The organism is Streptomyces sp. NPDC012935 (genome assembly GCF_042900345.1).
In the GTDB taxonomy this organism is placed as follows: Bacteria; Actinomycetota; Actinomycetes; order Streptomycetales; family Streptomycetaceae; genus Streptomyces.
In genome coordinates this window covers 1-44,839 of record NZ_JBIBBC010000032.1, presented here as the reverse complement: position 1 = coordinate 44,839, position 44,839 = coordinate 1, and the positions used below count along the sequence as shown (strand labels likewise).

Sequence of the window (44,839 nt, the reverse complement as noted above, 5' to 3'; positions counted from 1 at the left end):
GGCGCTGAGGGCGGCGGTCAGGCCGCTGTACGAGTAGAACGAATTCCGGTTCGGGAACATCTGGTTGAACTGCGACTCGCTCACGACGAACCCGGACGGGTTGCCGCCACCGCCACTCGCGGGCGCGTTCCACTTCTGGTTGGCGGCGCCGGTGCAGCTCCAGATCTGCAGCCGGGTGCCGTTGGCGCTGCTGTTCTCCCGGACGTCGAGGCACTTGTTCGCGGCCGGGTTCACGATGTCGCGGGCCGCGGTGACCACCCACTGCTGGTTGGCGCCGCCCGAGCAGTCCCACAGTTGGACCGCCGCGCCGTCGGCGGTGCTTCGGTCGACGACGTCCAGGCACTTGCCGAGCGCCCGCAGGGTTCCGTCACCCTGGTTGGACCAGATCTGAGCGCCGGTTCCGTTGCAGTCGTAGAGCTGTACGGCTGTGCCGTTGGCGGAGCCGGCGCCCGCTACGTCGACGCACTTGCCGGCCAGTCCGGTGATAGTGCCGTCGGCCGCCTGGGCGGGCGTCACGGTGAACAGCGTGGTGAGAACCGCCGAGAGAACGGCGAAGACCGCGAACCGGCCGGCAGAACCGCGGCCGGTACCGGACCGTCTGTGGTGGGAGAGAGGCATGGTCGAGGACGCTCCTTTTGGTGCGCTGAGGGGGCAAGGGCCGGCCGGGGTTGGCTGGATGGATCAGCCGGTGTAGCCGGCGAACACGCGGGTGAAGTCCCAGTCGGACTGGTTCACTCCGGAGCAGCTGTCGGCGGGGCCGCCGGTGCACGGGCGGTCGCGGTTGGCCGACCAGAAGGTCAGCCGTGCCAGGTGGTGTTGCTGGGCGTAGGCGAGCATCGTGCGGAAGTCGTTGACGGTGACGGTCTCGTTCTGGTCGGTGATGCCGTTCATGGACGAGATGCCCATGGACCGGTAGGCCTGGTCGTCGGTGTAGCCGTAGGCGCTCTTCAGCGAGTTCTTCAGGCCCTCGGCCGCCTGCACGGAGAGGTTGCCCATGTTCTGACCGGCGCCCTGAAAGTTGAACGGCATGATGGTCCAGCCGTCCACGGTCAGCCCCGAGTTCGCCGCCCGGTTGATCAGGCTGGTGTCGGGACCGTTCTGGCCCGTGCCGATGGTGACGTAGACCTTCAGGCCGGAGTTGTTCGCCTTGACGGTCTTCAGGGCGTCGACGGTGCGCTGTTGCACGGTCGGGTTGCTGTAGGCCTCGGCCTCGATGTCGATGTCGATGGCCTTCAAGCCGTAGGCGCTGATGACCTTCTGGTAGGCGGCGGCCAGTTCACTCGCGGTGGAGCAGGAACTCTCCAGCTTGTTGCCGCTCCAACCACCGAAGGAAGGGATGACGTCACCGCCGTTCGCCCGCACGGTGTTGATCGTCTGCTGGTCGACTCCCCCGGTCAGCGCGCGGCCGCCGTCCCACTGGGGGTTGCAGTAGCCGTTGCTGAGGACGAAGGCGAGGGTGAAGTACTTCACGCCCGTGGCGTTGGTGACCGTGGTGGGGTTCGGCGGGCTCCCCCAGCCGTTGTAGAGGTACGGCGCCACGGCCATCGGGGCTGAGGGGGTGTTGCCGTCGTCGGGGGCGGGTGCGTTCCACTTCTGGTTGGCGCCGCCGCCGCAGCTCCAGATCTGTATGCGGGTGCCGTTCGCAGGGTTGTTGTCGGTGACGTCGAGGCATTTGTCCGCCTGCGGGTTGACGATGTCGCGCCCCGAGGAGACCGACCACTTCTGGTTGGCACCGCCGGTACAGCTCCACAGCTGCACCTTGGCCCCGTTCGCGGTCGAACTGCCGGTGACGTCGAGGCACTTGCCGAGAGCCCTGATGGTGCCGTCGCTGCCGACCGTCCACTGCTGGGCGGCGGTGCCGTTGCAGTCGTGGAGCTGTACGGCTGTGCCGTTGGCGGAGTCGGCTCCGGCGACGTCGAGGCACTTTCCGGCGAGGCCGGTGACGGTGCCGGTGGCGGCCTGCGCGGGCGACGCGGTGAGCAGGCCGGTGGCGAGGCAGAGCACGGTGAGTGAGCAGGCTGCGGGGAGAGGTCTGGGCATGCGCGCGGAGCCCTTCGTGGGGGGTGAACGACCGGTGCGCCTTCACCTCGTGAACGGTGAGTGCGTCGCACGGTGCCTGGCTGACCCGTGAACCTAAAGGTATGGACCATTTTCGTCAAGGCATGAAGTAAGCCGTGAGAGAAGCAGTTTGGAGCCTCCGCCCAACCGCCTCCGCGCCTCCCCGCAGCCGGCTGACAGGATGCACGCATGGCGAACACCCGGTCGATCACTTATGCGCGGATTGCCGAAGTCCTCACCGAGCTCGGCATGATCACCAAAGAGCAGGCCCAAGGAGTCCTGGGCCAGGCCGCCGCCTACGCGACCGAGCCGATGGAACGACGCCATGAGATCGCCGACGCCCTCGAATCCTTCGGCGTGGCCGTGTCCATCCACTCCGATGACGTCGACTTCGCCGACGAGCACTACGAATGGCTCCTAAACGAGGCCGCAGCCCTCACCGGCGGCAGTGTCACCGTGTCCGACTACCGCTTCGACAAGGAGAACCCGGACGACGAGGACTGCGGCCTGGGCACGATGCATTTCGAATGCAACGGCCGGCCCCTCTCCTTCGGCGTCGAGCAGGAGTCGAACGACTACCTCGACATGGGAGCGGCGCAGCAGGCCATCGAATCGCTCACCACCCATGACGAGCCTCGGCAGTTCCGCTGCGTCGAGCAGGAGGGCTCGGACCTCGGCGACGACGTCATGGTCCTGGCCACAGCCGAACAGCGGGACGGCCTCCTGCGCCACCTGGGCATCGTGTTCGAATCACCCTTGCGCTGAAACCGCCGCCCGCGACATCGAAGGATCACCGCATGGCACCTGGACCTGGCCACCCTGCCGATTCCACCGAGCCCGGACCCATCCACCGCCCCTTGGGTGAGGAGGCCGGTGCGGTCCGCCGCTTCTGGAGCCGGCTGGGCCTTCCCGGACTGGTCGACGTCCACACGCACTTCATGCCCGAGCGCGTTCTGCGCAAGGTGTGGGACTACTTCGACGCGCTGGGTCCGCTGACCGGCGGGGTCGAATGGCCGATCACGTACCGGAAGGAGGAGGCCGAACGTACCGCCCTGCTCCGCGCGTTCGGCGTACGGTCCTACACCGCGATGCTCTACCCGCACAAGCCCGGCATGGCCCGATGGCTGAACGGCTGGGCAGCCGACTTCGCCCGTCGCACCCCCGACTGTCTGCACACCGCGACCCTGCACCCCGAACCGGGCGTCGAGGGGTACGTCCGCGACGCCGTCGAGGCGGGTGCGCGCGTCTTCAAGGCGCACGTGCAGGTGGGTGCGTACGACCCGGCCGACGAACTGCTCGATCCGGCATGGGGGTTGCTCGCCGAAGCCCGGGTTCCCATCGTGATCCACTGCGGCTCCGGGCCGGCGCCCGGGAAACACACCGGCCCCGACCCGATCGCACGGGTACTGGCACGGCACCCACGGCTGCGGCTGATCATCGCGCACCTCGGGATGCCCGAGTACGAGGAGTTTCTCGGCCTCGCCGAGCAGTACGAGGAGGTACGGCTCGATACGACGATGGCGTTCACCGACTTCGCCGAACGGCTCACGCCGTTCCCACGCCGGGCCCTGCCCCGCCTGGCAGACCTCGGCGACCGCATCCTGCTCGGCTCCGACTTCCCGAACATCCCCTACCCGTACCTCCACCAACTCCACGCCCTGGAGCGGCTGGGACTCGGGGACGCATGGCTACGAGCGGTGTGCCACGACAACGCGGCCATGGTCTTCGGACTGGAACTGCCATCGGGGCTGCGGCGTCCGGATGTGACATGAGGGAAGAGATCAAGGGCCTCGCCGGTTTCCTCGTGGCCGGTCTGGGAGCCGTGGCGGCACTGCTGGCCTGGGCACCACTGGCACGGGTCAATGTTGAGGGCGGCTTCGAGGGGCTCCACCGGGACCTCAGTGTCCTCTACATCGACCTGCCGCTCATCGCCGCGGGTGGCGCCCTGGTGCCGCTCGCGTTCTGGCTGCTCACCCTGCGCCGGTTCCATCGCCCGTGGCTCGCCGCTCTGGCCGCCGCCGTCGCGGCCGCCCAGGGGATATGGGGCCTTACCAGTTGGTGGGTCCCCTATCAGGCACCTGAGTTCGCCCACTGACGGTGGTGAGTGACAGGGCGCACCCAGCACTCGGCCCTCACCCGGGTCACATGGACGCGGTCTCCGACGCGGTCGTCCACGCGAAGCCGTCCGGGTCGGTGAAGGACCCGGCATCACCGCCGATCGCGAGCCGGTGCGATCCGGTGCCGTCCGGTGAGATGCCGGCGACCTTGGCCAGGCCACGGCGCTTGTAGAGCGCCAGCTTGACCGGCCCCGAGCCGGTCGCGAACTCGACGTACTTGCCCCCGAAGCTCTTCGCCACGGCAAGGCCGTGATCGACGTAGAACTGCTTGCTGGCCTTCACGTCCTCGACGCCGAGCAGGAGCACGATCTCGTCGATCTCCCGGGTGGCCGGGCCGGTGTCCTTCTTCGAGGACGACGCGATCTGCCAGATCGTCCCGTCCGGAGCCTGTACGACGCCCCCGTAGCCCCAGAGCGACTTGGCGGCGGGCTTCAGCGTCACGGCACCGGCCTCCACGGCCGCGTCGACGAGCGCATTGACGTTGCCCGGCTGGGACACCACCAGCGACAGCGTGAATCCGCGGAAGCCGGTCGTCGGTGCCTCGGACGCCCCCAGGCGTACCTGGTTGCCGAGCCCGAAAGCGGTGGAGTAGAAGGTGCCGGCGGCGGCGGGGTCGGCCACCTCGAGCGTGACGAATTCGATGGAAGTCATGGCAACGACGCTAGTCACGGCTGGGGAAAGGCGCTTCTCGATTCCTGACCGGAACGAGACCAGGACGCGTCCGCGCCCGGCCGTCACCATTCGGCCATCAGTACTCGTTGCTGCGCCGCAGTCCGAAGGGGCGGCCATCCGGGTCCACGAGAAGGCGATGCAGGGGGCTGTACAGCGTCTTGGCCGTACGAGACAGGTTCGGCGGTCGGTAGGCACGCAAGCGCCCAGGCGGCCTGGGGCCGTGGCGGCCGTCGTCGTGCCAGGCGTCCAGTGCGGCAGCGCTCGCGGCGAAGGCGTCGAAGGCCTTCAGGGGATCGCAGAGCGCGTCGGTCGCCTGCGGAGCCCCGGGTGCTTCCAGATCCAGGTGCTCACGCATGAGCTCCAGGCGCAGATCTCTTGCGAAGCCGCGCGCGCCGTCCCCGAGACCGCCGGGGTCGCGTGGCTCGCGCGGGTCCAGGCTCTCGTCCAGGACGGCACAGGTGAGTTCCGAGTCGTGGGTCCAGGAGCGGAGGTTGATGTTGTCGGAGCCGACCGAGGCCCACACGTCGTCGATCACACACACCTTTGCGTGCACGTACACCGGCGTCCCGACGTGGTTCTCCAGCCCGTACACCGAGACACGCCCGCCGCCGGCGCGGCGCAGCCTGTCCAGGGCCGTGATCCGGCCGATCAGGTTCATCGGCAGGGTGATCCGACCGTCCTGTTCGGGGACGGTGGGGATGACCGCGATCAGGCGCAGGCCCGGGTGGGTGGTGAGTGCCTCGGCGAAGCATTCCACGACGTGCGGAGACCACAGGTACTGGTCCTCCAGGTAGATCAGGGCCCGGGCCCTGCGCAGTGCCTTGCGGTAGCCGCGCGCGATACTGCGCTCGCCGTCCGGGGCGAAGTCGTAGCCGCGCAGCAGCCGGTTCGGGTAGGTGCGCAGGGCTTGGACGATGTGCGTGCCGCAGGGCGGGGGATCGGGTGCCTGGGCCGGCAGCGGGTCCGCACGGGTGTCCTCGTCGTGAGCGAGCTCGCGCAGGCGGACGAGCGGGCTGCGGGTGAGCGGCGAGGGGTCTTCCCAGCGTTCGCGGAAGCCGGCCTCGATGTCGCCGACGGCCGGTCCGCGTATCGCGAGCTGGATGTCGTGCCACGGGGGGTGCGGTCCGTATGCGGCGGCGATGCGCAGGGACTGGGGGTCTCCGAGGTGGGCAGCGTCGTCGTTGCGGTTGTGGCACAGGTCGATACCGCCGACGTACGCGACGTCGCGCTCCGGGCGGTCGGGATGCCGGAGCACGACGAGCTTCTGGTGGTGCGAGCCGCCGGGGCGTACCCGCATGTCGAGCAGGCACTCGCCGCCCCCGGCTTCGATCGCGTCGCCGAGATGCCGGTTCTCGGCCTCGCTGAACTGGAAACGGTCCAGGTGGGAGCGCCAGAGCAGCCCCTTGACGATCACTCCTCGGTGGGCCGCCGCACCCAGCACTGCACCGATTTCGCTGCCGGGGCCATCGAGGCGCTCGTCGGGGTCGCCGCGCCAGTCGGTGAACAGGAGCAGGTCTCCGGCGCGCTGCGCACGGATCGTGCTGAGGAGTGCCGGGAAGTACGTCGCACCGTGGACGAGGGGGCGCACCAGGTTGCCGTACGACCACGCCTGTCGATCCGACCGACGGCTGTCCAGGCGCGTGGCACTGTTGCCGCGCTCGGCCGAGGTCAGCAACCAGTCGCTCAGTTCCACAGCCCAAGCCTCCCGATGACTGACACGAGTACCCCGTTCGCGTCCCCTCATCCCGGGCTCCGAGAGCCGTCAGTCGTTCGCGACGGGGTGGTAGCGCAGGGTTCACCTCCGCGGTGCGGTCGTCGCCATTGCGCAGTTCGAGCCGAATGGGTATGCCCCCCGGGGTTGTCGAACAGGCGGATCCCGTCGCCGAGCAGCACCGGCGCGATGTGCAGGTCGATCTCGTCGACCGGACCGCGCTGGAGGAGTTGCCTCCCGATCGTGGGCGAGAACACCTCGAGGTTCTTGCCGCCGGCGGCCTCCAGCCCGATCCGGACCGCCTCGGCCACGTCGCAGGTCAGGAAGGTCACGCCCTCGGCCTGCTGCGCGTCTTCAGGAGGGTGCGTCAGCATGAAGAGCGGCCCCTGCCATGCACCGCCGTAGATGGCGCCGGGCTCGGGGTGGGCATCCCAGCCCTTCCGGCCGCCCAGTACGGCGCCGGTCGTCTCGACGTACTCCTCGATGATGCCGGGCCGGGACGCGATGCCGGCAGTCCCGGGGAGAACGTGCTGTCGCGGGCCTGGGAGGTCTCGGAGGTCTCTGCGGTGCCCATGATCGGTTCCTCTCGTCGGTAGTCGTCGGCCGGGCCCGCCCCGGAAATTCGTCGGTGGTCGGCCCCACGGCGGACGCCGTACCGCGCCGCAGGCACGCGCCGTACCGGCACGTCCGGTGAGCCTCCGCGGACCCAGGGGGAACCGAGCCGCGCCGGCCTGAAGACCCCCCTCACTGGCGGCACCGTGATCGTCACCGGCCGCGTGGTCAAACGCGACGGCGAGCTGGTGGACGTGGATCCACTAGCGCTGAGGCCCTGCCGGCCGAATCACGCAACCGGATCGCGGCAGCCGCCGGCATCCCGCTCGACGGCACATGGCGACCCCGGCCGGCATCGCAGTGAGCGCACATGGCGCCCCCAGCCCGCATCGCAGTGATCGCACTCGGCCGACGGCATCTGCAGCCCCGTCCGGCTCCACGCCATTGGAGTGAGGGCCGTGGCGGAACGATGACAGCATGTCGCGTGCGTCGGTCTGCTCTTGAGGCGGCGCGGCAATGCCAGGCCGAGTGGGATTCCTGTAAGGAGGGGGACGCATGCGGAAGTTCATCCGAGCGCGGCTCATCGTGCTCATGCTGCTCATCGGGGGTCTCGCTGCTCTCGCACCGGTCAGCCACGGTGGCTGAGGAGCGCTGACGCGACAAGGCGGGCGGTCGCCGGCCGGCCGGCGACGCCTCCGAGTCAGAGGCCGACAGGGCCACCGTGATCACATCGGCGCGCAGCCGGCCAGTGCCGCGCAAGCTCGAGGATGCGGCACCGGGGCCGGTGGTGACGTGGTGGTCGGCGCCGGTGGGCAGCCGCAGTCTGAGCCGCCGGGCTCCCCGAGCCGGCCGGTGCCGCTGTGCACCGACTGCCCTGATGGGTATGGCCGTTCACCGGTGTCAGAGCTGCCGGGCGCGGACGGCGGTCAGTATCGACTTCCGCGAACGCCACGCGGTCGACCGTGACCGTCTCAGGACACCGCGCCGTAGCCTTGGAGGCTTCAGACTCGCAGTTCATCGAGACGTTCGAGGTCGTCGCGTGCCGACTCCCGCTGCCGGGGGGTGAGATGGATCGCCGCGGCCTGGGCGAGCGCGGACGCCGCGGTCCCTTCGTCACCGAGGCGGCCTGCGACGTCCGCGCGCAGCACGAGGAGGCGCAGCAACTGCACGGGGCTGGGCCGCTCGTCCTCGATGCGCAGCACGCGGTCGATGACCTTCGCGGCGGATGCCGGGTCGTCCTTCGATTCCGCCAGGAGGGATGCGTGGTGGAGGGCTCTGGAGAAGGTTTCCTCGGGTGCGGGCCGGTGATGTTGGTCCAAGCTTGTCCGCTGCCCGATTCGCAGGCAGTTGCCGCCGGGATCGGTCACCAGGAACTGCCGCATGCCGTACGACATGTCCTTCACCGGCCCGATGCGTGGCAGCCCTCGGGTGGGGATCCTTCCGTAGGTCGCCTTGAGGCTGGTCCGAAAGGCCTCGTGCAGTCCGTCGACGTCATCGGTTTCGACGTAGCAGGTGCTGAACGATGTGGTCGGCTCATAGCGCTTCATGCCGAAAAAATGAAGCATGATGCCGCCGCGCTGCACGACAGCGTAGGGGTTGGGGCTCTTCTGCTGGAACGTGACCTCGAACCCGAGGGCGGTGTAGAAGTCGAGAACAGGCTGGATGGTCCGGCACGGCAGGATCGGAATGGTCTTCTCGTCCACATCCGACAGTCTAGTCAAACTTGAACAGTGACGGGGAGGGTTCGGCGCAGCAGTTGGGCCTCCCTGAAGAGGCGGTTCGTACGGTCAGCCAGGACACCGCCCAACAGCAGTTCCGGACGGTAGAAGGACCGCGCGGAGTCGGCCACCTCCCGTGCCGACAGGTCGATCTGACTGATCTCGGTGCGGCGGATCTCGTCGATGGAGCTCCCCCAGACGATGCGACGCAGGTTCGCCCACGCCATCGCGCTCATGCACATCGAGCAGGGTTCGCCCGTCGTATAGAGGGTGGTCTCGGACCAGCCCTGGTTGCCGTGCCGATGGACGTAGTCGTTCATGGCGACCACCTCGCCGTGCAGCATCGGGTTGTCCGCGCCCGAGTTGACTCCGCTCCCCAGGACCTCGCCGGTACGGTTGTCCACGATCACCGCGCCGAACGGCCACTCGGGGTTCCTGCGAGCATGCTCAATGGCCCGTTCCATGAACCGCTCGTGACGGGTGTCCGGGTGGGCATGACCTACCCCGACCGCGCGCCGCGGGAGCGCGAACGCCCCCGCAGCTCCCGCCACCACAATTCCGCACCTGCCGAGGAACTGACGCCTGCCCGAGTCCATACGCTGCTCCCTGTCCGCCATCGCACGACATCTCCGAAGAGTTGTCAGACCATGGCAGATGGTTTCCTGCCTGACTCCGCATCACGCACCGGCCCATGGCGTACCAAGCCCATGGCGCACCAAGTCCATGGCAAGTCCAAGGACCGGAACATCGCCGGAACAGAACCTGATGCGCCAGGAGTCAGACCATTTCGGGTTGCGGCTCGAGTTGCAGCTCCGGTGCAGCCTTCGGTTCCCAGAGTTTGGTGGTCCGCATGTAACCGAGGATCACCGAGACCATCGCCAGAAGGAGAAGGGGGCCGAACACCAACGGATATCTGGCCACCTCGATCGGCAGATAGCGATACGACACCAACAGGGCCGCGAAGACCGTCGTGCCGTAGGCAACCAACTGGATTCCCGACCGGTCCCAGCCACGAGCGAGCGAACGCATCGCCGCCTCGATCGTGAGCGCGAACACCACGCCGGCGACGATGTCCACGCCGTAGTGGTAGCCGAATCCCAGAGTCGCGCCGAGCGTGGCGAGCAGCCAGAAGGTACCTGCGAATCGCAGGATCCGCGGCCCCTGACGGGAGTGAAGGAAGATCACGGTCGCCCAGGCCGTGTGCAGGCTGGGCATGCAGTTGCGTGGGGTGATCTCGTCGAACGGCATCGCGTGCGGCGCGCTGGTCGGCGGCGCCGTCTCCGGCCACAGGTTGGCGACCGCCCACTGCCCGCCGTCGACGCCGTAGGCGAAGACCGGCCCGACGACCGGATAGATCATGTAGATGCCGGGCCCGAGAAGGCCGATGACCAGAAACGTGCGCACCAGATGGTGGCTCGGGAAGCGGCGCTCGGCGGCCACGTGGCGCAGTTGGTACAGCGCGACGACCACTGAGGCCACCGCGAGCTGGACGTATACGTAGTCGAGAACGTGGGCGCCGATCGGGCCGGTGGCCCGAACCATCCGGCCCACCAGCCACGACGGGTTGCCCAGCGCCTGATCGGCGGTCGCCATGTACTGGTCCAGCACCACCGGGCGGGTCTTCGACGTGATGTGCAGCCACGCGTCGCCGGTCTTACGGCCGGCCACCAGCAGCAGGCCCAGCCCCACGCCCTTCAGCAGCAGCGCACGTTCCCGGCCGGTGCGGCGCGTGACAGCGATGACCGCGCAGCCCAGCATCACCCACAACGCGCCGTTGCCGAAGGGGTGGCCTTCGGTCACCTCTATGTCGGCCACCCACCGCACCACAAGGAATATGAGGTCGATACCGATGGCGGCACCAACCGCGACGAAGCGTTGTCGCCGGGTGAGCACCACCATCATCAACGCCATTCCGGCGTACAGCAGGAAACCCGACTTGGGCGGGAATATCACCTCCCGCGCCTGTGTGGTGATCGGCCCCGGTATGCCGTAGTGGCGCGCCGCGACCTCCAGCGCGACGAGGAACCCGAGCGTCACCGCACCCGCAGCGGTCCACAGCATCGCCCGTGGTTGACGCCACGCGGCGACGGCGAACTTGATTCTGTTTTTTATTCGCGAGAACGCCCGCGACGACATGGATATCAATTTGTTTGGCCGGTTTTCAGATGTTAGGTAAACAGGTCACTTTGCTCTGATTGGTACGGATTTCGGTCAGCAGTTGGCGATGAGGACGATCATCGCGAGTTCGAACATGTTAGCGGAGAAGGCCAGGAGGTTTCGGCTCGGTGAACTGACGCCCGCTCAGCGCGGTGACAGCCCGCCTCGACGCTGCCGGTACCGGCCTTCGGGGGAATTCCACGTCGGCCGGGCAGTCCGGTGGCGGTCGGGTGGTACGGGCATGAGATGGCCACGCCCCCCGATCGGCCCGCCTCGCCGCTCGAGCACCCGAGCGGCGTGGAGTCGCGCGTGCCCGGGCTGCTGCGGACCGCCGCCGCGTACGCATGGCGGATCATCGCCGTCGGCATCGTCGTCCGCGTCGCCTTCTCCGTGCTCGGGCAGTTCCACCGGATCGCCGTCGCAGTCTTCCTCGGTCTCGTCATCGCGGCCGTGCTCCGCCCCGTGGCCGGCCTCCTCGCCCGCTACATGCCCCGCCCGCTCGCGGTCGCCGCCGCGCTCATCGGGGGCATCGTCCTCGTCCTCGGGGCGCTGGCCCTGGTGGGTGAGACGGTGGCGGACCAGCGAAGTGGGCTGGAGCGGGAGTTCGTTACGGGGATCGACCGGATCGAGCGTCAGCTGGAGGAGCCTCCGTTCCGGCTCCCCCCGGACGTGTTCGATGATCTCCAGTCCCGGATCGGCAAACTCCTGTCGAGTCACCGCTCGACCCTCATCAGTACGGCGCTCAGCGGCGCGAGCCGGCTGCTCGAGGTGCTGACCGTGCTCGCCCTGGCTCTGTTCTGCGCGGTCTTCTTCACGCACTCGGGCGAGAAGCAGTGGCAATGGCTGTGCGATCAGCTCCCCGTGGCGGCCCGTCAGCGCTTCGCCGTCGCGGGCGCGGCCGCCTGGCGGACGTTCACCGGTTACACGCACGGCATCCTGCTGGTCGCCGCAACCAACGCGGTCCTCGTCGGCATCGCACTGCTCGCTCTCGGGGTGCCCCTCGCCGTACCTTTGGCGCTGCTGGAGTTCGCGGCCGCGTTCATCCCGCTGATCGGCTCACCGATCGCTCTCGCGGTCGCAGCCGTCGTCGCGCTGGCTTCCAAGGGCGTGCTGATCGCCCTGCTGGTCGTGGCGCTGATCGTGGTCATCGGACAGATCGAGGGCCACCTCCTGCACCCCATCGTGATGAGCTGGGCCGTCCGCCTGCACCCGGTGGTGGTCGCGCTGGCGGTCGTCGGCGGAGCGGTGGCGGCGGGGGTGATCGGCGCCGTGGTGGCCGTACCGGCGGTGGCCGTGGTGTGGTCGGTCTGCCAGGCACTGCGAGGCCGCACCGGCGAGCCGGAGGGGGTCGGGGCGAGGTCCGGCGGCGACAGCGCCTGAGGCGTCTCCCGGCACCGGAATTTCCGCTGGGACGGGGCGAGTTGACGGATGCGGTCTGGGGGCGATGCCGCCGCTGGTGCCGGGAACGGGCGGCCGGTACGGCGCCGGACGGCCGGTCAGTGGCCGGCCAAATCCATGCCGCCGCTGGTGCCGGGAACGGGCAGCCGCTACGGCGCCGGGCGGCCGGTCAGTGGCCGGCCAAATCCATGCCGCCGCTGGTGCCGGGAACGGGCAGCCGCTACGGCGCCGGACGGCCGGTCAGTGGCCGGCGCCGGCCTTGACGAGGGCGACGGCCAGGCCGATCACCGCATCCAGCACGCCGGCCAGTACGGCGGCCGCGGTGCTGTTGCCCATCCGGGCACCGCCGTACCAGCCCCAGCCGAACAGTGTGGCCACGTTGACCCCGGCCGCGGCGAACAGGGCGGTGTCCAGGTCCATCACGTCCAAGGCCGCGGAGCCGATCAGGATGAGCGGGCCGACCGCGGACAGCAGCAGCGGGCTGCTGACCCACAGCATCCGGCGCAGCTCCGCGCCGGTGGCAATCCGGCCGTGCACCGTGCGGTGGGCCTGCTCGTCGGCGACGATCGTCGCGAGCCAGAGACCGCCGGCGGCGGCCGCCACGCTGGTCGCGGCCCCGGCTGAGGAGGGGTCCTCCGCCGCCGTCAGGCCGATCACCACGGCGATCATGGTGATGGTCGCGTACAGCCGTTCCTTGAGCCAGTTGAGCCAGTCGGCCGTGGACGGCGGGTCTTTGCCCGCCCCGGCCCCCGGGCCGCCGGCCGGGAGGGGCAGGCCCCCGATGCCCTCGCTGTCGTCGTGGCCCATGCGGTCAGCGTAGGTGTTCGGGCGGACCTGTCTGACGGTACGTCAGGGTGTGTCGCCGGGGGCGAGGAGTGGCTATGGCCGTACGGCGGGTGCCTGCCTGCGGTGCTCTCGTACGGGTAGTGAGCAGCACGGAGTCCGGTGAGCAGGGCAATGGCGACGGTGTCGGCGATGCTGACGGCGGCGCACATGTGGCCGTCCGGTAGCCGTCGGCGAGCAGGGGGGCGGCGGTCAGGCGGGCGACGGCCAGCGAGCTGCCCCGGTCGGCTTCCGCCAGCCCGTCGGGTGGGGTGACCCGGGGCGATGCGGCCACGTCTCGGTGAGAACCTCGCGGTAGACCGTGTCGGAGCACATCGCGAAGTCCGCACGGTCGAACTGCCGCGCCTGCGCCACCTCGACGTAGACGCGTGTCCGCAGACGCGTATCCGCTCGCGCAGTGCCGCCGTCTGCGGCCGCTTGCCCAGGCGGTCCGGCAAGGCTGCTCCCAGCGAGCGCCCACATGGTCGAAGACGCCGGGCCGTAGAGCGTGCTGGGTCGGGAAGTGGTACATCAGCCCCCGACTGGTCAGTCCGGCATGCTTCCCCGCGGCTTCGAGCGTGCTCGTCCCGCGGCCTTCGACCGACCCGGAGCAGCTCCGAGGCCCCCCGCCGTGCCGGCTCAGCGGCGCAGGGCCCGGCGCTGTATGGCCTCCAGCGGGCCGTGGGAGAACCGTCGCAGCCACAAGGCCGAGTCGACGACGAGGAGGACGCAGACCGTCGCCCACAGGCCCATCACCCACCAGGGGCCGCGACCGGCGAAGTGTTCGGCCAGGCCCAGGCCGATGCCGATGCCGATGCCGATGCCGATGCCGGCCAGCATGCACAGCACGTTCTGCCGCCCACCGGCGCCGAGCCCTTCTCCATCCTCAAAGCCACAGCCCGCTGACCACCCCGCGCCCCGGCCCGGGTCCGATGGCCCGGGACGGGGCGTGCAGGTCGGGCACCTGACGGTCAGTTCGACAGGTCGGTGAACATGCCGGGCTCGTACGTCCCTCCCTGCATGCGGGTGATCACGCCGAGCCGGTTGGCCGCGTTGATCATGGCGACCAGTGAGACCAGCGCGGCGATCTGGTCGTCGTCGTAGTGCTTGCGCACCTGTGCCCAGGTCTCGTCGGACACGCCGTGGTGGGCGTCGGCGAGCCGGGTGCCCTCCTCGGTTAGCGCCAGCGCGGCCCGCTCGGCCTCGGTGAACACGCCCGACTCGCGCCAGGCGGCGACCAGGTGAATCCGCACCGCCGTCTCGCCGGCCGCTGCGGCTTCCTTGCTGTGCACATCGACGCACCAACCGCAGCCGTTGATCTGGCTGGCACGCAGTTCCACCAACTGCTGCAGGTCCTTGGGCAGCGACGACTCCATGATCGCCAGGCTCACGTTGTACATCCGCTTGCCGACCTTGGCTCCGACCGCGTTGGTCATCAGGTTGAAACGGGATTCCATCGGCTTCGTCCTCACTTGTGCGACGGCGTACCGCGCGGATCGTTCGCGCAGCGTCCGGACGAACACCAGATGCCGGCGCTCCGCTCCCTGTGACAGCGGCGATGGTGTGACGTGCGCCACCGGGTTCGGATGTCACAAAGCAGCGGGGACCGGCATCTTGTGCGTGAGAACGTGGGAGAGCGAACAGGTGGGAGTCAGCCGTGACCGAGCGCAACCCGCGACCGAAGGACAGCGCTGCGCCACTTGCTCCCGGCGACGGGATGAACTCCGCCACCGAGGCGTTCGTCGCACACCGGAATCTGCTGTTCACCGTCGCCTACGAGATGCTCGGCTCGGCTGCCGACGCGGAGGACGTCCTGCAGGAGACCTGGCTGCGATGGGTCGGCGTCGATCTCGGCACCGTGCGCGATCAGCGGGCGTTCCTCGTCCGGATCACCACACGCCAGGCACTGATCGGGCTGCGTACACTCCGCCGACGCAAGGAGTCCTACGTCGGCCCCTGGCTGCCCGAACCGCTGCTGACCGCGCCCGACGTGGCCGAGGACATCGAGTTGGCGGAGAGCGTCTCGATGGCGATGCTGCTGGTGCTGGAGACACTCGGCCCCACCGAGCGGGCGGTGTTCGTGCTGCGCGAGGTCTTCGACCTGGCCTACGACGAGATCGCGGAAGCCGTCGACAAGACCCCGGCCGCCATCCGTCAGATCGCTCACCGCGCGCGGGCGCACGTCGCAGCGCGCCGCCCGCGCGGGGCCGTATCGCCGGGCGAGGCGCAGAACGCGCTCGACGCCTTCCGCCGGGCGGTCGATTCGGGCGATCTGCAACGGCTGCTCGACGTCCTCGCGCCGGATGTCGTCCTGCTGGGCGACGGCGGCGGAGTCGTGCAGGCCGTAACGGCACCCGTCGTCGGTGCTGACGAGGTGGCCCCTCTGGTCGCGGGGCTGGCCCGCTTCGGCGCCGCGGCGTCGCTGCAGCCGGCGCACATCAACGGCCATCCGGCCCTGATTCTCCGGCTGGACGGTCAGATCGACACGGTGTTGGCCATCCGCATCGACGACGGTCTCATCACCGGCCTCTACGCCGTACGCAACCCCGAGAAGCTGTCACGCGTGGAGCACGAGACCTCGATGAGCCGCTGAAGGCGCGCTGCCAAACCGGGCCGCTCCGCGGTACGGCCGACCCGCTAGCGCAGACGGCGTACGACCTGCGCCTCGGCGCGTTCCACGGCGCTGCGGCCGTGCGTGTGCACCAGAGCCAAGTGGAACAGGGCCGGCGTGACCGGCGCCCAACGATGCAATCGGTCGGGGCGCAGGAGGTAGCGCATCACGTCCGCCGGGCGGAACGCCACGTACTCGATGCTCTGGTGCTCCCAGCGGTCGGCGACTCCCCGTGAGATACGGGACCGTAGTGCCTCTCCCGTCAGGTCGGTGAGATGAGCGGTGAAGTGGGCGCTCCACTGGCGCCGTTCGACGTCGAGGACGAACGCCAGCATGGTGAGCGTGTACTCGTGCCGTTCCAGGGAGAGTTCCTCGCTCATGCCGCGCCGTGCGACGTCGTACAGGTCGGGTGCGGTGCGGCCGGCCGAGTCGATGTGCCGGGAGAGCCCTTCGTTGACCGAGGATCCCCAAAGACCGGGGCCGGAACGCACGTGGTCGGATCGCCTGCTGACGACGAGCAGGTGGTCGGCCGTGACCACGGCCACGTTGACGCCGAAGCTGCACTGCAGGAACTCGGGGGCTTCCAAGGGGCGGTCGGGGTCGAGGTAGCGCCGGCGCGGGGTGGTGCCGTCGGACAGCCTGCGGTCCAGCTGCTGTGCCGCGAGGAAGGTGAAGTAGTCCGTGGGGCGCAGCCGCAGCAGGACGTCGGCATGCTCCTCCAGTGCCGTGCGGGAGATCTCGATGCCCTCCACGGCGTAGCGGGGCCCGTTCCAGATGCGCACCCGCGTTCCGGATGCCTCCGCCTGCTCCTCCGCCGCCTCGATCTCCGCCCGCCACGACGCCATCTCCTCGGGCAGGACCACCTCCCCCTCCAGCACCCGCACCCGCACCGACTCCGGCGCGATGGCCTGCTCACCGTCGCCCTCGACGACCAGCGCCGACGTCTGCAGCGGGCCGATCGAAAAGGTCGACCAGGTGGACAGCGGGCCGTCGCCCTCACGGAACGTCAGACTGCGTATGACGGCTGCCGATCGGCGTCGGATCCTGAACCAGGCGTCCTGGAGTGGCTGTTGGAACAAGATGGCCAGGACCATGCCGCAGACGGCGCCGACTATCCCATTGACAAGATCGATTCCGGACACAGGACCGCAGGGTATACCGCGCGCCAGGGCCGCGGCCTCGACTCTGTCATGAACCCGGGCCTTGCCGAGCGCTGCCGGCTGGGTGTTCGAAATGGGTTTGCGGACCCGGGCCGCCCTTGGATAGACGTTACGGCTGGACCCCGGCCACGAGGGCTGAGGGGCACGACAGTGAGAGGAGGGGTGAGCCGATGGCCCCCATGATCACCGCGCTTGTGTCCTCCCGGGGCGCGGACCGCGTCTGATCCCCGGAGCGGACGAGCGCCTTCACCGGAGTGTGCCTTGACCGTGGAACAGAACGACCTGATCATGCGTCCGATCGACGGACGCGAAGAACTCGACCTCTTCTCCCGACTTCCCTACGCCCTCAACGCGGAACTGGCCGACGACCTCGCCGACGGCCGCCGCCGTCCTGAATGGATGTGGGTCGCCGTGCGTGGTGACCGCCTGCTGGCCAGGGCTGCCTGGTGGAGTCGGCCCGGCAGCGACACACCGCTGATCCTGGATGTCCTCGACATGGACGACCGCGCCCCGGGCCCCGATCGCCTGGACATCGGGGAGCGGCTGCTTCGGACGGCGACGGCCGCCGTCCTCCCGGACTGTGCGCGTCCCCCGGAGTACAGCCGTTTCATCCCGCCGGACTGGCGTGACAGCGCGATGTCGAGACAGGTCGTCGAAGACCGGATGACGGTCCTGGAACGGACCGGCGCCCGGCTCTTCGTCGAGCGACTCCGCTTGGAATGGAGCCCGACCTCTCCGGTCCCGGGGCCCAGCAGGCGTCTGTCGTTCCGGCCGGTCCGGGGTGCCGGGGAACTCGTGACCCTGATGGCCCTGGTCCTGGACGGCACGCTGGACGCACATGGCCGTGACGACCTGACGCGGCGCTCTGCTCAGGAGGCAGCCGCCCGGCATTACGAGGACGAACTGGCGCGCTACACCAGCCCACGGGACTGGTGGCGGATCGCCACACTGCCCGACGGGGAGCCGGTGGGGTTCGTCGTCCCGGCCCACAACGGCTACAACCCGATCATCGCCTACGTCGCGGTCCTGCCCAGACATCGAGGCAAGGGTTACATCGACGACGTCCTCGCCGAAGGAACCCGCATCCTCGCCGCACAGGGCGTTCCGCGCATCCGCGCCGCCACGGACCTCGGCAACGTCCCCATGGCGGACGCCTTCCGGCGGGCCCGGTACGTCAACTTCGGACGTGAGATCAACATGACCTGGAACTGATCACGCATGTCTCCCCGCCGGCACCGTCAACCAGCAAGGAGCACAAGGCCGTTGAACGTCGAACTCCCCCCGTTCGTGCGCGACACCGCTGCCCGGTTCGGGGCCGGCGTCCCCTACGCCCTGAAGGTCCTGGCCGGCCGGCTGGCCGACGACCCGGACATGGGCCGGCCGTCCAGTCTGCCCGGCATCCTCACCGTGATGGTCGAGGGCGACCTGTACGAGGACTGCCCCGACCTGGCCGTCGGCTACATCCGCGAGTCCGACCGGATCGAGATCCGGTACGTGAACCTCGCCCCCTCCGCCGAGCCCTTGGCGCCCGCCGAGGCGGAGGACACAGATCAGGAGCAGGTCCAGCCCGCCGACCCGATGACCGAGGCCGTCACCGTACGGCAGATCGCCGACGCCTGGCTGCGCATCATCCGCCGGCTCCGGCACGACGCCCCCGACTCCTGTGCCGCGCTGCGCACCGGTGCCGAACTCACCGCGATCGCCGCCTTGGAGAGGGACCTCGGCGTCCGCATACCCACCGAGCTGCGCACCCTGTGGCTGCTGTGCGGAGGCGACGACGGTGCCGACAGCTGGGGCTCGGGATGCCTGCCGGGCAACGAGGCCCTGATGGCCCTGGACGCCGTGGCCGACGTCTACCGGCGGAAGTTGGACACCCAGGCCGACCTCGACACCGACAACGCCGGCCGCCTCGAGGAGGAGCGGACAACCGTGTGGAAGGCGACCTGGATTCCGGTCGTCTCGCACGGTGCGTCCGACACCACCTCCGGCCTGTACCTGGACGCTGCGACCGGTTACCTGGGCCGTTGGTCCCTCTACAACGACGCCTGGGACGAAGAACTCGACACGCTGGTCACCTACTTGGAGGAAGCCGCCGACATGCTCGAAGCCCCGGCACTGGCCACGCGGGACAAGCCCGGCCTGGTCGGTGGGGCGCTGGTGTGGCGCAGGGGGTCCGGCCACGCGACGGATGACGTCTGGCGTCCTCTGACCGGCTGACCATGCAAGAGGCCTCCAGCCGCGAGGCGTTCGGCCATGCTGATCACATGATGGGTGTGCCGTTCTCCGTACTCGAAGTCGCGATGGTCCAAAGCGGTACGGACCCCATGGACACCTTGAGGGACACGACCGAGTTCGCCCGTCGCGTCGAAGGGCTCGGCTACCGACGGCTCTGGTACGCCGAGCATCACCACTCCCCCGCCATCGGCGCCTTCCCGCCGGTGGTGCTGGTCGCGCACGCCGCCGCGTCGACGTCCTCGATCCGGCTGGGCTCCGGGGGCGTCCTCGCGCCCAACCATGCTCCGATCATGCTGGCCGAACAGTTCGGCACGCTCGCCGCGTTGCACCCTGATCGCGTCGATCTCGGAATCGGCCGTGGCCCGGGAACCGTGCACGAGGCGACAGCCCTGGCCCTGCGGCGCGGGGCGGGACCGGCGACGGACGACGAGTACCGCGACGACGTGGTGGCGACGCTGCGCTTCCTGGTCGACGAGGTCGCACTCGGCTCGCTGCCCGAGCCCTGGCTGCTGGCCTCCAGCACCTCCGGTGCCGCTCTCGCCGCGCAGCTCGGTCTGCCGATGGCCTTCGCCCATCACTTCCGTCCCGAGAACACCGCCGCTGCGATCGAGCACTACCGCGCGCACTTCGTGCCGTCCCACTGGTGCCCGAGACCGCGTGTGCTGCTGTGCGTGGAGGTGGTCTGCGCCCCGACCCGTGAAGAGGCCGAATGGCTCGTCGGGCCGATGAACGTCGTCAAGGTCGGACTTCTCCAAGGGCGAAGCGACATCGCCTTTCCCACCCCTGACGAAGCGGCTGTGCATCCCTTCTCCGGCCAGGAGCGTCAGGCCCTCGCGGCGTTCCACGCGCACCAGGCGTACGGCGACCCCGCGACCGTCGTGCGCCGTCTCACGGAGCTGACCGACGCGACCGGGGCCCAGGAGTTGATGCTCGTTTCGCCGGTGTACGGACTGAAGGACCGCCTCCGGTCCTTCGAGCTCATCGCCGCGTCGTCACCCGCGCAGGGCGACGCGTCAGTCGACCCCACGTAGGGCAGGCCTCCCTGCCACCGCTCAGCCGCGTCACCGCGTCGGCGGCCACCACTCGAACAGCAGCAGCGTCGCGTCGTCCCGGAGGCTCCCGGGCTGTGCGTCCAGGATCGAGTGGATCAGTCGCCTCAGGGTTTCCGGCGCCAGTTCGCCCGCGGCCGTGGCGCGGATGATGTAGTCGGTGAAGTGCTCCAGACCGAACATGCCGCCGTCCCGGGTACGGGACTCGGTGACGCCGTCGGTGTAGAGCAGCACGCGGTCGCCGGGCTGGAGGGCGATCTCATGGGTCTGCCGCGTGCGCTGGGCAAGCAAGGACGGCAACCCCATCGGCGGTTCGGGCTCCCGCTCCATGGCGTCGACGAGCAGCCGCTGGTCCCGGATGAGCAGCGGCGCGGGGTGCCCGCAGTTGGTCCAGCGCAGCACGCCGCCCGCCAGGTCGAGCTGGGCGAGGACGCCGGTGCAGAACTGGTCGGGCAGCCACCGGGCCAAGGCGTCGTCCACGCTCCGCACCAGTTCCGGCAGGTCGGCCCCGGTGCGCCGGGCGTTGCGGCAGGCGGCGAGCGACACGGCGGTGGTCAGGCCCGAGGCCAGGTTGTGGCCCATGGCGTCGAGGACGGCGGCGTGCAGGGTGGTCTCGGTGAGGGAGTGGTCGAAGGCGTCGCCGCCGAGTTCGTAGGCGGGCTCCAGAACGGCCGTGGACACGACGTGCGCCGTGCCGATCGTGCGGGGCGGCAGGAAGGCGCGCAGCATCTCGGCGGGCAGCTGCATCGGTTCGGTGCGGGTCCGTCGTACGAAGGAGTCCTTGTACGCCCGCTTGGACGTGATCATCATGGCCAGGAGAGCGGCGAGCGTACGGCTGCGGCGCAGTGAGGCCGGTGTCAGGGTCGGTGAGTGCACCGCGAGGACGCCGAGCCGCTCCGCGCCGTCCACCAGGGGGAGCCAGGCTGTCATGCCGCCGGCCTCGGACTCCTCCACGCGCAGGGACTGGGTGCGGTACGTCCAGCCGGCGAGCGAGTCGTCGACCGGCAGCGGGGAGCCCGCGTCGGTCAGCGGGAGCAGCCTGCGCTGCTGGAGGTCGGCGAGGTAGACCACCGCGTGGTGCAGTCCCAGGGCCTTGGAGCAGCGGGCCACCGCGGTGGACAGGTCCAGCGCCGCGTTCTCCGGGTCGGCGAGGAACTCCTCCAGCAGACCGTCGCCGGGCTCGGCCGTCACCACCTCGTCTCCTCTCGTCGGGACCGTGGCACGCAGTTCGGGCGCGTCGTTCAGCAGTCTCACATCGCGGCCCGTGGCGTGCCCGGCGACGGGGGGCGGGCCGGGACGGTGGCGGGCCCCGGCGACACCGCCGTACGGATGAGTGGTTGAGGGGTCTGTGCACGATGCCGAGATCGGCCGGTCAGTCCTCCTGGACCACGGAGAGCACGTTCCCGGCGGGGTCGGTGAACCAAGCGATCGCCGTGGGGCCGCCCTCGCCGACCCGAACGATGCCTTTCTCGTCGTGGTCGAAGCCCGAGTAGCGCTCAAGAGTCACGCCGCGCCGCTCCAGTTCGGCGACGGCGGCCTCGATGTCGTCCACGGGGAAGTTGAGGATCGTGAACGTCGCGGGGGTGTGCGTGTCCTTGGGATAGACGAAGACGTGTCCGCCACCGCCGAGCCTCACGATCAGCATGCGCATCTCGCCCTGCCCCATATCCTCCACCTGGAGGCCGAGGGTCTCGCCGTAGAACCGGCGGGCCGCGTCGAGATCGTCGACCGAGAAGCCGCTGTACGCCTGCGATTGACCGAGCATGCCGGATGTCTCCTTCGTGGGTGAGCCGTTCTGGCCTCCCAGCGCACATCACGGGCGCCGCGGCCGGCGGCACGCCGCGCTGGCAGCCGTCCGGATGGTCGTGCGACCTTCAGCCGTCAGAGTTGGCCTATACCAAAGTCTTGACAGTGGTTTCCGTCACTTCTTAAATCATGCAGTGAAATAAGCGTTGCCCCCTTCACCCCCTCACCCCCCACTCATGCCGCATCGCCGGCGCAGGAGATGACATGCCCCCTACATCGCGACCAGCCATCAGAGGCCGCGGTCCATTGACCGCGGCCTTTGTCGCCGCCGCCACGGCCGCCTCGCTCCTCAGCGCCGTCCAGCCCACCCAGGCCCTCCCGGAACGTGCCGCCGACGCAGCCCCTTCCGCCGCCGCCCTCCCCACCAGCTGGTCCACGGTGGTGAACAGCGGCAGCGGCAAGTGCCTGGACGCACGAGCGGCCGGCACCGTCAACGGCACCGCGGTGCAGCAGTACGCCTGCAACAACAGCACGGCGCAGCAGTGGAGCTTCACACCGACCAGCGACGGCTATGTGCGGATCAACAACCGCAACGACGCGCAGCAGGTGGTGGATGTGAGCGATGTGTCCACGGCCGACAACGCAGCCGTTCATCTGTGGACGTACGGCGGCGGCAACAACCAGCAGTGGCAGGCCGTCGACGAGGGCGGCGGCGCCTACCACTTCGTCAACCGGCACAGCGGCAAGTGCCTTGACGTACCGTCCGCCTCGACGGCCGACAGCGTCCAGCTGGTGCAGTACACCTGCAACGGCTCGTCCGCCCAGCGCTTCCAGGTCGCGCCCGTGAGCACCGCCCCGGGGGATGTCGACCTCGGTCCCAACGTGGCCGTCTTCGATCCGTCGATGCCGTCGTCCACGATCCAGAGCCGACTGGACTCGATATTCCGGCAGCAGGAGACGAACCAGTTCGGCTCCGAGCGCTATGCGGTGATGTTCAAGCCGGGCACGTACAGCAACGACGTCAACGTCGGCTTCTACACCCAGGTCCTGGGCCTGGGCCAGTCCCCCGACTCGGTCACCATCAACGGCGCCGTGCACGTCGAAGCGGACTGGTTCCCTCCGCAGAACGCGACCCAGAACTTCTGGCGGGGCGCGGAGAACCTCTCGGTGAACCCCACGGGCGGCACTGACCGCTGGTCCGTCTCCCAGGCGTCCGGGTACCGGCGCATGCACGTCCGCGGCAACCTCGAACTCAGCGACGGCGGCTGGTCGAGCGGCGGCTTCATGGCCGACACGAAGATCGACGGACAGGTCCGCTCGGGGACACAGCAGCAGTGGCTGACCCGCAACTCACAGCTCGGCAGCTGGACCGGTTCCAACTGGAACATGGTCTTCGTCGGCAGCCAGGGCGTACCGGGCAACACCTTCCCCAACCCGCCATACACCACCGTCAACCAGACACCGACCGTACGCGAGAAGCCCTTCCTGTACGTCGACAACGCGGGCGCCTACCGGGTGTTCGTGCCCTCCCTGCGGACCAACTCCTCGGCCACGAGCTGGGCCGACGGGGCCGCGGCGGGCAGCTCCCTCGGCATCGACCAGTTCTTCGTCGTCAAGCCGGGCGCAACGGCCTCGCAGATCAACGCCGCTCTCGCAGAGGGCAAGAACCTGCTGGTCACCCCCGGTGTCTACCACCTGAACCAGACCCTGCGGGTCACCCGCCCCGACACCGTCGTCCTCGGGCTCGGCCTGGCCACGTTCATCCCGGACAACGGCATCACGGCCATGACGGTCGCCGACGTCGACGGCGTGAAGATCGCGGGCGTCCTCTTCGACGCCGGCACGACCAACTCCCAGACCCTGGTGGAGATCGGCCCGTCCGGCGCCGCCGCCAACCACGCGGCGAACCCCACCTCCCTGCACGACGTGTACTTCCGCGTCGGCGGTGCGGCCGTGGGCAAGGCGACCACCAGCCTCGTCGTCAACAGCGACAACGTCATCGGCGACCACATGTGGATCTGGCGCGGCGACCACGGCACCGGCATCGGCTGGAACAGCAACACCGGCGACACCGGCCTCATCGTCAACGGCGACAACGTCACCATGTACGGCCTGTTCGTCGAGCACTACCAGAAGCACCAGACCATCTGGAACGGCAACGGCGGGCGGACGTACTTCTACCAGAACGAAATGCCCTACGACCCGCCCAACCAGGCCGCCTGGATGAACGGTTCCACGCAGGGCTACGCCGCCTACAAGGTCGCGAACTCCGTGACCAGCCACCAGGCGTACGGGCTGGGCAGTTACTGCTACTTCAACGTCAACCCGTCCGTCACCGCAGAGCACGCCTTCGAGGTCCCCAACACCCCGGGCGTCCGCTTCCAGAACATGGTGACCGTCTCGCTCGGCGGTACCGGAACCATCCGGCACGTCATCAACGACCGGGGCGGCCCGTCCAACTCGTCCACCAACGTGGCCAACCTGGTGAGCTATCCGTGAGGCGCCTGGCAGCACGACTGCTGGCGGGGCTGGCCCTGGTACTCGGGCTGACCGCGGGGCCGGGGCCCGCCGGACTGAACGCCTCCGCCGCGCCCCAGGCACCCGCCTTCAAGGTCATCGCCTTCTACAACGGCACCTGGGACGCCGCGCACATCGACTTCGTCAAGGAAGCCAACGAGTGGTTCCCGCGCACCGCCGCCCAGAACAACTTCACCTACCGGGCGACGACCGACTGGAACCTGCTCGCCAACGGCGGGGTGAACGACTACCAGGTCGTCCTCTTCCTCGACGACGCGCCGGACACCGCGGCCCAGCGGGCCGGCTTCGAGCGGTACATGCGGGCGGGCGGCGGCTGGATGGGCTTCCACGTCTCGGCGTTCACGACCGACGCCGGATCGTGGCCCTGGTACTACAACAACTTCCTCGGCAGCGGGAACTTCAGGTCGAACACCTGGGGTCCCACGACGGCGGTCCTGCGCACCGAGGACCGTACGCACCCTTCGACGACCGCACTGCCGGCGACCTTCACCTCAGCTGTGAGTGAGTGGTACAGCTGGTCCAACGACCTGCGCACCAAGCCGAACATCAAGATCCTGGCCTCGGTCGACCCGTCGAGCTTCCCGCTGGGCACCGACCCCAACCAGTCCTGGTACAGCGGCTACTACCCGATCCTGTGGACCAACACCCAGTACCGGATGCTGTACGCGAACTTCGGCCACAACGCCATGGACTACGCCACCAACACCCGCCTGTCCTCCACGTTCGCGAGCCCCACCCAGAACCGCTTCCTCATCGACGGCCTGAAGTGGCTCGGCGGCGCGGCCGAATAGCTGTCACCCTTCAGTTCGTGCCGCGCCCGTGAGCTCCGAGATGCCTGCCTCCAAGGTGATCGGCGGTTCGAATCGCAGATCACGACGCGCGGCTTCGATGCTGAACCAGTGAGGGTGCACAAGCTCGGCGACGAGGAAGCGGCTGAGCGCGTGCGTGCGGGTGAGTCCTGTCAGCCGCAGCACGCGCTCGCTGGTGGCCGCCGCGGCCTGGGCAAGCGGCGCAGGCACGGTGCACCAGGTGGCCCGAAGTCCGGCCGCGCGCAGAAAGTGGGAGGTGATGTCACGAAGGAAACGGGGTCGTCCTGGGTGATGAAGTAGGCGCGGCCCCCGATGGGCCTGCCCTGCTGGAGTGCGTCCAGGGCGAGCAGGTGAGCGTGGGCGGCAGTACGTAGGTGCGTGGTGTCGACAAGGTTGGGCCGTCGCCGGGCCGGGAGCGCGGTTCCCGCCTGGTCGCCGACGTCGTGGCCCTCATCGACCGCAGCGTGTACCGGCCCCTGCCGCACACGGTCTATCCCGCCGCCCAGGGGAGGGTGAACACTTCGACATCCGCTTGGCCGCCACCGAACTCATGGGCAGCGACCGCACCCTGACCCATTTCGCGCAGCTGGTCCACAGCAGGCTGGACCTCCCCCTGCGGCCGGGCAGGTGAGCCTCACGCGAGCCGAGTTCACGGGCGCCGTCAGCGACGGACGGAGGAGGCCGGCGGGCGCTGCAGCCGGAGCCTGCCGGTTTCGCCACCGCGCCTGCCCTCAGCCCCTGTCTGCGCCAGACGAACAAGGAAGGGTTGCGCCCCGAACAGCGCAGACGTTGCACGTGTACGGGTGTGAAGTGGTGCCGGATGGCGGTGGCAAGGTCGTCGCGGTCGGGCAGGAGGAGCACGGCCATGCCGCCAGGGGCAAGGACTCGGCGCAGTTCCGTCCACCAGCGCGAAGGGTGTTCGCAAGCAGGCCGCGGGCGTGGACCTGGGTGCCCCAGGGCGTTGCACAGCACGCGGTCGACCGAATCCTCGGGAAGGGGGAGCCGACCGGCGTCACAGCGACGGATGGCGACGGGCAGCTCACCGGCGTTGGTGCGGGTGGCGGCGACCGCGTCCGCGGCGAGGTCGAAGCCGTGGCAGCGGGCGTCGGGCTGGGCGGTTGCCGCCTCGATGAGCAGGGTACCGGCGCCGCAGCACGGGTCGATGACGACGTGGCCGGGGCGGATGTCGGCCGGCTGGGCCATGGCTGCGGCGAGCGGCGGGTGCAGGGTGCCCGGGACGGTGCGCTGCTTGTAGGCGCGGCGGTGCAGCGGGCGGTCGTCGAACCGCAGCATGAGGGTGGCCCCACTGCCGTCCAAGGTCAGGCGCCAGCCACAGCAGCCGGGCGGGGGCGCGGTTCCTGCCCTGCGCGAGTGGTAGGGGACGCCGAGGTGACGCCTGTGACCTGCTCCTTCGATATGCGGTATATGCCCCTTACTGTGGCTCGTGATCCAGAGCCTCCGCGGACGGGATGGAGTTGGGGCCGTGGCGTTCGCGGAGTCGGCCGGTGGTGAGTCCTCGCCCCCGCAGGAGTCGGGCGCGGAGCCACGGCGACGGTCCTGGGCGCCGTTGTTGGCGGTGTGCGCCGGTTACTTCATGGTGATCCTGGATGTGACGGTGCTCAATGTCGCCGTGCCGGTGATCGGCCGGGAGCTGTCGGCCTCGCTGACCGGCATCCAGTGGATCACCGACGGGTACACCCTGGCCTTCGCCGGCTTCCTGCTGACCGGTGGCGCGTTGGGCGACCGGCTGGGCAATCGCCGGGTCTTCTGCTCGGGCGTGGCGGTGTTCACCGTGTCGTCGGCCGCGTGCGCGCTCGCGCCGGGCACCGCCTTCCTGGTCGTGGCCCGGCTGGTGGAGGGGTTGGGCGCGGCGCTGATCGTGCCCGGGTCCCTGGCGCTGCTCCAACAGGCGTACCCGGAGCCGGCCACCCGCTCACGGGCCTTCGGGTTGTGGGGGTCGATGGCGGGTATCGCGGCCTCTGCCGGGCCACTGCTGGGCGGGCTGCTCGTCTCCACGGTGGGCTGGCGCTGGGTGTTCCTCATCAACCTGCCCGTCGGCGTGGTCTGCCTGGCGCTGACGCTGCGTCATGTCGCACGCTCACCCCGGCGTGCCGACCGGGCCCTTGACTGGCCGGCGCAGGTCGCGGTCGTGGCCGCGGTGGCACTGCTGACCGCGTCGCTCAACGAGGCCGGCCGGCGCGGCTGGTCAGACCCGGCGGTGCTCGCCGGGGTGGGTCTGGCCGTGCTGGCCGCAGTGGCATTCGTGATGCGCGAGCGGCTGGCCCGGGCGCCTGCCCTGCCGCTGAACCTGCTGCGCTCTCGCGCCATGAGCGGCGGGGCCGTCATCGGACTGCTGTTCAACTTCGGCTTCTACGGCATGGTGTTCACCGCGAGCCTGTACTTCCAGCATGAGCGCGGCTTCAGCGCCCTCGGCACCGGGCTGGCGCTGTTCCCCGCCGTGGCGATGACCATGTTCGCGTCCATTCTGTCCGGGCGGCTGACCCGCCGCACGGGCGATCGTCCACTGGTGATCTCCGGCATGGTCCTGGCCGCCGCGGGACTGGCCGGCTGGGCCGCGGCGGGAGCCGATCCCGCGTACGCGCTGCTGGTGGCACCGATGATGGCCGCCGGGTTCGGTACCTCCTTCGCCCTCACCGGCTCGACAGCCACCGTGATGGGCGCGGCACCCCCGGCGTACTCGGGGGCCGCCTCCGCCCTGTTCAACACCACCCGCCAGATCGGCAGTGCCACCGGGGTGGCGCTCGGCGGCAGCCTGCTCGCCACAGCGACCGATTACAACACCGGGCTGCGTACGAGCATGGCCATCGGCGCACTCGCCTACCTCACAGCCGCCGGCCTCGCATGGCTGTGCGTGCCGGGGAGGACCGAGAGGACGTAGCGGCCTGGAGGGCGGCCGCGCGGGCCGGGGGCGGGCCGTCGTATGCGCGCGCAGGTGCGGCGCAATGGCCCGTCAGCCGGTATGCCGAGCTGATCGGGGCGCTGGAGGTGACAATGCCGCACCACGCCGGTGCGACGTGCGCACACGACCGGCGCCCGGTCCCGCCCCGCAGCGGCCCTGCCGCCGCCGAACTCGGCGCCATGCTGAGGACGCCCGCCGGACGCGCCCTCGACGAAAGCAAGCGCGCAGGACGAGCTCCTGCGCCCTGCTGAGGACGCGGCCGGCCGCCAGGTCCAGTCGGTACCCCACATCGCCCAGTCGCGGGCTGAAGGATCATGGGCCCGCGTCGCGACGTGCCACGCTCAGCGACCACTGCGCGCACGGTGTGACGAGTATCGAATCCGCGATGCCCGCCGGCAGCGACTTCCTCCGCACACGCCCTCACTCCACCCCAGGTGACAGCCTCCGTCGGCCCCGTCCCGCCACTCAGCGGCCCGCGCGTGGAATGCTGGGTGCACAGCCTCACCGAGGTGCACCAAGACGTGGAGGTCGCGATGGACTGGGCTCGGTTCGCGCAGGACCTGGCGTCGATGGCGCGGGATCTTCTCTCGCAGGAGTCCGTCGGTGCCACCCTCGAGCGGATCACCACCTCGGCGACCCAGCTGGTGGAGGGCTGCGAGGCGGCCGGCATCCTCGTGCTGCACGGCAAGAAGGTCCAGACGCTGGCGCCCACGCATGACCTGGTCGTCAAGAGTGATCTGCTGCAGGAGCGGCTGCGCGAGGGGCCCTGCTTCGATATCGCTCGCACCAAGGACGGAGAGCGGGTGTTCCGTATCCCGGACTTCACCCGGGACCAGTCGCAGTGGCCCGCCTTCGCCCCTCAGGCCCACCAGCTCGGAGTGGGCAGCATGATGGGCTTCCTGCTGTACACCGAGGACGAGGATCTCGGCGCGCTGAACGTCTACTCCCGTGAGCCGGGCGCGTTCACCGAGGCCAGCGAGCTGGCGGGCTGGCTCTTGGCCTCCCACGCCGCGGTCGCCTTCTCCAGTGCCCGCGCGCACGCGCAGATGGAGAACGCCGTCGCCACCCGCCACATGATCGGCGAGGCCATGGGCATCCTCATGGGCAGCCACAACCTCTCAGAGGAACAGGCGTTCGACATACTGCGCCGGTACTCGCAGAAGAACAACATCAAACTCCGCGAGGTCGCCCGCATGATCTGCGAGCGCGGCGGTCTGTCCTGACCTCACGGTCGGCTCCCCCGGCTCGAGGTCTGAACCAGAGGAGCCTGGCCAGGCCAGCCCCCACGGGGAACGCCGCTGAGCCCGGCCTCCTCGCCAAGTCCCCCGCTCCGCATTTTTCACGCACGTGCCGGGCCGCCCCGATTGCCGGAGCTCATCCACCGGCACCCGTCCGGCACCCGCCTTGATGGTCAGCTCACGCCGCGCCGTGCACGTTGCGTGGACGGCGGTCCATCGCAATGTAGCCGGTTCACCCGGGGCGTGACGGCCCGGACCGGAAGCGGAGCCGCACGAATGAAAGCCGCCACTCAAACGGGGGTCTTGGGTGCGGAGTGGCCGCGGGCGGGGCGCCGGCTCCTTGAGGATCTTGATCGTCAGCTGATGTGACCGACCCTGACGAGGAGCGGAAGAAATGTCCCTTCGCCGTGTCCGGCCTGCGCAACGATCCCGCCTGATCACCTGGTGGACAACCGCCGGCGCGGTCACAGCCCTGGCACTCGGCCTGCCCGGCACATCGGTCGCGGCCGACCGCCCGACCCCGCCCGAGGGAGGGATCACCGCCGCCCCGGCGGCCTTCGTCCGTGGCACGCTCCAGCCGGACACCGCGCCGCCCGGGGCGAACAACTGGAAGTGTCGGCCGACCGCCGCCCACCCCCGCCCCGTCGTCCTGCTGCACGCCACCCTCACCAACGCCCACACCAACTGGAGCATGCTGTCGCCCCAGTTGAAGAGGGCCGGGTACTGCGTCTTCGCGCCCAACTACGGCGGGGCACCGGGAGTTCCCTTCAAGGGCACCCGACACATCCCCGACTCCGCCCGCGAGATCGCCCGTTACGTCGACCGAGTGCTCAAGGCGACCGGCTCCCGGCAGGTCGACCTGGTGGGGCACTCCCAGGGCGGAGGCCTGCTGCCCCGCTGGTACCTGCGGTTCGAGGGAGGCACGAAGCCCGCGCGTCCGTCGCACAACAAGGTGCGTCGGCTCATCGGTCTGGCCCCGTCCAACCACGGCACGACCCTGTCCGGTCTCGGCACCCTCACCACCGCACTCGGCCTCAATCCGACGGTGTCCGCCGTGGCGGGGCAGGCCTACGCGGACCAGATGGTGGGATCCCGGGTGAACACCACACTCGACCGTGACGGCGACACACAGCGGGGCGTCGCCTACACCGTCATCGCCACCCGGTACGACGAGGCGGTCACGCCCTACCACAACCAGTTCCTCACCGCGGGGCCGGGCGCGACCGTACGCAACATCACTCTCCAGGACGTCTGTCCCCAGGACCGCTCCGAGCACCTGTCGATCGCCTACGACTCCAACGCCGCTCAGCTCGTCCTCAACGCCCTCGACCCGGCACATGCCGAACGCGTGCACTGCCGCTTCTCGGCGCCCCTCCTCGGCGGGTGACCCCCGCAGATCAGGGCCTGCTCGGGGCCGTCCGAGACGCGTTTCGAGGCCGTCCGGCCCGGTCAGTTCGACCTGGCCGCGTCGATTGTGCAGAATCAGGGCCATGAGCGAGAACGTGTTCTTCAGTATTTCTGCTAATGGCGAGAACCTCGGCCGCATCGTCTTCCGGCTGTTCGACGATGTCGTGCCCAAGACCGCACGCAACTTCCGTGAGCTGGCGACCGGCCAGCACGGTTACGGCTACAAGGGTTCGCCCTTCCACCGGGTCATCCCGGAGTTCATGCTGCAGGGCGGTGACTTCACCGAGGGCAACGGCACCGGCGGCAAGAGCATCTACGGTGAGAAGTTCGCCGACGAGAACTTCCAGCTGAAGCACGACCGGCCGTTCCTGCTCAGCATGGCCAACGCGGGCCCGGGCACCAACGGCTCGCAGTTCTTCGTCACCACCGTGGCGACGCCGTGGCTGGACGGCAAGCACGTCGTCTTCGGCGAGGTCATCGAGGGCGACGACGTCGTCAAGGCGGTCGAGGCCCTGGGCAGCCGCTCGGGCGCGACGGCCAAGAAGATCGTCGTCGAGGACTGCGGCATCGTCGCCTGACGCAGCCTCAGCCGCACATCAGCACCATCAGGTCCATCAGGTCCGCACCATGCGGCCCCGATGGACCTGATCCATTTCCGCGGTCAGTGCGATTCGCGGCTGACGTCCGAACCGCTGGAGCCCACGAGGAAGTCGAGGTCGGCGCCGCTGTCGGCCTGGAGGACGTGGTCGACGTAGAGGCGTTCCCAGCCGCGCCGGGGGCTGGCGTACGCCTTGGCGGAGGCCTCGCTCGGACTTCTGCGGGCGAGTTCGTCAGCGGGTACGTCGACGTCGATACGGCGGGCTTCGACCTCCAGGGTGACGACGTCCCCGGTGCGCACGAGGGCGAGCGGGCCGCCTGCCGCGGCCTCGGGGGCCACATGCAGGACTACCGTGCCGTACGCCGTGCCGCTCATCCGGCCGTCGCAGACGCGCACCATGTCGCGGACGCCCTGGGCGAGAAGCTTCTTCGGCAGGGGCATGTTCGAGACCTCGGGCATGCCGGGGTACCCCTTGGGGCCGCATCCGCGCAGGACGAGGACCGAGTCCGCGTCCACGTCGAGTCCGGGGTCGTCGATGCGGGCGTGGAAGTCCTCGATGGAGTCGAAGACGACGGCCCGGCCGCGGTGGCGCAGCAGGTGCGGGGATGCGGCCGCCGGCTTGATGAGCGCGCCGTCGGGTGCGAGATTGCCGCGCAGGACGGCGATGCCGCCCTCGGCGACCAGTGGTTCGGCGCGGGTGCGGATCACTTCGCTGTCCCAGATCGGGGCCTCGTCGAGCGCGTCGACCAACGGCTCCCCGGTGACCGTCAGGGCGTCGGGGTCGAGCAGGTCGCGGACCTCGCGCAGGACGGCGAGCAGCCCTCCGGCGCGGTGGAAGTCCTCCATGAGGAAACGGCCGGCCGGCTGGAGATCCACCAGGACCGGTACGCGCGAGCCGATCCGGTCGAAGTCGTCGAGGGACAGGCCGATGCCCAGACGGCCCGCGATGGCCAGGAGGTGGACGACGGCGTTGCTCGAGCCGCCGACGGCGGCCAGCGCGACGATCGCGTTGTGGAAGGACGCCTTGGTGAGGAAGGTGCCGGGCCGACGGTCGGCGCCCACCATGTCGACCGCGAGCCGGCCGGTGTGATGCGCGGCCTCCAGCAGACGGCTGTCGGGGGCGGGGGTCCCGGCCACGCCGGGGACGACCGTGCCGAGCGCCTCGGCCACGAGGGCCATGGTGGAGGCGGTTCCCATGGTGTTGCAGTGGCCGCGGCTGCGGATCATCGCCGACTCGGAACGGGTGAACTGCTCCTGCGACAGCGTGCCCGCGCGGACCTCTTCCGACAGCCGCCACACATCGGTGCCGCAGCCCAGCGGCGTACCGCGGAACGTCCCGGTCAGCATCGGACCGCCGGGCACGACGACGGCGGGCAGGTCCACCGACGCCGCCGCCATGAGCAGCGACGGGATCGTCTTGTCACAGCCGCCCAGCAGGACCACACCGTCGATGGGGTTGGCCCGCAGCATCTCCTCCGTGGCCATGGCGGCCATGTTGCGCCAGAGCATGGCCGTCGGCCGCACGTTCGTCTCGCCCAGCGACACCACGGGCAGGTTCAGCGGGATGCCGCCGGCCTCGTACACGCCGTCGCGCACGGACGACGCGACCTCGTTGAGATGGGCGTTGCAAGGGGCAAGGTCCGAGGCCGAGTTGGCGATGGCGATCTGCGGCCGGCCGGTGAACGCGTCACCGGGCACGCCTCTGCGCATCCACGCACGGTGTATGTAGGCGTTGCGGTCCTGTCCCGCGTACCACTGTGCGCTGCGGAGCCTCACCATGGGACCTCTTCCGGCAGTCGGTACGGAGGTCTACAGTCTGGAACGCCATGGAGCATACGCAGAGGTACGACGGCTCGACAGCCCCCGGTCAGGACGGCCCGACTGCCGTCGGCTCATGCGCGCGTTCGTCCTGACGGCGCCCGGCGCGTACGAGGTCCGGGAGCTTGCGGCGCCGGTGGCCGCGCCCGGTGAAGTCGTCGTCGACGTCGAGCGGGTCGGCGTGTGCGGCACCGACACGGAGTTCTTCACCGGCGCCATGGCGTACCTCCACCAAGGGCACTCCTCCTACCCGCTGCAGCCGGGGCACGAGTGGGCCGGGCGGGTCGCGACGGTCGGGGAGGGCGTCGACCCGGCCTGGATCGGGCGCCGCGTCATGGGCGACACGATGCTGGGCTGCGGCAGTTGCCGCCGTTGTCTTCGGGGACATCAGCACGTGTGCGAGAAGCGCCAGGAGGTCGGCATCCGGGGAGCGCGGGCCGGGGCGCTGGCGGAGCAACTCGCCGTACCGGCATCCTCGTTGCACGCTCTGCCCGACTCGGTCGACGCGGTTCTCGGTGCGCTCGTCGAGCCGGGCGGCAATGCCTTGCGCGCGGCAGAGGCAGCAGCGCCCCGTGCGGGGGACCGCGCTCTCGTCCTGGGGCCCGGGACCATCGGTCTCCTCGTGGCGATGTTCCTTCGCGCGGCGGGTGCGGAGGTCCACCTGCTGGACCGCCCCGGCCGCTCCCCCGCCTTCGCGCATGACTTGGGATTCGAGCACGTATGGGACGAGCGGTCCCTGCCGGCCCTGCCCTTCGACGCGGTCGTGGACGCCACGAACGCGGCCCATCTGCCGCAGAAGGCATTGGAGTCGGTCGAACCGGGCGGCCGGGTCGTGTACATCGGGCTGGCCGGCGAGCCGAGCAGGATCGACACTCGCGCGCTCGTGCTGAAGGACGTGACGGCGGTGGGCATCCTGTCGGCCTCGCCCGGCCTGGACGCCACCATCCGCGCCTACGCCTCCGGAGCGGTCGACCCCAGGCCCCTCGTGGCAGCGACCGTCGGCCTCGACGAGGTCGGTCCGGTTCTCGCGGGTGGGCGACCCGACGGTGCCGGGCCCGGCCCCAAGATCCATGTGAACCCCGGCCTGAACGGTGTCAGCCCGCCCGTGTCAGGCGGAGCGGGCCGACCGCGCGGGCGTGACGCCCTCGACGATCTACCGCCGCTGGGGCGACCTGCAGGAACTCCTGTCGGACGTCGTCGTCGAGCGCCTGCGCCCGGAGACGGCACCGGAGGAGCACGGTGACCTGCCCTCGGACCTGACGGCCTGGGCCGAGCAGTTCCCGGACGAAATGGCCTCCCCCGCCGACCGTGCCTACATCCGCGACGCCCTGCCCGGCGGCCCGGACGGCGGCAACACCGGTCAGTGCTCGGACTACGCGGCCGAGCAGATCGCCGTCATCCTGGGCCGCGCGTCCGAGCGCGGGGAAGCTGCTCCCGGCGTCGAGACGGTCATCGACCACGTCGTCACGCCCCTGATGTACCGCATCCTCTTCCGGCCGGAAGGGCTGGACGCCTCCTACGCCCGCCGCCCGGTGGCGAGTGCCGACCGCGCGAGGGCGTGAAGTCCGGCTGCCAACGAGTGAATCCACCCGTGCCGTGACCGGCAACGCCGTGACGACGGGAAGGCCGTCCCTGTAACCGACAAGCGATGGTCAGGGAGCGTCCCGATGCCGAAGTACCTCATCCAGGCGACCTACACGCCCGAGGGCACCAAGGGGCTGCTCAAGGAGGGCGCGAGCGGCCGTCGAGCCGCTGTCGAACAGGTGGTCACCGGACTGGGCGGCTCGGTCGAAGCCATGTACTTCGCCTTCGGCGAGCACGACTTCGTGTGCATCATCGACTTCCCCGATCCCGTCTCCATGGCCGCTGCCAGCCTCGCCGTGAAGGCCAGTGGCGCCCTCCAGACCCGCGCAACTCCTCTGCTGACGCTCGAAGAGATCGACGAGGCGGCGGGCCGGGAGGTCACCTTCCGGAGCCCCGGGAAGTAGGCCGTGGAGCGGGTGAGAGATCGCCTGTGTACTCTCCCGCGCTTCGGGTAGGCCCCCACACTGATGGAGTCCAGGCCTGAGTCGACCGAGAGCGAAGTCTTCGTGGGCCGCGAACCGGATCCCGAGAGCGCCCCCGACATCGTCGGACGGCAGCTCGTCGACGCCGTGGAGAACCTGGTGTCGCTCTGGTTCTCGGCCGTCGCGGAGGTCAGTCCGCGGCTACCGCCGCGCCACATACGCGCCTTGAGAGCCGTACGCCGTCAACCGGCGCTCAATGTCACCGCCCTGGCCGAGCACCTGCAGGTCGGACTCCCCACCGCCAGCCGGCTCTGCGACCGGCTCGAGAACGCCGGGCTGCTCCGGCGATGCGTGGAGCCAGGCGACCGCCGTGAGGTGCATCTGGAGGTGACGGCCCAGGGGCGGACGTTCCTGAGGGACGTCACCGAGCGGCTGTCACTGCGGCTGGCCACCGCCTTCGACGGCGTTCCTGACGCGCAGCGCGCGCGGCTCGAACAGGCACTGCGCGCCTTCCACGAGGGCGGTCTCCCCGGCGCCCCCGGACCGGGCCCCGGTGCGGGCGCCGGGCCCGGACGCTGAGGGCGACGCTCAGGACTCCACCGCCGGCTGCCGCCCCGGGTCACCATGCACGTGGCACAGCAACAGGCATACGTCGTCGTCGTGTTCGGAGTCGTGCAGCAGCGGGTGCAGAAGCCGGTCGGCCGACGCATCCAGTTCGTCTTCGAGCTCGGCCGGGCGGAAGTCGCCCAGTACCTCGGTGAGCCGCTGGATGCCGGGGTCGATCCCGTGGGCGCGGCGTTCCACCAGCCCGTCGGTGTACAGCGCCAGAGTCGAACCGGGTGGGAGCGGCACCGTGTGGTCGCGGATCTCCTGCTTCAGCGGGATGCCGAGCATCGCGCCGGGCTTGGCGTCGAGCGTGTGCACCTGACCGTCGGGGGTGCGCAGCACCGGTGGCGGATGGCCGGCCGCGGCCCAGGTGAGCGTGGGGTCGTCCGGGTGGAAGCGCGCGATGACCGCGGTGGCGTAGAGGTCGAGGCGCAGGCGGTGCAGGAACAGGTGCAGTCGCGTAAGGAGCTGGCCGGGGCTGCTGCCGTCGACGGCGTAGGCACGCAGGGCGGTCCGCAGCTGGCTCATCATCACCGCGGCGTGCAGCCCGTGGCCGGTGACATCTCCGACGACGGTGATGAGGCTGCCGTCGGGCTGTCGGAAGGCGTCGTACCAGTCACCGCCGATGTTGAGGCCCCGGGTGGCCGGGAGGTAGCGCGCGGCCAGGGTCAGGCCCTGCGTGGTGGGCAGTTCGGTGAGCAGGGCGCGTTGCAGGGTCTCGGCGATGTCCCGGTTGTGCTCGAAGCGCCTGGCGTTCTCCAGGGCGATGCTGGCCCTCCGGGTCAGCTCGATGAGCATGACGGCGTCGTCCTCGTCCCACCGCTCGTCGGGGGGCGACAGGGTGAGGACGCCCTGTGAGGTCCGACGGGTGAGCAGGGGGATGCACAGGAGGGGCCGGCCGGGGTCGAGGGCCGACGGCGGCTGGTCGTCCACGCCGGGCAGGCCGCCGCGGTGGTCGGCGGCGTACTGCGGGCGCCCGCGGCGGGCGGCGAGGACGGCGGCGGCAGGATGGGGGCCGCTGCGCGCGGCGTCGTCCACGCCGTCGAACAGCCATACGTCGACGGTGCGGGCGTATCTCGGCACCAGCAGGGCGGGCAGGAGCCGCACGATGGCCTCGGGGTTGAGGGAGGCCGTCAGGGCGGCGCTGGCATCCGCCAGGAAGGTCAGCCGGCCGCGGGCGTTCTCCGCCTCCTTGCGGGCCTTCTGCTCGGCGTCGAACAGCTCGCGCTGCGCCCGGCCGGCGGCGTCCAGGTCGGCGTGCAGGGCCAGAACACCCTGGTTGGTCTGGTGGAGTTCCTCGCGGTGGACGGCGACCAGCGCCTCCTGCTCGTCGAGCCGCTCCAGCAGCAGGGCCGCGTCCTCGTCGGCGCCGAACAGGGCCTCGGCGAGCGTCGCCGGATCGTCGGCCGCGTGCTCGCCACCGGAGACGTCTGCGTCCTCGGCGCAGGGGACGGACGCGCGCCACGGGGGCTGCAGGTCCTCGGGGCGGCGCTTCGCCGGGGCCACCTCGACGCTGAACTCGCCCCCGCCGGGCGTCAGGGTCACTGCCACGCCGACCCGCCAGTCACCGCCCTTGGTGAGGCACTGTTTGAGCTGTGCGGTGAGCGCGGTGACCAGGCGGGTGCGCTCGACGGGAGGTACTGCGCACGCGACGGCCAGGCGCGCCGTGGCGATGCGGGCCTGTGCGGCGTCGGTGATGCTGCGGACGTACCAGGTTCGGGTCATGACGAGCGGTCCGGGGGGCAGGGGCTCAGCACGACGACGGCGGTGTCGTCGCGTACCGGCCGGGCGGCGCTGCTGGCGTCCCGCACGATCGAGGCGGCGATCACGGCGGGGTCGAGGGACGTCGGGGCGTGGACGGCCGGACCGGGGCTCCAGCGGCTCGGCAGGCCGTCACTGTGCAGGACCAGGAGGCAGTCGTCCGTCCAGGTCTCGTGGTGCGCGGGGAGGTGGGCGGGGAAGTGGGCGCCGACGATGCCGGGGCGCGAGACCAGCCCGTGCCAGCTGTCGCCGCGGCGCAGCCGGGCTCCCACGTTGCCCACTCCGGCGAAGGACAGCCGTCCGGCGGTGACGTCGAGCCGGGCGACGGCCGCGGCAGCGCCCCTGGTGTCGCGCAGGGCGCCGTGCAGCCGCCGCAGCAGGTCGGCCGGCGGCAGGTGGGGCGCGGTTCGCACCGCCTCCACCGCGGCGGAGGAGGCGCGCGCCGCCAGGGGTCCGTGGCCGAGGCCGTCGGCCAGCATCAGCGTCACGTGGTCCGACGTCCGGACGCACGCCCAGGCGTCGCCGGAGAAATCCGCGGCCGCGAGGGGGATGTTGACTCCCCCGGCCCGCACCGGAAGCGGGCCGGTGTGCGGGCACGCGGGGTCCCGGTCCGGTCGCGGGCCGATCCTGGCCATGACGATCGTTCCCCGGCCAGGGGTGCTGTGCAGGCCGAAGTCGTCGGCCGTGCGCATACAGGTGCCCAGACCGGCACCGAGGGAGGCGGCGGTCGAGTAGCCGTCGCGCAACGCCGCGTCGCTGTCGCGCATGCCCGGCCCGTGGTCGACGGCCATGATCTGCACCATGGGGATCCTCTCGTCGCCGTAGACCGGAACGGAGGGCCCCACGAGATCGAGCAGTATCTGCCCGCCACCGGCGTGCTTCAGCAGATTGGTGGCGAGTTCGGTGGCCACGAGCTCCGCGGCGGCGACCCGGTCCTCGGCGAGCCCGGCACGGCGGGCCGCGGCCCCGGCCGCCACGCGCACGCCGCGGACGCGGGTCGAGTCGTGCACCGGCACCTCCCACACGCGCGGCATCAGGTCGCCTCGCGCGGACGGGGCGGCCCGGAGATCCAGGACGTCACCGTCACGGTGGTGCCGCCGCCACGGCTGCTGTCGATGGAGAACTCGTGGACCAGACGCCTGGATCCGCCCAGACCCATCCCGAGACCGTGACCGGATGTGTAACCGTCGCTGAGGGCCTGGTCCAGGTCGGGGATGCCGGGGCCCTCGTCACTGAAGACGAGACGCAGTCCCTGCATCGCACCGTTGGTCACCTCCACGCACTCCATCTGTCCCCCGCCGCCGTGCACGAGGGCGTTGCGCGCCAGCTCACTGGCCGCCGTGACGAGTTTGGTCTGCTCGACCAGGCCGAACCCGAGTTGGGCGGTCATCTGCCGCACATGCTGCCGCACCCGGACCAGATCGAGGTCCGAGTGGATCGGCAGGCAGGCGGAGACACTGCCGGTGCTGTGGGTCACGAGCGCTCCCGGCGTGCGCGCCCACCGCGGGGCAGGACCGTGACCTCGGCCCCGAGCAGGCGCATGGCCTCCTCGGTGTTGAGGGCGGTGCGCAGTCCTGGCAGGGTCAGACCGAGTTCCACCAGGGTGATGGCCACCGCCGGGCGCATCCCCGCAACCACCGTCTGAGCGGCCAGCAGCTTGGTCATGGCCGCGATGTCACTGAGCACGCGGCCCATGAAGGAGTCGACGATTTCGACCCCGGACAGGTCGATGACCACACCTCTGACCGCGCTGTCGGAGACCGTCTCGCCGATGTCCTGACGGAGTTGTTCCGCGGTGCTGTCATACAGGTCTCCCTGGAGGGTGACCAGAAGGACCCCGCCCAGTCTCAGTACCGGCACGTGGCCTTCGTACGGGAAGGTGGACACGCCCGTCACCCGGGCACCACGGCCGATGTGGGGTCCGGCACGATGTGGGCGCCCTGCTGCTGCAGGGCGTAGGCCAGGGCGTCGGCGAGACTGGCGCGGGTGAGCACGTCGCTCAGGTCGATGCCGAGGTGGACGATGGTCTGCGCGATGGCCGGTCGGATCCCGGAGACTATGCACTCCGCTCCCATGAGTCGCGCTGCGGCCACGGTCTTCATCAGGTGCTGCGCCACCAGGGAGTCGACGGTGGGCACCCCGGTGATGTCCAGGATGGCGATGCGGGCGTGCTGCTCGACGACTGCGTCCAGGAGCGTCTCCATCACCACCTGGCTGCGGGCGCTGTCGAGCGTGCCGATCAGCGGCACGGCGACGATACCTTCCCACAACTGGATCACAGGGGTGGCGATCTCGAGCATTTCGAGCCGCTGGCGGTTGATGAGTTCCTCGCCCGCGATCGTCGTCGCCTCCTGCATCACCAGGCGCAGTGTGCCCATCAGCACGGTCAGGGCCGTCGTGCACTCCCGCACATGCTCGGCGGGCGCCTCCGAGAGCTCGTCGAGCAGGAGGTCGGCGACGGGCGGCCGCAGCGCGTCCATCTCGCCCGAGATCTGCCCGAGGGTGGCGCCGGCCCGCGCCCGTGAGTGCGCCGTACGCGCCAACTGCTCGCGGACGACGGTGAACCCGTCCGCCTCCGAGTCCTCCACACGCCCCGACGCGGCCACCGCGGCGAGCGCCTCCACCACGGCCCGGCCGGCTTCCACCGCCTCCTCCCGGGAGACGGTGAACACGGTGCGGAACAGCGCCGCGTCGGCCCAGCGCTGTGCGATCTGCTCCCGGCGTCGTCGCAGGAAGTTCCCGACCTCCTCAGCCGGATCGGTCTGACCTTTTGCCGTTTGGTGCTCCGGCACGTACTTCCCTCCTCATCTGGTGAGCGCCGCCCCGATCTCACAGGCAGCGCCGGACTGTACGGTCACGATGCCTGCCGAGGCCCGAACCAGTCCAGGCAGACCACGAGCGCATCGTCGTCGGGCACGGGTGTGCCGCGGTGACCGGCCAGTTCCCGCAGGACGGCACGGGGGACCTCGGCCGCGGGCAGAAGGCTGGTGGACACGATGGCCCGGGCGAGCGCGCGCTCCCCGTACTGCTCACCACCGGGTGCCGCGCCGGCGTACACCCCGTCGCTGGCGAAGACGAGCCGGTCCCCTGGCTCGATCTCGACGACCTGCTGGGCGACGTAGTCCGTCTCCTCGAACATGCCCAGGGGCAACTGCGCATCGAACTCGACGGCGGTGACGGTACGGCCGCGCAGGCGCAGCATCTGCGGCGAGCCGGCGTCGACGACCTGCAGCCTGCCGGTGCGCAGGTCGAGGTCGAGCAGGAGCACGGACAGGTGGGCGTCCCCCCGGTACTGGGCGTAGACGGCCTGGTCGGCGAGTGCGGCCTGGTCCGCGATGGACAGGCCGGCACGCCGCGCGTTGCGCAGCGCGTTGATGCCCAGGTTGGTCAGGAGGGAGGCCTCGATGCCCTCGCCCATGCCGTTGGTGATGTAGAGCATCAGGCGGTCGGCGTCCCCGGACCAGTCGAAGTTGTCGCCGAAGATGGCGTAGGCGGGCTCCAGTTGGGCGCCGACAGCGTACTCGGGGCGGGTGCAGGAGCGGCCCGGCAGGAGCTGCCACTGCATCTCCGCCGCCAGGGTGAGCCGGTCGGTGCGGCGCGCCCGGACGTACACATCGGTGTCCCGGTCAGCGACGATCACTTCGTGCCCCAGCACCTTCGCCACCTCGGCCAGTTCGTCCAGGCACTCCTCGGCCTGCTCAGCCGAGGGCATCGTAACGGCCAGGACGCCCAGTCGGTCGCCTCGTACGGTCACCGGCAGGTGCAGCCGCACCTGGCCGTCGCTCAGTTTCTCGACGAAGGGTTCCTGGGACCCGAAGGCCCGTCCGGCCGGCGTGCCGTAGGCGGGCACGGACTCGGGCGGGCTCGGAGCCGTGTGGACGGGCTGGAGTGTGGCGAGGCCGTAGTCGGCCAGGTAGAGCTGGACGGTCTTCGCCGCGTAGTCGTTGCACAGTACTTCGCGGACCGCGTCCACCAGTTGGTGCGGGGCCGCGGAGCGAAGTGCCCGCTCGGCTGCCACGAATCTGTTCACGATGTTGGGTACGCCATTCTTGTCACAGTGACGGCGCTGAACCCGCGCTGCCGCGGACGCCGCCCGTCGGTCCTTCTTGTCCGTATCTAGTGTTCTGCACGTATTGTCCGAACCGGTGGGCTGACAGTGCCCGTGAAGCCTGAAAGAGTGGCAGCGTGACTTCCTCCTACTCGCAACCGCGGCCGGACGAGGTGGCGCGTGTGACCTCCGAGGCTGCCGAGTTGCTGGAGGTCTTGTGGGGCCGGGCCTCGACGGCGCCGGTGTCCGCCTCCCAGATCCGCGTGCTGTTCATCCTGGAGCACAGCGACGGCATCAACCTGCGCATGCTCGCCGAGGCTCTCGGCTCCACACCGCCGTCGACCAGTCGGCTGTGCGACCGTCTGCAGGCGGTCGGCTTCGTCGAGCGGGCGCCCAGCGCCGCCAGCCGCCGCGAGCTGCAACTGCACCTGAGCCGTCGCGGACGGACCTTTCTGACCGAGCTGCGCGCGCGACGCGAGGCCGCGCTGCAGTCCGTGCTGGAGCAGATGCCCGCCACCAAGCGGACCGCTCTGCTGGAGGGCCTGGAGGCGTTCTGCGCCGCGGCGTCCGCGGAGATCCACGAAGGCGACGAAGCCTCCGACGTCAGGAGCGCCTGACCCGCGCCGACGCCGCGGTGCGGCGCCGGGACGGGGCTGGGCCCGCGCCGCCGCCCGGCGACGCGGGCCGTAGTCGTTGCTGACCGGCACGTCCACACCCCCTCCCACGCTTGACTCGCTCACTCTGTTGCCTCATGGCCATAGTTGTCAAACGGCAACTATTGAGCATGCGGGTGCGGTTCGCGATCGGTGAACTGCCTCTTCGGGCAGCGGTCTTCAGTCCGAAGCGGTCATCACTCCACCGTGGCGGCCGGAGGCTCGGGCTCCGGCCCCGAGTCCGCCTTGGCGAGCGCCTCCTCGACGCTCCCCACGATCGGGACGGTGATGCTGACACCGGTGAGATCCATGATCCGCCGGACGGCGGGCGTAGGGGAGATCACATACACGCCCCCTGGAATCTCCCTTACCTCCTGATATGCCCGCAGAACGATGTTCATGCCGGACGAGTCCATGAAGGGGACGCCGGCGATGTCGAGGATGAAGTTTCGTCGGCCATGGTGCAGCTGGTTGGCGAGATGGTGCTGCAACTCGGTCGCTGTATCCATGTCCAGGTCACCCTCGACCGTGAGCAACACGGCATCCTCCCGGGGCACTTCCACCTTGATCGACAAGGGATTCTGGGCAACGGACACAAGTACCTCCCACAGGCGTTGGCGATCGTGACGGGTGCCCCGACGGACGGATTCAATGCATCGTGGAGCGAAGAATTCCCCGCAACCGGCTTCTCGCGCCTTTCGCGGGCCCGTCGCAGGCGGTTTCGGGCATGACGCTCCTGTGCTGCACGCATGTTGACCGTCCCGTCGATGCGTTCGGCCGCCTACCCCCGAATCTCCCCAGCACACAGAGCAGGTGCGAGCGAGCGGTACGTCGTCACGCCCCCGGGTGCCACTTCTGACTGCTTTTGCGTGCATGGGCGGGGCCGGCGGTTTGGCGGGCGGTCGACGGGTCACGCGATTAGAGAGAACTCACACGGTGTGGAGGAGGGAAAGGAACTCGGGCCTCCTCGCGTCTGTCAGGGAGCGTAAGGATGAGTGAGCAGTACCGGACCGGTGTCACCAGGAGCTCAGCGGGTGCGGGGCGGGTGCGCCGAGGGCCGCGGAGTCCGGCGGAGGCACGCGGCGCCGTGCGGCGGGTCCTGTCCGAACAGTCGCGCGCCCGCGGTGCCGCCTGTGAGCCGGACACCCTCTCGGACGCGCTGCTGGTGGCGTCGGAGCTGACGACCAACGCGATGCTGCACGGCGGCGGCGTCACCGGCTTCGACGTCGAGGTCGTCGGCGAGAACCTGTATCTGTCCGTCAGCGACCGCGAGCGCCGCCGGCCCGTCGCCCTCGACCCGGTCGACCGCCACGGCCGCCACCGCTGCGGAGGCCGCGGCTGGCCGATCGTCTGCAGGCTGTCCGAGACGGTCCTGGTCTCCGACCTCCCGACGGGCGGCAAGCGCGTCACTGCAGTACTGCCGCTGCCGTCGGAGTGCCGGGAACGGGTCAACAGGGCCTGACGGGGGGCGGGTCGGCTTGCCGACCTGATCGGACGGGGTGCGGGTGGTTGCCGACGCGGAGGGGTTGCCCGCTGCGGACGGGGCTTGCCGGCCGGGGGCCGACGCGGAATGGCCTGTGTGGCGGCGGAAGAGAACGGTGGGGCGGCGCGGTGAGGTCGGGGGCCGACGGGGAGAGGTCGGTGAGCCGACGGGACTGACTGGTGGGGCGGCTCGATGAGGCCGGTGGGCCGACGGGACAGACCGGCGGACCGACACGGAGAGACCGACAGGCCAACGGGACGGGCCGGCGGCCAGCGCCATGAGCCCGGCGGGACAGCGGGAGAGCCCGCTCGGCCGACAAGACAGACCGGCGGACCGACACGGAGAGACCCACAGGCCAACGGGACGGGCCGGCGGCCAGCGCCATGAGCCCGGCGGGACAGCGGGAGAGGCCACTCGGCCGACAAGACAGACCGGCGGACCGACACGGAGAGACCGACGGACCAGTCGCCAACAGCGTCATAAGCCTGGTGGCCCCGCGGGAGAGGCCGGTCGCCAGCACGATGGGGCCGGCGGGTCAGCACCACGAACGGCCAGGAGCGGGCCAGCAGGGCCCGACGCGGGCGGGTCGGCTTGCCTACCTGATCGGACAGGCACGGCTTGTGGACCGACGCGCAGGGGCTGCCACTGCCGACGGGACAGACCGGTGGATCGGTGCGATGAGGCCGGTGGGGCAACGGTATGGACCGGTGGGCCGACGCGACGAGCCCGGTGAGCCAACGGGACAGACTGGTGGGCCGACGTAGACAGGCCGAGGGCCGACAGGCCGAGGGCCGACAGGCCGAGGGCCGACAGGCCGAGGGCCGACAGGCCGAGGGCCGACAGGCCGAGGGCCGACAGGCCGAGGGCCGACAGGCCGAGGGCCGACAGGCCGAGGGCCGACAGGCCGAGGGCCGACAGGCCGAGGGCCGACAGGCCGAGGGCCGACAG

General features: G+C 70.2%; 43 protein-coding genes and 2 pseudogenes. 21 read left to right on the top strand and 24 right to left on the bottom strand.

The features are described 5' to 3' along the window. The coding region (locus tag ACFY5C_RS40185) for a ricin-type beta-trefoil lectin domain protein (RefSeq protein ID WP_389454932.1) at window positions 1-618 on the bottom strand (618 nt) is incomplete at its 3' end. A 63-nt stretch (window positions 619-681) separates the two neighbouring features. Continuing rightward, window positions 682-2,040, bottom strand: coding sequence for a lectin (locus ACFY5C_RS40180; protein ID WP_389454930.1), 1,359 nt, complete (start codon window positions 2,038-2,040; stop codon window positions 682-684). Between the two features lie 207 nt (window positions 2,041-2,247). Between ACFY5C_RS40180 and ACFY5C_RS40175 the strand changes: the two genes are divergently transcribed. Genes ACFY5C_RS40175 through ACFY5C_RS40165 form a run of 3 tightly spaced genes read left to right on the top strand, consistent with a single transcriptional unit; the run spans window position 2,248 to window position 4,153 of the window. Then, window positions 2,248-2,823, top strand: a complete 576-nt coding sequence (locus ACFY5C_RS40175; RefSeq protein WP_389454928.1) for a hypothetical protein — start codon at window positions 2,248-2,250, stop codon at window positions 2,821-2,823. 32 nt (window positions 2,824-2,855) lie between these two features. Continuing rightward, on the top strand, window positions 2,856-3,830 hold the full coding sequence (locus tag ACFY5C_RS40170) for an amidohydrolase family protein (RefSeq protein WP_389454926.1): 975 nt from the start codon (window positions 2,856-2,858) through the stop codon (window positions 3,828-3,830). Next, a complete protein-coding gene (locus ACFY5C_RS40165) occupies window positions 3,827-4,153 on the top strand; it encodes a hypothetical protein (protein ID WP_389454924.1) in 327 nt (108 codons plus the stop codon). The genes ACFY5C_RS40170 and ACFY5C_RS40165 overlap by 4 nt, the downstream gene beginning before the upstream one ends. 46 nt (window positions 4,154-4,199) lie before the next feature. On the opposite strand, the gene ACFY5C_RS40160 is transcribed toward ACFY5C_RS40165, so the two are convergent. The 6 genes from ACFY5C_RS40160 to ACFY5C_RS40135 form a co-directional block, all read right to left on the bottom strand. Further along, window positions 4,200-4,826, bottom strand: coding sequence for a glyoxalase (locus ACFY5C_RS40160; protein ID WP_389454922.1), 627 nt, complete (start codon window positions 4,824-4,826; stop codon window positions 4,200-4,202). A gap of 97 nt (window positions 4,827-4,923) precedes the next feature. After that, window positions 4,924-6,540 (bottom strand): phospholipase D family protein, encoded by a 1,617-nt coding sequence (locus tag ACFY5C_RS40155; protein ID WP_389454920.1) that lies wholly within the window; start codon window positions 6,538-6,540, stop codon window positions 4,924-4,926. Window positions 6,541-6,587: 47 nt separating this feature from the next. Beyond that, window positions 6,588-6,932: a dihydrofolate reductase family protein gene (locus tag ACFY5C_RS40150; protein ID WP_389454918.1), complete on the bottom strand. Its 345-nt coding sequence runs from the start codon at window positions 6,930-6,932 to the stop codon at window positions 6,588-6,590. Window positions 6,933-8,111: 1,179 nt separating this feature from the next. After that, complete coding sequence (locus tag ACFY5C_RS40145; RefSeq protein WP_389454916.1) at window positions 8,112-8,813, bottom strand: bleomycin resistance protein; 702 nt, start codon at window positions 8,811-8,813, stop codon at window positions 8,112-8,114. A 14-nt stretch (window positions 8,814-8,827) separates the two neighbouring features. Further along, window positions 8,828-9,424 carry a nucleoside deaminase gene (locus ACFY5C_RS40140; protein WP_389454914.1) on the bottom strand — a complete coding sequence of 199 codons (597 nt, stop codon included), beginning with the start codon at window positions 9,422-9,424 and terminating at the stop codon, window positions 8,828-8,830. 181 nt (window positions 9,425-9,605) lie between these two features. Continuing rightward, entirely contained in the window at window positions 9,606-10,889 is a 1,284-nt protein-coding gene (locus tag ACFY5C_RS40135) for a phosphatase PAP2 family protein (protein ID WP_389454942.1), read from the bottom strand. 342 nt (window positions 10,890-11,231) lie between these two features. On the opposite strand from ACFY5C_RS40135, the gene ACFY5C_RS40130 reads away from it, so the two are divergent. Beyond that, window positions 11,232-12,365, top strand: a complete 1,134-nt coding sequence (locus tag ACFY5C_RS40130) for an AI-2E family transporter (protein WP_389454912.1) — start codon at window positions 11,232-11,234, stop codon at window positions 12,363-12,365. Window positions 12,366-12,623: 258 nt separating this feature from the next. Here the strand turns inward: ACFY5C_RS40130 and ACFY5C_RS40125 are convergent, their stop codons facing one another. From ACFY5C_RS40125 to ACFY5C_RS40115, 3 genes are all read right to left on the bottom strand, one after another. Then, window positions 12,624-13,190 carry a hypothetical protein gene (locus ACFY5C_RS40125; RefSeq protein WP_389454910.1) on the bottom strand — a complete coding sequence of 189 codons (567 nt, stop codon included), beginning with the start codon at window positions 13,188-13,190 and terminating at the stop codon, window positions 12,624-12,626. A gap of 654 nt (window positions 13,191-13,844) precedes the next feature. Then, window positions 13,845-14,045 (bottom strand): DUF418 domain-containing protein, encoded by a 201-nt coding sequence (locus tag ACFY5C_RS40120; protein ID WP_389454908.1) that lies wholly within the window; start codon window positions 14,043-14,045, stop codon window positions 13,845-13,847. A gap of 131 nt (window positions 14,046-14,176) precedes the next feature. Further along, the gene (locus ACFY5C_RS40115; RefSeq protein WP_389454906.1) at window positions 14,177-14,662 is read right to left on the bottom strand and encodes a carboxymuconolactone decarboxylase family protein; all 486 of its coding nucleotides are present in this window, start codon (window positions 14,660-14,662) and stop codon (window positions 14,177-14,179) included. A gap of 260 nt (window positions 14,663-14,922) precedes the next feature. Here ACFY5C_RS40115 and ACFY5C_RS40110 point away from each other — a divergent pair, with 260 nt between their 5' ends. After that, window positions 14,923-15,798 carry an RNA polymerase sigma-70 factor gene (locus tag ACFY5C_RS40110; protein ID WP_389454940.1) on the top strand — a complete coding sequence of 292 codons (876 nt, stop codon included), beginning with the start codon at window positions 14,923-14,925 and terminating at the stop codon, window positions 15,796-15,798. 44 nt (window positions 15,799-15,842) lie between these two features. Here the strand turns inward: ACFY5C_RS40110 and ACFY5C_RS40105 are convergent, their stop codons facing one another. Next, the gene (locus tag ACFY5C_RS40105; protein WP_389454904.1) at window positions 15,843-16,910 is read right to left on the bottom strand and encodes a hypothetical protein; all 1,068 of its coding nucleotides are present in this window, start codon (window positions 16,908-16,910) and stop codon (window positions 15,843-15,845) included. Between the two features lie 354 nt (window positions 16,911-17,264). On the opposite strand from ACFY5C_RS40105, the gene ACFY5C_RS40100 reads away from it, so the two are divergent. Genes ACFY5C_RS40100 through ACFY5C_RS40090 form a run of 3 tightly spaced genes read left to right on the top strand, consistent with a single transcriptional unit; the run spans window position 17,265 to window position 20,242 of the window. Continuing rightward, entirely contained in the window at window positions 17,265-18,188 is a 924-nt protein-coding gene (locus ACFY5C_RS40100; protein ID WP_389454938.1) for a GNAT family N-acetyltransferase, read from the top strand. A gap of 51 nt (window positions 18,189-18,239) precedes the next feature. Next, window positions 18,240-19,193, top strand: a complete 954-nt coding sequence (locus ACFY5C_RS40095) for an SMI1/KNR4 family protein (RefSeq protein ID WP_389454902.1) — start codon at window positions 18,240-18,242, stop codon at window positions 19,191-19,193. 47 nt (window positions 19,194-19,240) lie between these two features. Next, entirely contained in the window at window positions 19,241-20,242 is a 1,002-nt protein-coding gene (locus ACFY5C_RS40090; protein ID WP_389454900.1) for an LLM class flavin-dependent oxidoreductase, read from the top strand. A gap of 30 nt (window positions 20,243-20,272) precedes the next feature. Here the strand turns inward: ACFY5C_RS40090 and ACFY5C_RS40085 are convergent, their stop codons facing one another. After that, window positions 20,273-21,454, bottom strand: coding sequence for a PP2C family protein-serine/threonine phosphatase (locus tag ACFY5C_RS40085; RefSeq protein WP_389454936.1), 1,182 nt, complete (start codon window positions 21,452-21,454; stop codon window positions 20,273-20,275). A gap of 178 nt (window positions 21,455-21,632) precedes the next feature. Further along, the gene (locus ACFY5C_RS40080; protein WP_389454898.1) at window positions 21,633-22,025 is read right to left on the bottom strand and encodes a VOC family protein; all 393 of its coding nucleotides are present in this window, start codon (window positions 22,023-22,025) and stop codon (window positions 21,633-21,635) included. A gap of 245 nt (window positions 22,026-22,270) precedes the next feature. Between ACFY5C_RS40080 and ACFY5C_RS40075 the strand changes: the two genes are divergently transcribed. Next, on the top strand, window positions 22,271-24,505 hold the full coding sequence (locus ACFY5C_RS40075; RefSeq protein WP_389454896.1) for an RICIN domain-containing protein: 2,235 nt from the start codon (window positions 22,271-22,273) through the stop codon (window positions 24,503-24,505). Next, window positions 24,502-25,326, top strand: a pseudogene (locus tag ACFY5C_RS40070) (ThuA domain-containing protein); the annotation flags it as partial. The gene ACFY5C_RS40075 and the pseudogene ACFY5C_RS40070, both read left to right, overlap by 4 nt. A gap of 12 nt (window positions 25,327-25,338) precedes the next feature. Here the strand turns inward: ACFY5C_RS40070 and ACFY5C_RS40065 are convergent. Together ACFY5C_RS40065 and ACFY5C_RS40060 are read right to left on the bottom strand one after the other, a co-directional pair. After that, window positions 25,339-25,563, bottom strand: coding sequence for a hypothetical protein (locus ACFY5C_RS40065; RefSeq protein WP_389454894.1), 225 nt, complete (start codon window positions 25,561-25,563; stop codon window positions 25,339-25,341). A 240-nt stretch (window positions 25,564-25,803) separates the two neighbouring features. Next, the gene (locus ACFY5C_RS40060) at window positions 25,804-26,646 is read right to left on the bottom strand and encodes a TRM11 family SAM-dependent methyltransferase (RefSeq protein ID WP_389454892.1); all 843 of its coding nucleotides are present in this window, start codon (window positions 26,644-26,646) and stop codon (window positions 25,804-25,806) included. Window positions 26,647-26,836: 190 nt separating this feature from the next. Between ACFY5C_RS40060 and ACFY5C_RS40055 the strand changes: the two genes are divergently transcribed. From ACFY5C_RS40055 to ACFY5C_RS40040, 4 genes are all read left to right on the top strand, one after another. After that, the gene (locus ACFY5C_RS40055) at window positions 26,837-28,252 is read left to right on the top strand and encodes an MFS transporter (RefSeq protein WP_389454890.1); all 1,416 of its coding nucleotides are present in this window, start codon (window positions 26,837-26,839) and stop codon (window positions 28,250-28,252) included. Between the two features lie 554 nt (window positions 28,253-28,806). Next, complete coding sequence (locus ACFY5C_RS40050) at window positions 28,807-29,496, top strand: GAF and ANTAR domain-containing protein (protein ID WP_389454934.1); 690 nt, start codon at window positions 28,807-28,809, stop codon at window positions 29,494-29,496. Between the two features lie 409 nt (window positions 29,497-29,905). Beyond that, window positions 29,906-30,898: an esterase/lipase family protein gene (locus tag ACFY5C_RS40045; protein ID WP_389454888.1), complete on the top strand. Its 993-nt coding sequence runs from the start codon at window positions 29,906-29,908 to the stop codon at window positions 30,896-30,898. Window positions 30,899-31,001: 103 nt separating this feature from the next. After that, window positions 31,002-31,496, top strand: coding sequence for a peptidylprolyl isomerase (locus tag ACFY5C_RS40040; RefSeq protein ID WP_389454886.1), 495 nt, complete (start codon window positions 31,002-31,004; stop codon window positions 31,494-31,496). A gap of 83 nt (window positions 31,497-31,579) precedes the next feature. Here the strand turns inward: ACFY5C_RS40040 and ACFY5C_RS40035 are convergent, their stop codons facing one another. Next, complete coding sequence (locus tag ACFY5C_RS40035) at window positions 31,580-33,295, bottom strand: IlvD/Edd family dehydratase (protein WP_389454884.1); 1,716 nt, start codon at window positions 33,293-33,295, stop codon at window positions 31,580-31,582. Between the two features lie 115 nt (window positions 33,296-33,410). On the opposite strand from ACFY5C_RS40035, the gene ACFY5C_RS40030 reads away from it, so the two are divergent. The 4 genes from ACFY5C_RS40030 (at window position 33,411) to ACFY5C_RS40015 (ending at window position 35,919) form a co-directional block, all read left to right on the top strand. Then, the gene (locus ACFY5C_RS40030) at window positions 33,411-34,577 is read left to right on the top strand and encodes a zinc-binding dehydrogenase (RefSeq protein WP_389454882.1); all 1,167 of its coding nucleotides are present in this window, start codon (window positions 33,411-33,413) and stop codon (window positions 34,575-34,577) included. Continuing rightward, a complete protein-coding gene (locus tag ACFY5C_RS40025) occupies window positions 34,471-34,896 on the top strand; it encodes a TetR-like C-terminal domain-containing protein (protein ID WP_389454880.1) in 426 nt (141 codons plus the stop codon). Before ACFY5C_RS40030 ends, ACFY5C_RS40025 begins: the two co-directional genes overlap by 107 nt. Before the next feature lie 105 nt (window positions 34,897-35,001). Then, a complete protein-coding gene (locus ACFY5C_RS40020; protein ID WP_389454878.1) occupies window positions 35,002-35,322 on the top strand; it encodes a GYD domain-containing protein in 321 nt (106 codons plus the stop codon). Window positions 35,323-35,385: 63 nt separating this feature from the next. Beyond that, complete coding sequence (locus ACFY5C_RS40015) at window positions 35,386-35,919, top strand: MarR family winged helix-turn-helix transcriptional regulator (RefSeq protein WP_389454876.1); 534 nt, start codon at window positions 35,386-35,388, stop codon at window positions 35,917-35,919. 9 nt (window positions 35,920-35,928) lie between these two features. Here ACFY5C_RS40015 and ACFY5C_RS40010 read toward each other — a convergent pair whose 3' ends face one another. From ACFY5C_RS40010 to ACFY5C_RS39985, 6 genes are all read right to left on the bottom strand, one after another. Continuing rightward, the gene (locus ACFY5C_RS40010; RefSeq protein WP_389454874.1) at window positions 35,929-37,671 is read right to left on the bottom strand and encodes a PP2C family protein-serine/threonine phosphatase; all 1,743 of its coding nucleotides are present in this window, start codon (window positions 37,669-37,671) and stop codon (window positions 35,929-35,931) included. After that, window positions 37,668-38,741, bottom strand: coding sequence for a SpoIIE family protein phosphatase (locus ACFY5C_RS40005; RefSeq protein WP_389454872.1), 1,074 nt, complete (start codon window positions 38,739-38,741; stop codon window positions 37,668-37,670). Before ACFY5C_RS40005 ends, ACFY5C_RS40010 begins: the two co-directional genes overlap by 4 nt. Next, window positions 38,741-39,184, bottom strand: coding sequence for an anti-sigma regulatory factor (locus ACFY5C_RS40000; RefSeq protein WP_389454870.1), 444 nt, complete (start codon window positions 39,182-39,184; stop codon window positions 38,741-38,743). Before ACFY5C_RS40000 ends, ACFY5C_RS40005 begins: the two co-directional genes overlap by 1 nt. Then, the gene (locus ACFY5C_RS39995; RefSeq protein ID WP_389454868.1) at window positions 39,181-39,603 is read right to left on the bottom strand and encodes an STAS domain-containing protein; all 423 of its coding nucleotides are present in this window, start codon (window positions 39,601-39,603) and stop codon (window positions 39,181-39,183) included. The genes ACFY5C_RS40000 and ACFY5C_RS39995 overlap by 4 nt, the downstream gene beginning before the upstream one ends. Beyond that, window positions 39,600-40,499, bottom strand: coding sequence for an STAS domain-containing protein (locus ACFY5C_RS39990; protein ID WP_389454866.1), 900 nt, complete (start codon window positions 40,497-40,499; stop codon window positions 39,600-39,602). The genes ACFY5C_RS39995 and ACFY5C_RS39990 overlap by 4 nt, the downstream gene beginning before the upstream one ends. A 62-nt stretch (window positions 40,500-40,561) precedes the next feature. Continuing rightward, entirely contained in the window at window positions 40,562-41,737 is a 1,176-nt protein-coding gene (locus tag ACFY5C_RS39985; RefSeq protein WP_389454864.1) for a PP2C family protein-serine/threonine phosphatase, read from the bottom strand. A 200-nt stretch (window positions 41,738-41,937) separates the two neighbouring features. Here ACFY5C_RS39985 and ACFY5C_RS39980 point away from each other — a divergent pair, with 200 nt between their 5' ends. Continuing rightward, on the top strand, window positions 41,938-42,372 hold the full coding sequence (locus ACFY5C_RS39980; RefSeq protein ID WP_389454862.1) for a MarR family winged helix-turn-helix transcriptional regulator: 435 nt from the start codon (window positions 41,938-41,940) through the stop codon (window positions 42,370-42,372). 233 nt (window positions 42,373-42,605) lie between these two features. On the opposite strand, the gene ACFY5C_RS39975 is transcribed toward ACFY5C_RS39980, so the two are convergent. Then, window positions 42,606-43,004, bottom strand: coding sequence for an STAS domain-containing protein (locus ACFY5C_RS39975; protein ID WP_389454860.1), 399 nt, complete (start codon window positions 43,002-43,004; stop codon window positions 42,606-42,608). Window positions 43,005-43,399: 395 nt separating this feature from the next. Between ACFY5C_RS39975 and ACFY5C_RS39970 the strand changes: the two genes are divergently transcribed. Together ACFY5C_RS39970 and ACFY5C_RS39965 are read left to right on the top strand one after the other, a co-directional pair. Continuing rightward, complete coding sequence (locus ACFY5C_RS39970) at window positions 43,400-43,870, top strand: ATP-binding protein (protein WP_389454858.1); 471 nt, start codon at window positions 43,400-43,402, stop codon at window positions 43,868-43,870. 771 nt (window positions 43,871-44,641) lie between these two features. Continuing rightward, window positions 44,642-44,839, top strand: a pseudogene (locus ACFY5C_RS39965) (hypothetical protein); the annotation flags it as partial.

Coding starts and splice junctions, on each gene's coding strand:
- ACFY5C_RS40180 (WP_389454930.1), bottom strand. CDS start 2,040: ATGCCCAGACCTCTCCCCGCAGCCTGCTCACTCACCGTGCTCTGCCTC.
- ACFY5C_RS40175 (WP_389454928.1), top strand. CDS start 2,248: ATGGCGAACACCCGGTCGATCACTTATGCGCGGATTGCCGAAGTCCTC.
- ACFY5C_RS40170 (WP_389454926.1), top strand. CDS start 2,856: ATGGCACCTGGACCTGGCCACCCTGCCGATTCCACCGAGCCCGGACCC.
- ACFY5C_RS40165 (WP_389454924.1), top strand. CDS start 3,827: ATGAGGGAAGAGATCAAGGGCCTCGCCGGTTTCCTCGTGGCCGGTCTG.
- ACFY5C_RS40160 (WP_389454922.1), bottom strand. CDS start 4,826: ATGACTTCCATCGAATTCGTCACGCTCGAGGTGGCCGACCCCGCCGCC.
- ACFY5C_RS40150 (WP_389454918.1), bottom strand. CDS start 6,932: ATGCTGACGCACCCTCCTGAAGACGCGCAGCAGGCCGAGGGCGTGACC.
- ACFY5C_RS40140 (WP_389454914.1), bottom strand. CDS start 9,424: ATGGACTCGGGCAGGCGTCAGTTCCTCGGCAGGTGCGGAATTGTGGTG.
- ACFY5C_RS40135 (WP_389454942.1), bottom strand. CDS start 10,889: ATGCTGTGGACCGCTGCGGGTGCGGTGACGCTCGGGTTCCTCGTCGCG.
- ACFY5C_RS40130 (WP_389454912.1), top strand. CDS start 11,232: ATGGCCACGCCCCCCGATCGGCCCGCCTCGCCGCTCGAGCACCCGAGC.
- ACFY5C_RS40125 (WP_389454910.1), bottom strand. CDS start 13,190: ATGGGCCACGACGACAGCGAGGGCATCGGGGGCCTGCCCCTCCCGGCC.
- ACFY5C_RS40120 (WP_389454908.1), bottom strand. CDS start 14,045: ATGCTGGCCGGCATCGGCATCGGCATCGGCATCGGCATCGGCCTGGGC.
- ACFY5C_RS40115 (WP_389454906.1), bottom strand. CDS start 14,662: ATGGAATCCCGTTTCAACCTGATGACCAACGCGGTCGGAGCCAAGGTC.
- ACFY5C_RS40110 (WP_389454940.1), top strand. CDS start 14,923: ATGAACTCCGCCACCGAGGCGTTCGTCGCACACCGGAATCTGCTGTTC.
- ACFY5C_RS40105 (WP_389454904.1), bottom strand. CDS start 16,910: ATGGTCCTGGCCATCTTGTTCCAACAGCCACTCCAGGACGCCTGGTTC.
- ACFY5C_RS40100 (WP_389454938.1), top strand. CDS start 17,265: ATGCGTCCGATCGACGGACGCGAAGAACTCGACCTCTTCTCCCGACTT.
- ACFY5C_RS40090 (WP_389454900.1), top strand. CDS start 19,241: ATGATGGGTGTGCCGTTCTCCGTACTCGAAGTCGCGATGGTCCAAAGC.
- ACFY5C_RS40080 (WP_389454898.1), bottom strand. CDS start 22,025: ATGCTCGGTCAATCGCAGGCGTACAGCGGCTTCTCGGTCGACGATCTC.
- ACFY5C_RS40075 (WP_389454896.1), top strand. CDS start 22,271: ATGCCCCCTACATCGCGACCAGCCATCAGAGGCCGCGGTCCATTGACC.
- ACFY5C_RS40060 (WP_389454892.1), bottom strand. CDS start 26,646: ATGCTGCGGTTCGACGACCGCCCGCTGCACCGCCGCGCCTACAAGCAG.
- ACFY5C_RS40050 (WP_389454934.1), top strand. CDS start 28,807: ATGGACTGGGCTCGGTTCGCGCAGGACCTGGCGTCGATGGCGCGGGAT.
- ACFY5C_RS40045 (WP_389454888.1), top strand. CDS start 29,906: ATGTCCCTTCGCCGTGTCCGGCCTGCGCAACGATCCCGCCTGATCACC.
- ACFY5C_RS40040 (WP_389454886.1), top strand. CDS start 31,002: ATGAGCGAGAACGTGTTCTTCAGTATTTCTGCTAATGGCGAGAACCTC.
- ACFY5C_RS40035 (WP_389454884.1), bottom strand. CDS start 33,295: ATGGTGAGGCTCCGCAGCGCACAGTGGTACGCGGGACAGGACCGCAAC.
- ACFY5C_RS40030 (WP_389454882.1), top strand. CDS start 33,411: ATGCGCGCGTTCGTCCTGACGGCGCCCGGCGCGTACGAGGTCCGGGAG.
- ACFY5C_RS40020 (WP_389454878.1), top strand. CDS start 35,002: ATGCCGAAGTACCTCATCCAGGCGACCTACACGCCCGAGGGCACCAAG.
- ACFY5C_RS40015 (WP_389454876.1), top strand. CDS start 35,386: ATGGAGTCCAGGCCTGAGTCGACCGAGAGCGAAGTCTTCGTGGGCCGC.
- ACFY5C_RS40010 (WP_389454874.1), bottom strand. CDS start 37,671: ATGACCCGAACCTGGTACGTCCGCAGCATCACCGACGCCGCACAGGCC.
- ACFY5C_RS40005 (WP_389454872.1), bottom strand. CDS start 38,741: ATGCCGCGCGTGTGGGAGGTGCCGGTGCACGACTCGACCCGCGTCCGC.
- ACFY5C_RS39970 (WP_389454858.1), top strand. CDS start 43,400: ATGAGTGAGCAGTACCGGACCGGTGTCACCAGGAGCTCAGCGGGTGCG.